Source organism: Embleya hyalina, assembly GCF_003967355.1.
Taxonomy (GTDB): domain Bacteria; phylum Actinomycetota; class Actinomycetes; order Streptomycetales; family Streptomycetaceae; genus Embleya; species Embleya hyalina.
The window spans coordinates 1-57,671 of record NZ_BIFH01000061.1 but is presented as its reverse complement, the minus strand read 5'-3'; the positions used below and the strand labels follow the sequence as shown (position 1 = coordinate 57,671).

Here is a 57,671-nt window from a genome sequence, read left to right as displayed (position 1 = left end):
CGCCGTCCGGCGCCACGGCGGGTGTGCGCGGAGCCGCGTGGTGACGCCGGGCGTCGCTCGCTATCCGCACCTGGTGATCTTCCTGCCCGGCATCGGCGGGAGTGTGCTGCGCCGCGCCGGCCGTACCGTCTGGAACGGGAACCCGTTCGTCTTCCTGCACGACGTCGCCGTACCCGATCGTTTGGCTCTGCGCGGGGACGGCCGCGCGTTCGAGCCCGAGGCGGACGTCGAGGCGGTCGAGATCGTGCGCGGCGCGGGGCTCGTGCCGGAGTTGGCGGGCGTCGACTTCTACGGCCGTTGCCTCGATGAACTGTGTGGTTCCCTCGGTCTGCGTCGCGGCGCGAACCTGGTCGAATTCCCCTACGACTGGCGTCTGGACAACCGGCTCCATGCCGCGCTGCTGGTCGAGCGGGTGCCGAGGCTGCTGCATGCCTGGCGGGCCGCGTCCGACAACCCGACGGCGGAAGTGGTCTTCCTCGCCCACTCGATGGGTGGACTGATCGCCCGCCATGCCGTCGAGGTATCGGGTCTGCGGGCGGTGACCCGAGCCGTCGTCACCATCGGTACCCCGCACCGGGGCGCGCCCAAGGCGGCCCGTGTGCCGGCCCACGGGGTACCCGGGCTCGGGTGGCGCGACCGACTCACCACGGTTCTGCGGGCGATGCCCTCGGTTCATCAGCTCCTGCCGCTGTTTCCGTGTGTCGTGGACGCGAACGGCACGGACCGACGGCTGACCGATCCGGCCGTCGCACACGGACTCGATGTCGAGATGGTCGCGGACGGCGAGCGGTTTCTCCGCGAGATCCACGAGGCGGTGCCGGCGGAACCGGACGAGGACCGGCGGGACCGGTTGCACGCCGTCATCGGTGCACACCAACCGACGCCGAGCCGGCTCGCGATCTCCACCCGGCGAGGGCGGAACGGCGCCGACGTCGTCTCGATCGACTACGTCGAGACCCCGACACGGCCCGGTGATCGTCTCGGCGACGGAACCGTCCCGTCGGTCTCCGCACATCCGATCGAGTGGGACCGTCCGCGCGGAGCCGTCTACGTGTCCGGTCGGCACACCTCACTGGCCGGCGCGAAACCCGTCGTCGGGCATCTGGTCGGTCTCCTGCACAGCCTCGCGTATCCGCTCGACGAGTACCGCGCCGTCGAGGAGGCGCGAATCTTCGTGACCTTGGATTGCCCGCAGACGGCGACCGCCGGGGAGTCGTTGACGATCCGGGTGGGACCGACCATCGGGGGCGCCTTTCGTGGACGCGTGGAACTGCGGCCGGTGGATCCGACGGCACAGGTGGATCCGCTCCGCGCCACCGATCCGACGGAGGGTACCTGGGTGATCCCGAAGGCTCCCGCCGGCTACCACCGCGTGGTCGCGATCCCGCGACACGACCCGAACGCGGCCGTCTCGGAACTGATCGCCGTCTTCCCGTCCGCGTGAGCCCGAGGCGAGCGAAACGGAGACCCGGATGCTGCAACGGCTGCAACGGCACATCGACGCCCGGCTCTTCGAGAACCTCCTGCGCCGCTCCCGCGAGCGGATGGCCGCGGGTCGTCCGGACGATGCGAAAGTCCTGCTCGATCGCGCCCTGGCCCACGGTATCCGCGCCTTCGGCACGCACGACACCCGAGTGCTGACGCACATCACGCTCCTCGCCTTGGCGCACGCCTCGACGGGCCGAACGGACGCGGCCCGAAGACTTCTGGCCGAAGCCCGAGATCTCGTGCACGATCGAACCGACGTCGACCCGGTGGCACTGGGCGGACTCCTCGTGATCGGCGCGGCGTTGGCCGGCTTGGCCGGAGCGGTTGAGGACGCCCGCACCTGGGCGGACGAATTCCTCACGCTGACCGAGGAGACCCCGATCAAAGAGCAGGTGGTCGCCCAGCGCGTCGCAGCCCATCTCCAGCTCACCGACATCGAGTTCGAACAGGGAAGGCTGCGCGACGCGTTGCGTCATCTGCACGCCGCGGGCGCCGAATCGGGCCCGAGCCCGATCGACGCGTTCGTCGCGGTCGAGTCCTCGGGCGGGAGCGAGCCCGGGGCCGAGCGGACCGAGCCTGCCGCCGAGGTCGCCCCCGACGCGGACGCCGAAGGCGATGTCGACCCCGTCCTGTTCATCGACATCCTGTACAAGGCGGCGCGCGTTCATGCGGCCCTGGGCGGTGCGTCGATGGCCCAGGACATGATCGAGGACGCCGTACGACGCGTGCGGCGACTCGAAGCGGCACCGGCAGCGCGGGGGGACGGCTCCCGCCTCGGGTCCGCGACGAGCGATCCACTGTGGGCGGTGCCCACTGCGCGCCTGACGTCGCACGGTTTCGCCGCCGTGCTGCTGACCGCCGCCGGCATCGCCCAGGCGCGAGGCCGGTCGGAAGCGGCCCTGCGACACCTCGACGAGGGCGAATCCCGACTGCGCGCCCACCCGGGGCCCGGCGACCGGGTCCTGCGGGCCCATGCCCGGCACCTTCGGGCGCTGATCGCCGCCGATCGTCACGACTACGAAGGCGCGAGGAAACTCCTCGACGGACCGGCGGAATCCACAGCGGCCGACGCCGAACCCGAACCCGCCGACCAGCGGATCCGGGTGGACGCCCAGTACGCCCTCGCCCGGCTCGAATACCGCACGGGCAGGCGCGGGCAAGCCCTCTCCCGCACCGAGCGGCTGTCTTCCTGGACGAATCCGATCCGGGCCTGCGGCGGGCCGTGCTCGCTCCGCTGTCCGGCGCCGACCCGGACTCGACGAGCGACAGCGGTCTGTTGTGGATGTCGTTGCCGCGTCCTCTGCTGCGCTGCGGGCTCGCCCTGGCCGGCGCGAACCACGGCGACACCTCGCTTGCCCGGTCGGATCTCGGTTCGGGCATCGTGACCGGCGAGGACATCGCGGCCCTCGACCTCTCCGGCACCGAGCTCGTCGTCCTGTCCGCGTGCGACACCGGCCTCGGTGACATCCGCGTGCAGGAGGGGCCACAGGGGCCGGCCCACGCGTTCACGCTCGCCGGTGCCCGATGGATCCTGGTGACGCTGTGGCGGGTCCACGACCGAATCGGCCGGGAGTTCACGACCGCCTTCCACACCGACTACGCCACGCACGGCGACCCGCGCCGGGCCCTGCGCCACGCCCGAAGCCGGACCGCCGCCGAACACCCGGACCCGGTGCACTGGGCGGCCTACGTCCTCTACGGCATCCCGGCATCCGCCGAGCCCGACGGCCTTCGACGGGAATCGGGTCCGTCCGGATCGAGCCGATACGCGAAAACTCCATCCGACGGAAAGCCGTCACGGACCAACCACGACACCGTGCCGAACCCGGCCGAAAGCCGTCGCCCGCTCCGGAGCCCGGACGGTGGCATGCCGACTCGGACGTGCTGAGGGCTTTGTCTGAGGAATGGGCTCGCGCATCTTCATCGGATCACCGGGTTGTGTGGGTGGCGTCCGTCGGGTTGCCGGGGGGAGGACTTCGGAAAGTGGTGGCCGTCGAGGAGTGCGTTTCCGAGGGGGGTGAGCTCGTGCAGTACGGCGCTGCCGTGTCGGGTCGTGGTGATGAGGCCGGCTTGGCGGAGTACGGTGGCGTGCTCGCTGGCGGTGGGCAGGGACGCGGAGATTCGCTCGGCGAGTTGTCCGGTGGTGCACGGTCCGTTGGCGATGGCGTCGAGGGTGTGGGCGCGGGTGCGGCCCAGGAGGGTGGACAGGGCCTTGTCCAGTCCGTTCCTCCGGGTCGTCAGCAGGGTGGCGGCGTCGGTGATGTTGCGGATGACGGGTACGAACAGCAGGTCGGGCGCCTGGTCGTCGGTGCGGTCGATGTAGGTACCGACCCTGGCCCGGCAGAAGGCCGAGGGGACCAGCAGCAGACCTCGGCCGGCCGGTTCGGCGGTGGCGGAGAGTGCTCCTCGGCCGATCTCCAGCATGGGGGGCCGCCAGCGGAATCCGGGTGGCAGCCCGGCGAGCATCGCCTCCACTCCGTGTTCCGCGAGGGTACGGGCGTGACCGGCCTGTTCGGCCCGTAACCGCGACAGGATGCGCGGCCAGTGGGGGGCCACGGCGGCGCGGTGGGCGTCCCGGAGGTAGGACACCAACTCCTCGCGGTCCGCGCGGTCGTCGGCGATGTCTCCCCACGCGGTACCCGCCCACGGCCTCGTGGAGCGCGAGTAGTACATGCGGGCCTTGAGCGCTGCGGCGAGTTCGACGCGCAGGTGGTCCGCCCGGGCCGCACGAAGCGCGTCGAGGCCCTCCTCCAACGAGGTCGAGGCTCTCGCCACGGTGAACAGATCCAGGAGCCCCTCGTGGAAGAGCGCGGAAGCCGGATGCGTCCGAGCGGCGGATTCGGCGTGCACTCTCCGGCGCCACCCACCGAACAGAGCTTCCTCATGGGGCTGTTGCAGGGTCGCCAGGGAGAGGAACGTCTCCCCGAGCGGGCCCCACGTGGAGGCGATCCGGGTCCTGGTCAAGTCTTCCGACGTGAGCTTGATGCGCAGCACGCGATCTCCTTCCGGGGCGACCTGAAGGGGTCATCCTTCCGGACCGTCTCGGCCGCGCCAAGGCGCTTTCGGGACAGGCACTTCGGCGACGGCCGAAAGGGTTTCGGCTTCGCGGGGCCTCGCCTTCAGGATCTGTTCAGAGCGGACGGCACGGCCCGTAAGGCCGATCACCTGCGACCTCGTGTCGCCGTTCGCCTCGGCTGACACTTCGACGGGCGCATCGAGTCGGGGACGATGCGCCTTCCGGGGCCGGTCCGATCGGGATGGGGACCGGCTCCGGGACACACGGGAGGAGAACAGATGGGCGTGCCGATGGTGGCAACGATGTCGATGGAGCGGAAGGTGGCCGTCGGCGTGGCGGGGTTGTGCGTCGGCAGCTGTGTGGCCGGAGCGCGGACGCGGTTCCTCGGTGCTCGGCGGCGGAGGGCGGCGTTCTCCACGATGACCCGCGCCGACGGCGGCGCGGTCGAGGTCGACCACCGGCGCCCGTCGGGTGCCGAGTTCGGTGTGATGTTCTTCAACGGCCTCGGCCTTCCGCACGAGCAGTGGGCCCGGGTACGCGAGCACCTGCCCGAGAACGCGGCCTGCGTGGGCTACAACCGACCCGGCCACGGGCTCAGCAGTCCGCTGCCGGATATCGGCTTGGAAGAACAGTTCCGGATCGTCGACGAGCTGCGCCGGCACTACCTCGACGGCCTGCCGCTGGTATTGGCGGGACATTCGATCGGCGGCTACATGGCCGCCGCGTACGCCGCCTCGCGGCCGGACGCGGATCTGTCCCATGTGGTGATGGTCGACCCCACGATCATCGCCGACCTGCAGGCCAGTCTCGGCCTGATGCCCGACCGGTGGACGCGCCAGCGCCTGCTGATGGAATGTCTGTGGGCCGCCTCCGGGCTCAACGTCCTGCGTCCGATGACACCGGTTCGCGAGCTGTACACCGAGGACGTCAAGGACAGTCTCACCGCGTATCACGCCCGGCCGCGTGTGTGGGCCACCGCGTATCGCGAGTACATGGCGGCGCGCACCTACCCGCCGGCCGGGAGGATGGCCGTCCCGTTGCACGTGGTGACGGCGTTGAAGGGTACGCGCGGTGTCGCACACCGCGCGTCGCAGGAACGGATGCTGGAGCTCTCGGATCGGTCCTCGCATCACGTCCGGGAGGACGCCGACCACCTGGGGGTCGTCGCGGAGGAGACCCACGCGAAGACCATCGCCGAACTGATCGCCTCCGGGGGCAGGGCGTGAACGGGCATCGTGTCGTGTACTCGGCGGTGTCGACCGGCCTCGCGGCGTGGTTGGTCGGCACCGTCGCCGGCCAGCTCCCCGACCAGCGGTTCGACCGTCTGCTGGCGCGGGGCCCTCTGCGCCTTCTCCCGGCGCCCAACTGGCGGTTCTTCGGCCCCAATCCCGGCGTGGACGACGCGCACCTGCTCTATCGGGACATCACCGCCGGCACGGCGGCGCCCTGGAAGGAAATCGAGGTGACCCCGGACCGGCCCTGGTACGCCCTGGCCTGGAACGCGGGCAACCGCGCTCCCAAGGTCCTCCTCGACACGCTCCAGGTCATCATCAAGGTGTCCAACGATTCGTGCGCGGACATGGTCCGGATCGCCTCCAGCCCCGGCTACCTGATTCTTCAGGGCTATCTGACCACCCGGATCCCGCACGACCCGGGCGCCGACCACACCCAGTTCATGCTGCTGCGGGGCCACCCCGAGCGCGGGCAACCGTACGCGGTGGAGCCCCTGTTCGCCTCTCGGCACATCCCGCTGAGGCCCGAGTCGCCGGCGGCCGTTGCCGCGGGGTAGGCCGCCTCGGCCGGGAGCCTCGCCCTCACGTCCGGGCACCCACACCCGCACGTGAGGACGGGACCCCCAGTCGAGACGGGCCGCACGCCCTGCTGGGGAGCAGTCACCGCACCATCGGAGATCCGCCGAAGGATCACTAGGAAAGGGACTCGATGTCTCCAGTAGCCCAGTTCGCCAACGCATCCCTGACCGACGTCTCCCCGGGCATGCTCACGGGGATCGACGCCGCCCGCCTGGACAGCCCCGCCGACCCCGTCATGGCCACTCCGCTCATCACGGCGGTCTTCGCCGTCGCGACGGACATGCTGACGCAGAACATCGCCAACTACGTCAACCGCAACGCCCACTGACGATCGGCGCCAAACCCGTTGTGACGGCCGGGGATTCGGCCGGGACAACCGGCGGCCGGTGATCGTACCGGCTGCGCTTCGCAGGCGTCGGGACCGCCGACGTACCCGCGCGGCGCGCCGCTCGACGCGCACCACGCGACGTTCGGCGTGCGGCGAGCACTCGCGCCGTCGCAGCCGGGGACAGGAGCCCTCCTGTCCCCGGCACCCGACCCCATCGGAAGGAGACTCCGTGTTCCGTCGCCTGACCCGGGTGGCCTCGTCCCTCGCCCCGGCGAACCCGCCCGTCGCGGTACGCCGCCTCGCCTCCGCAGGAACCTTCGTGGCGGCGTTGGAGGCGCTCAGCCAACACAAACGGTTCGTGAAGGGCGACCTGCTGGGAAGCCAGGTCGAGTACTTCCGTCCGAGACTCGCGAAGAGATTCCCCCGGGTGAACCGCGCGCTGGCGTCCAGGGCGTTCCCCTACGCGCTCTACGGCACGCAGGCCGCCGTCTCGGCGGCCACCTTCCTGTGGCCCGGGAACCGGCCGCTGCGGATCGCGGGCGGCGTGACGCTGGCGGCTCTGCAGAGTGCGCAGTCCGTCTGCATTCCGTTCGGCCGCGACGGCGCCGACCAGTTGCAGCAGGTCATCAACGTCACGATGGCATCCACCGGGCTGATCCACGACATCGAACGGGCCGACGACCTGGCGATGCGGATGCTGGCGCTGGAGACCTCGCTCTCCTACGTCGCCTCCGGGTTGGTGAAGGCGGTTTCCCCGATCTGGCTGAGCGGTGACGCCGTCGCCGGGGTGATGCGGACGAAGAGTTACGGGGACCCGCGCGCGCATCGCCTGATCACCCGCTACCCGGCCATCTCCACGGCATTGTCCTGGGGCACGATCGCCATCGAATGCGGCTTCCCCCTCATCTATGTGCTCCCCAAACCCGCGGCTCGCGCCTACCTCGCCACGATGTTGGTGTTCCACGTCGGCATCGGCGAGTTCATGGGACTCAACCGGTTCGTTCTCGCGTTCGGCGCCACACATCCGGCGATCCATTACATGCTGTCCCAGCGCCGCCGCGAAACGCCCGATCCGACTCGGCTCGCCTCCTCGCTCGCCCCCGCCTTCGCCCTCGCCCCCGCGCCGTGAACCGCCCGGACGGGTCGGCCGCGGAGCGATGCCGGCACGGCGACACCCCGTGCCGAACCCCTTCCACCGCAACGGAGGACTCATGACCGTCGAGGACATCGGCTATGGCGGGCAGTTCCGCGGCTGGTACGACCGCATCCTTCCGAGTGCCGCCGCCACGCGCGCCACCGTCGACGCCGTGGCCCGATTCCACCCGGACCCCACCTGGGGCACGCTGGAGTTCGGGGTCGGCACCGGCCGTATCGCGCTGCCGCTGTCGCACCGCGTCGGCCCGGTCGTCGGCGTGGACTCCTCACAGGAGATGTTGGCAGCCCTCGAAAAGAAGGCCGGCGAGGGCGAGGTGACCGCCGAACTCGGCGACATCCGGACCTACCGCGGCGACCGCGAGTACGGCCTCGTCTACTGCGTCTGCTCCACGCTCTCCCTGATCCTCGACCCCGCGGGGCAGGAGGACGCCATCGCCCGCGCGGCCGAACACCTGCGGCCCGGCGGCAGATTGCTGGTCGAGACGCACAACCGCCCCGGCATCGTGGACCTGCACCAGGGTCTGACCCGCACCACCATGTTCGTGCCGTACCCGGAGCGGGACACCGGCCTTCAGCTGCACGCCACCCTCCTGGCACACAACCGGATCTGGCAGGTGTCCACCATGTTGTTCGAGGCCGACGGCACGCACCGCATCGGTACCGAGACCGCGCGCCTGCTCACGCCCGGCGAGGTCGACGGCTACGCCCGAGACGCCGGGTTGCGGCCGGAAGGCCACTACAGCGACTGGCAGCGGACCGATTACGTGCCCGAGGCAGGCTTGTTCGTCGCGACCTACACCAAGCCGGCATGAACCTGCCGGAGATGGTCCGCCGCCATCGGGTCCTGCTGATCTCCGGTCTGGTCATGGGCCTGGCCGGCGCGGCCGCCAAGCTCGCTCAGCCCTGGATGCTGGGTCGGCTGATCGAGGCCGTGGGCCGAGACGCGTCGATCGCCGGGCCCATCGCGTTCATGGCGCTGTTCCTGCTCGTGGACGCGGGGCTCGGTGCCGGCCACGCCTACACGATCGGCCGGGCGGGCGAGAACATCGTCTTCGACGCCCGGCGCGTCCTCGGCGCCCGCCTGCTCCGCAGCCGGATCCCGCACTTCTCGCGTCTGGAGCACGGAGACGTCTTCGCGCGGACCGTCTCCGACACCTCCATCGCGTGCCTGACGATCGCTCAGGCGCTGGCGCAGACGGTTACCTCCGTTCTCATGGTGGGCGGCGGAATCGTGTTGATGGCCCGGCTCGACTGGAGGCTGCTGCTCGCCACGGTCGGCTGCCTCGGCCTGGCCAGCGGCGGCGCGCTGCTGCTGGCCCGCCGGATGCGCATCGCCGCCCTGCGCAACCGGGAGGACATCGGCGCGTTCGGTTCGGGTCTGCAGCGGGTGCTCGGCGCGCTCACCACGGTGAAGGCGTCGCGCGCGGAGGAGCGCGAGACCGAGGAGCTGACCCGTTTGGCGGCGCGGGCGCGGCGCAGCGGAATCCGGGTCACCGGGTTCGGTTCGCTACTGAATCCGGCGATCAACGTCGGCACCCAGCTCTCGCTGGCCGTCGTCGTCTGCTGGGGCATGGCCCGCGTCGCGACGGGTTCGCTGTCGGCCGCCGATCTCACGGCGTTCGTGATGTACCTGTTCTACCTGGTGACGCCGCTGGTGTTGCTGTTCGTGTCGATCGGCCAGATCCAGCAGGGCCGTGCCGCGGTCCGGCGTGTGACGGAGCTGGGAGCGATTCCGCAGGAGGAGGAAGCGAGCGGGCAACCCGCGCGGTTGCCGGAGTGCGACCCCGTCGCGCGGTGGACGTCCGCGATCCGCTTCGAGAGTGTCGGCTTCGCGTATCGCGAGCATGCCCCCGTGTTGCGGGGCGTCTCCTTCACCCTGCCGTGTCGCGGCCTGACCGCGATCGTCGGTGCCTCCGGCGCCGGGAAGACGACGATGTTCCAGCTCATCGAACGTTTCCACCAGCCGGACTCCGGCACCATCCGGGTCGCGGGCCGTGACATCGCCGACCTCAGGCTCGCCGAACTGCGGTCGTTGGTCGGCTATGTCGAGCAGGACTCGCCGCTGCTGCGCGGTACGATCCGGGAGAATTTGACCTATGCGCACCCCGAGGCGGCCCCGGTCGACATCGCCCGTGCGCTGCGGCTCGCCGGGCTGGGGGGCTTCGTCGCCGATCTGCCCGACGGGCTCGACACCGAACTCGGCGAGCGCGGCGCCGGCCTGTCCGGCGGCCAGCGGCAACGGCTCGCGATTGCCCGCACGCTGTTGCAGCGGCCGGCGGTGATCCTGTTGGACGAGGTCACCGCGCACCTGGACAGCGACACCGAGGCCGCGCTGCGCGACGCGATGGCGGAGGCCGCTCGCGAGTGCGCCGTGCTGGCCATCGCCCACCGGCTGTCCACCATCGTGCGAGCCGATCGCATCATCGTCATGGAGGAGGGGCACGTGAGAGCCGTCGGCACCCACCGGGAACTCATGGAGTCGGACGAGGTGTACCGGCGGCTTGCTGGCCTGCAGTTCGCCACCGGGAAGGCGCCGGTATGACGCGCGTCGACGTCGCCGTCGTCGGCAGCGGCCCGAACGGCCTGGCCGCCGCGGTCACCATGGCGCGTGCCGGGCTGACGGTGCACGTCCACGAGCAGGCCGGCACCATCGGCGGCGGCCTTCGCGCCCAGGCGCTGTTCGACTCCGAGGTCCGGCACGACGTCTGCGCGGCGGTGCACCCCATGGCGGCCGCGTCGGCCTTCTTCCGAGAGTTCGACCTCGCGGCACGCGGCGTGACACTGCTGCAGCCACCGATCGCCTACGCGCATCCCCTGGACGGCGGCGCCGTGTTCGCCCATCACGACCTCACCGAGACCTGTGCCGGGCTCGGCCCGGACGGCCCCCGCTGGCGGCGGCTGATGGCGCCGCTGATGCGGCACAGTACCGGCGTGACCGACTTCCTGCTGTCCGGTCAGCGGTCGCTGCCACCCGACTCGGCCGCCCCGTTGCTGCTGGGCCCGCGGGTGGTCGGACACCTCCTGCGGACCAACGGGCTGCGTACCGAGGCGGGCCGGGCGCTGCTCACCGGGGTCGCGGCGCACGCGATGGGCCGACTGCCCAGCCTGCCCGCCGGCGCCATCGCACTGCTGCTCGGACACCTGGCACACACGACCGGCTGGCCGCTGCCGCGGGGCGGCAGCGTTCGCATCGCCGACGCGTTGGCCGACGACCTACGGGCGCACGGCGGTACGGTACACACCGACCACCGGATCACCGACCTCGCGGAACTCGACGCCCGGGTGGTCATGCTGGACACCACACCCCGCGGCCTGGTCGCGCTGGCCGGCGACCGGCTGCCGCCGCGCTACCGTCGCGCGTTGGACCGCTACCACTACGGCCCGGGTGCGGCGAAGGCCGATTTCCTGGTCGATGGGCCCATCCCGTGGGCCGACCCGGAGGTGGGACGGGCGGGGACCGTGCACCTGGGAGGCACCCGCCCCGCGACGCTCGCGACGGAGAACGCCGCGGTGCGGGGCGAGGCCGGCGAGGAACCGTTCGTACTCCTGGTCGACCCCGCCGTGACCGACCCCGACCGCGCCGTCGACGGCCGTCGCCCGGTGTGGGCCTACGCCCACGTCCCCAACGGCGACACCCGTGATCCGGTGCCGCTGATCACCCGACGCATCGAACGGTACGCCCCCGGCTTCACCGACACGATCATCGCCTCGCGCGGTGTGTCGGCGGCGGCATACGAGACGTACAACCCGAACTACCCCGGCGGCGACATCGGCGCGGGAGCCGTCACGCTCACCCAGTCCGTCTTCCGACCGGTGGCCGCCCGGAATCCCTATCGCACGCCCCTGCCCGGCGTGTACCTGTGCTCGGCGTCGACGCCCCCGGGACCCGGCGTACACGGCATGTGTGGGTACTTCGCGGCCCGGGCCGCCCTGCACAGGGAGTTCAACGTGAGCACCACCCCGCACCTGGGGCCCGTGGCCGAGTGGCGTACCGAGCCCTTGGGTTGACCTTCCGGCGACGGGTACGCGCCCTGCTCGACCGGCGTCGTGGCGATGCGCTGTGCGAGGTGACCGACGCGGGTCGTCGAACGCCAGGTCGCCGCCGGGCGGTACACGTCTCCGGATCCGGACACGCTCGTCGTGCCCGACGCCGGCGACGACGTCTCCCGCATCGCCTTCGGCACGCCGTCGCCGCAACGCCCGAGAACGCACTCCGGCTGGGAGGGTATCCCCTCGAAGGGACACCGCATCTCGATCCGCCGCGCAGACTGCGGGAGTTGCGCGTGACCGTCGTCATGGAATCGACGGACGACGCAAACGACGGTCCCGCGCGCCAACGCGGATCAGCGTTCCCGGCATGAATGTTCCCGTCGGCGGTCCCTGGTTCGCTCCTTGGGGGGCCGGGCGGGCGCGTCGTTGTGGTGGATGGTGTGGTGGCGGTGTTCCGCGGGTGGGATGCCGTAGGTGGTGCGGAAGGTGCGGGTGAAGGCGGCGTGGTGGGTGAAGCCCCAGCGTGTGGCGATCACGTGCACGGGGGTCCGTTCCTGGGCGGGGTCCTCCAGGTCGCGTCGGGCGTGTTCCAGGCGGGCGCGGCGGACGTGGGCGGCCACGGAGTCCTCCTCGTCCCGGAACAGGCAGTAGAGATGCCTGGCCGAGATGTGGTGGGCGGCGGCGATCGTTCGGGGTGTGAGGTCGGGGTCGGGGAGACGGTCGTGGATGTAGGCGTGGATCCGGGCCAGGAGGATGCGTTGGGAGGTTCGGGAGAGGGACCGGTCGTCGGTACGGAGGGCGCGGGCGAACATCGCCGTGACCAGATCGGCGACGACCACGCCCAGACGCAGGGCGTCGGGCGGAACGTACGCGGTGGTGTCGGATGCCAGGCGCAGGAGGGTCTGTGCCAACAGGGCGCCGATGCCTTCCCGGCCCGACACGGGGCGTTCCATCGCACGAGTCGCCCGGGCCGGGGACATTGCGATCAGCGTCTTGGGAATGTCCAGGCCGACGATCGTGATCCGGTCTCCGGCGGCGCGGAACGTACACGGGTCCGCGGCGTCGAACGTGTGGAACTCGAACGCGCCCAGTCTCCGGTCTCGTCCGCCCCGGGAGGCTCGCGCGGTGCCCGACACGACGAGGACGAGCCGATACGCCTGCGGACGCGGCCGGCGGATGGACGTCAGAAACCTTCGAGGTCCCGCCGAGCGGGACGTGTTCGACCACATCGACACCGGCCCGAGGGCGATCTCCGGTTGCCACGGCGGGGGATCGCATGCTTGCCCGGTTGCCGTGTCGGCGCGCCGCACGCGTTCGGCCGGGGGCCGATCGGAGCGTTGTGTACCGGGCGGACGCGCGTGTCGCGGCACGGTCTCGGTTCGCATGTCTGTCCTCGCTTCCCTTCGCGGCAGACGCCGGATCACAGACGGGATGGATGCGCGGCGGAGCGCCGGCCGTGGATGTGCCTCGCGATGACCGGCGATCGTGGCCGCCGGGGTGCGGTGCGAGTCCCTTGCTGGATTTCGGTCGAAGAGGAGGACGCCCGGGTGGGCCGGAATGTTACGCGGGCCCACTCCCGGGCCACGGCGTTTGCCGGCCGGAGTCGATCCGCGTGATCGCGCGTAACATTCCGGCCCGCCCGGGCGTCTTCTTCTCGACGAGGGCGCACGGGAGCCGACATCGGGGGCGGACGGATGCGGGACGACGAGGACTTACGGACGGACTTCGACGCGTTGTACGCGACTGCCTCGCGTCGGCTGATCGCGTCGGTCTACCAGCTCACCGGTGACGTGACCGAGGCGGAGGACGCCGTCCACGAGGCGTTCGCGCGGGCCTGGGAGCGATGGCCGACCGTCTCGGCCGCCCGGGACCCGGCCGCCTGGGTGCGCAGGGTGGTGCTGCGTCTGGCCGTGAGCAGTTGGCGGCGTTCGCGCCATCGACTGCGGGCCCATCTGCGGCTCGGCGGACCCCGACACGTTCCCGATCCGACGCCCGATCATGTCGACCTGGTCTGGGCCCTGCGGCGGCTGCCCGTCGGCCAACGCCTGGTCGTCGTGCTGTTCCATCTCTACGACCTGCCGATCGAGGAGGTCGCCGAAGACCTGGGGATAACGGCCGGCGCGGTCCGGGTCCGACTCACCCGCGCACGCCGCGCACTGGCCGTCGACCTGACCACGACCACCCCCGACCCCCCGCGAGAAGTCGCGGACCGAACGGACACCGCGGAGGTGCCCCATGGGTGAGACGAGCGGGATGCCCGGCACCGGCGAACGCCGCGGATCGTCGGAACGCGACGAACAGGCCGCACTGACCCGGTACCTGGACGCCCTCGCAGTGCGCACCCAAACAGCCGTGAGCCCGCGCCCCGCGGCGTCGGCGCGTCGGCGAGGACGGCAGCGACGCATCCGGCGCCGGATCGCCCTCGGGGTCGCCGCCGCCATCGTGATCGTGGTGACCGTCCTCGGCGTACGGTCCACGGACCTCGGTGGCACGTTCCGAGGGGGACCCGCGACCATCGAACCGCTCACCCCTCGGCAGCTCCCGCCCGAGCTTGCTCCCTGGAAGCTGACCCACACCGACACGAACTACGCGGAGTTGTTGGGGTATCCGAAGCCGACGTACTGCGAGAAAGGGCGTCGGTTGGCCGGGGTTCGACACGCGCAGACGTTCCACTACACCAGCGCGACGAGCTTGACGGCATCGTTCATCGAGATCGTCATCCGTCTCGACGATCAGGCCGAGGCGACCCGTGTCGCCCGCGATCTGGAGCGCTGGACAGCCGACTGCCCCGGCACGAGTCGTACCGACATGCCGGACCCACTACGCGGGTCGGATCCGGGTGCCAGTGTCTCCGGGTGGTATCAAACGGAAGGCCAAATCGCCACTTTCACTGCGATTGCCCGCCGCGACAGCACCATCGTCGTCCTCTTGTACCGGGCGGACGTTCGTTGGCGGCCACTACTACCGTCAACCTTGACGTACGCGGCGCTCGATCGATCCGGCGACGCGAGGTAGTCCGGACGGCGCGCTCGACGTGGGCGTCCACCGCCTCGACGGCCGTGTCGTGGCGGGCGGTGCGGAGGTCGGGCCGCCGCCGGCCGCGGTGGACGCCTGTCGAGTCGGCACGGAGCGCGGTGCCGGTGTCGCCACCGGTCCATTTTTCCGTGCCGCTCCAAACCCGGCGTACCCGTCTCCGAGTAACCGGCCCGATCCGTCAGGCGTGCGTGCCGCCCGGTTTCCGTCGAGGTCGCCTGGAACACCGTCACCACGACCCGCCGGATCCACGCGATCGCCCGCCACCGGCGCCGCGCCGGCGCCGCGCACTTCGCACACAAGCGCATCACCCTGCAGGGAGCGTCAACAAGCATGCCGGGAATGCCAACGGCGTAGCCGATTCCCTTGGGCAGTCTCGTAGTTGAGCCCGACAGGGCGGACACCTTCCGAGCGAGTCAAGGAGATGACCTCCATGAGTATCGACAAGCTGCAATACGAATTGCCCCAGTTGGTCGAGGCGGGCGACTTCGACCAGGTGACCATGGGCCCGCGCACGTGGGGCTTCGACTACCGGGGGAAGTGCCTGTTCGTCGGCTGCTGACCCCATCCTTGGCGCGCGCTGTCCGCAGGTTGATCGCAGACTGGCGGGCAGCGTGATCCGCCGCCCCCAAGGGAGAGTCGCATGTTCGTTCACGCTGCCACGCTGCCCGCGGCGGGCAGTGCGCCCCCTGGTCAAGGAGATACGGCGACATGGGATTACTCATCGGCGACAACGGCCCGGCGTACCTGATCGCGAATCGTTGGAAGGCGATCCCATGGTGCGGAACGCGGGTTCGGCAGGATGCCCGGGCCCGTGTGGTCGCCGCGCGGGGAGCAACGAGCGATCCGACCGGTCACGACGGAGACGAATTGCTCCACGTACCGCCCACGTACCGGCACTCGCCGGCTCGCGGCGGCAATCCCCTGAACACGCTGCACCGGGCGGCCGGGGTCACCGCCTCGATGTGCCGTTGGAAACACGTACCGACGACCCGTGCCCACCGGGACGACCGACCCTCCGTCGATGGGGCCGGCGAGGGCAGGACGCCGCCCTGGGCAACCCGCGGGGCCGTGGATTCGGTACGCGCGCTGCTCCGCGCTTCCGCGAAGGTCGAAGCGCTCGCCCCGCACCGTAACCGGCACATGGAGCCCGAACCGGTCCGCGAATGCGGCGCGACGATGCATCGGGTGGACCGGCTCACCTCCGGTTCCGGCTTCTCTTCGCACGTGCCCTACCTCGATGACCGGGTGGTGGGGCTCGCGTTGTCGATCGGGCCGGCCGATCGTGCTGCGGCCACCCCATACCAGCCGCCATCGGCGGTGGCCATGCGCGGCATCGTCCCCGAACACCTCCCGGGCCGGCAGACCAGGGCCGATTTGGGCGCGGAGGCGACCGGCCCGAGACGACACAAGCACGAACTCGTCGAACACCGCGACGCCCTGCGACTCGCCCGCCTCGGTGCGGTAGACCCCGAAAAGCTGCGGGTCGCACTCCTCGGCCCGCACCCGGCCGCACCTACGATCATCCCGTTGGACGCCACCCCGGCGGGCGGGTTCCGGATGTGCCCGCTGCCCGACCACGCCTCCGTGACCACCTCTCCCGGAGGTCCGCGATGAGTCTTGCCCTCGCCGCGCACGTGTCCGCCACGGAGACCGAGGACGGCGGCATGGTCCTGCTCGACGGACGAAGCGGCCGACATTGGAAGCTCAACCCGACCGGCGGAGCCATCCTGCGGGTCCTTTTGGGCGAACCCAGCCAGGAGGCCGCGATCGGCGTCCTGCTTCGGGCACATCCCCAGTCGGCCGAGCGGATCCCCGACGATGTCGTCAACCTGGTCCGGACCCTGCGAGACCGACAACTGGTCGCGTCATGAGAGCGCCTCGCCGGGGTACGTCGGCGCAATGCGCGGCAGCGCCCGGCCAGGAGCGCCTACAACGGTCAGGCCGTCGGGGGAACCCCGGGATACCCGTCCGTACCACGTCCCCCGGACTGTGCCGAGCCGATCATGACCGACACCCGCACCCGACAAGGAGGCTCCCGATCGTGATCCCCGCAGGCGAGACCCGCTTCGGTATCCTGCTCGCCACCCAGCGCGGCCCGGGGCAGAGCGACAACGACGTGTTCCGCGACACCCTCACCCTGGCCGCCCGAGCCGAAGCCCTGGGCCTGGACGATCTGTGGGTCACCGAACACCACTTCGGCGACGCGGCGATCGGCCCGTCCGCCCTGGCCCTCGCCGCCTTCCTTCTCGGCCGCACCGAGCGCATCACGGTGGGAACCGCCGTCACCCTCCTCCCTCTCCATCACCCGATCCACGTCGCCGAACAGGCAGCCCTCCTCGACCAACTCTCCGGCGGTCGTTTCGTACTGGGGGTGGGACGCGGACAGACCACCACCGAGTACGAGGTGATCGGTCGCGGCATCGACGACCGGCGGCGCGGCGCGGCGGAACCCCTCGACCTGATCCGCGCGGCCTGGACCGGAAGAGTGGGCGCCTCCTCCGATCGATACGCGTTCTCGCCGGTCACCCCCACGCCGGCCCCGCTCACCCGGTCGGGACCGCCCGTGTACGTCGCCGCCGGATCCGCGGGGACGATCGAAACGGCCGCCGCCCGGGGCCTGCCGATGCTGCTTTCCTTCGACAAGAACGCCGAGGCGAAGGCCGAAATGGTAGCCCTGCACACCGAGTTCGCCGCCGCAGCGGGACACCCCACCGGCGGCTTCCCACATGCCTTCCTGCTCTTCGCCCACGTCACCGAGTCCGCGACCCGAGCACACGACCTGATGGCCGACCGAGCCAGGTATCTGCTCCGGGACGCGCAGCCCCCCGCGTCGCCGGAGCGCCCGCACGAGAGCACGGAGAACCACGAGGCGGAGCCCCAGCGTGAGGCGCTGATCGCAGCGGTCACCGAACACCTGCTGGAATCCCAGGCGGTGGGCGGCGTCGACACCTGCGTCCGGCACGTGCTCCGGCACATCCGCGCGTCGGGCTGCTCCCGGGTCCTCTTCCAGGTGGAGCAGGTTACCGACCCCGACGACGCGCTCGCCAACCTTCGGCGACTCGCCACCGAAGTGCTGCCCGCCGTCCGCGCACAATTGGCGATCGACGCCGCCGAACCCCACCCGGGCCGGGCCCGGTGACCCGACTCCGCCCCTCCTCCAAAGTTCACGTGCCCGCACCCGGTTCCGCCACCACCGCGCCCACCTCGGAGCCTCCCGATGCGTCGAACCCACCGTAGTCGGGCAAGGCACGCCGGGACGACCGCTCCGACGGCGCGGGCCCGACGCGGCGCCTCGTGTGGGCGTGGTGTTGCACGACGGTGAGGGATCCTCGGGGGCCGGACACGGTGTGCCGGCGTCGACGTGTCGCGCCGTCTACGCCCCAAGGCTCGGGGGAGGGGGCGGGGTGCGGTTCGTGCCGGGTGGGTTTCCGTTGGTGATGCTGCGGTCGCCACCTCGTACGACCCCGCGTCGGGAACCGTCCACGGGCCGCGGTGTGACGACCGGACCCGTGTGCGGCGTGCGGGGACGGGTGGGTCAGAATGGGTCGATGCGTTCGATGCCCAACCAGCCGCAGGTCCTGCCGGCGGGTGCCAATACGGCGGTGCCCACCGGAGTTCTGGACGTCACCCTGGCGTTTACGCCCCGACCGGGTACGCCCGTCCCGGACCTGTGCGCGCTGCTGCTCGGTACCGACGGACGCGTGCGCTCGGACGCCGACTTCGTCTTCTACAACCAGCCGTCGGGCGCCGGCGGCGCGGTGCGCTGCGTCGACGTCTCGGGAGAGGGCGGCACACGGGCGGCGGTCCGGGTTTCGCTCGGCGACCTACCGCCCGACGTCGAACGTGTGCTGGTCGCGGCGTCGGTCGACGGCGGACGTTTCGCCGATGTCACCGACCTGGCCACGCACGTCGTGCGGGTCGATGCCCACGACCCACACGGTTCGGGCGCGTTCGCGGCGCACTGCCCGGGCTCCGGCGGCGGCACGGAGACGCTGCTGGTCGTGGTCGAGTTCTACCGCCGTCAAGGCGACTGGAAGCTACGGTCCGTCGGGCAGGGCTACGCCGCCGGCCTGGCGGGACTGGCCACCGACTACGGAGTGGACGTCGCCGACGAATCGGCGCGGCCGACAAGCGCCCACACGGCCGGCGGTACTGCGGGCCGTCCCGCGCCGGCGCCCGTGTCACCGCCTGCCGCGAAGGGCGCGGATCCCACCCGGGACACCGCGGCCCTGCCCGCCGACCTCGCCCGGCGGATCGACCTGCGCAAGGAGCGGGTGGCGGTGTGTCTGGAGAAGAAGGGACTCGCCGGCACCCGGGCACACGTGGTGCTCGTCCTGGACGCCTCCGGGTCCATGTACGACGTGTATGGGCAGGGTACCGTCGCGCGCATGCTGGAGCGCCTGGCGCCGGTCGCGGCCCGCCTCGACGACGACGGCACCCTGGACGTGTGGTTGTACGCCGACCGCGCCCGCCGGCTACGCGACCCGTTGCGCATACCCGAACTCCGACGCTGGATGAAACAGTTCCGCAAGTGGCCGGACAACGTCGGCGTCGGCAACGACGAACCCGTGGTGATGCGCGAGTTGGTGTCCGCCTATCGCCGCTCCGCCGACGGACTGCCCACCCTCGTCCTGTTCGTGTCCGACGGCGACGTGTGGGCCGACGACGAGATGGCCCGCATCCTCACCTCCGCCGCCGAACACCCGATGTTCTGGCAGTTCATCGGACTGGGGAACAGCCAGTACGGCGTCCTCGAACGCCTCGACACCCTGCCCGGGCGCATCGTCGACAACTGCAACTTCTTCGCCCTCGACGACTTCGACTCGGTCACCGACGACGACCTGTACGACCGCCTGCTCGGCGAGTTCCCCCACTGGCTCGCCGCCGCCCGCACGGCACGACTGCTCGGCTGACCGCGCCGGTGCCGCCACCGCGCGCAACCGGCCGAGTCGGGCCCGCCGTGCGGCGGCGGATCGGCCGGGCGGAGCGGCCGTCGTCGGCGTCATGGTGCGTCCGGCGTGACGGCGCACCAACCGGCACCCCCGCCTGAACCACCCGGCCGGCAGGTAGCCTACGGCCCTCATGTCGAACAACCCGGTCAGCCTGAACGCGCCGCTGCGGCTGTGTACCTCGTTTCGGTTCCCGATCGCGGATCGCGCCGCGCGGACCGACGTGTTGATCGGCGCGGCATGGCTGTTGGTACCCGTCGTCGGATGGCTGCTCAACCTGGGCCACCGCGTGGAGGTGGTCCATCGGCTCCAGCACGGTCGGCCGGGATTCCCGGCCTGGCGGCACCCCGGACGCCTGCTGCGGCACGGACTGGTCACCGCTGCCGCGATGATCGGCTACACCGCGCCCGGCGGCCTGCTGACGGCGGCCGGACTCTTCTGGGGCAGCGTCCCTGTCGCGGTCGTCGGGGGTGTGTTCCTCCTTGCGGCGATCGCCGCGATTCCCGGGTTCATGACCCACTACTGCGTTGCCTTCGACGCCTGCGAGTTGTTCGATCCGGTCCGGGCGCTGCGCCGGGTGGCCGCCTGCGGTGCGGCCTATTGGCGGGCGTGGGGCATCGCGTTGGCCGGCCTGGCGGTGTCCGTACTGGGCCTCCTGGCCGTCGGGGTCGGTTTCCTGGTCACGAGCGTGTGGTTCTGGCAGGTGGCGGGGTTCGGCTTCGCGACGGTGTTCACCGACACCCATCAGCTCGGCCCGGCCGGGGCGGAACCTCCGTTGCTTGTGCACACCGAGACGAATGAGGTCGAGTAGGCATGGACGATCGCTCCCCGGACGTGGCGCTCGGTGTGCTGCTCGGCTTCGCCGATCGCGACGGCCTCGACGCGGCCGTGCGGCGGATGCCCGAGCTGTGCGCCGCCGCGTTGACGGCGTCGCGCGTGCCACTGCCCGAACTCGTGGACACCGCGGCCGCGTCCGACCATCCTGCGGTGACGCTCGCGCTCGCCCGTCTGCCGTACACGCCCGTGCCGGTACGGCTGCGGCTCGCACGCCGCGGCGACGCAAGGTTGGCGGCCGCGCTGTTCCGCGGGAGTTTCCCCGACGGGGGTTCGGACCTGGTACGCGAGGCCGTGCTCGGGTCCGCCGACCCGGCCGATCCCCACTGGTTCGCCGACGACGGACTGGTGGCCTCGCACCTCCTCGGGCCCGGCCTGGACTACCGGGCGCGGGTGTTCGAGGAATGGACCGACGGGGCCGGCCCGACACTGGAGTACGCGCCCGCGATCATCGACCTGGTGCCCGCGCTGACGACCCGGCTGCCAACCCTGCGCGCCACGGCGTTCCGGGAGTTGGCCTACGCCATGATCCGGCCGCCGGAGGACTACGCCGCAGCCGACACCACCGGCCGGACGTTGCGGCGGCTCCTCGCCGCCGGGTACATCCCCGCGTCCAGGAGCGTCGCGGAACTGTCGCGCGCTGGTGGGGTGGAGGCCCAAGTGGCCGCTTCCCTCACCGAAGGGCCGCTCGACTGGGCGGTCGTACGCGAGCACCGAGCCCTCGGCCGACTGGACGATCGTGTCCTCGCGTTCCTGGCCGCTCGCGCCGACTGTCCTGCGAACCTGCTGGACCGGCTCTTCGACAGGAGCCCTTGGGAGACCCTCGCCGTCGCACGGCGCATACCCCTCGACATGTTCCGCAGGCCCGGGCTGCGGCAATATTCGGACGAGTGGCGGTCCGCGCTGCGGCGCCACCTCGAGAGCGGCGCCCTCGACGCGCGGCAGGTCCTCGCGGCCCTCACCCCCGCGCATGAGGTCGCGGCGGCGCTACCACAGGAATCGCCGGCCGTACGCGAGGCGTTGCGCGCGCAGGCCGCCCGTCTGGGCGGGGACCCCCGAGCGTGGCGGCGCCTCGCGTACACCGGCACGGCGGCGCAGGTGACCGTCGTCGGCGCGGTGGACGATGCGGCCGGCCCGACCGCGGCGGCCGAGCCCGAGCCGACACCGGAGCACCCGGCCGACTGGCCGAGTGTCGACGAAGAACGCGACAGGTACCCGCTGTTGCGCGCCCTGTTCCCGCACCTCGCGCCGCAGCACCAGAACCGGGTCCTCGAACACCTCGACGTCGCGCTGCTGCGCGCGCTCCTGGCCGACCACCGCTCCGGCGAACTACACGACCTGGTCATCGAGACGCGCGCAGGTACGGCCGTCGCCGCCGAGGCGGCCTGCGGCAGGCTTACCCGGGCCTCCGTCGCCCGCCTGCTCGGCCTCGACGATCCGCGGGTCAACGCCGCCCTGTACACACACGCCGATCTGACCTACGCGCAGCGCCTGCGCGTCCTGTCCGGCCGCGACCGCACCGGCCGCCCCGGCGCGCTGCCCGTCGCCGACGCCGTCGCCGCGTACCTCCCCACCACCCGCCCGAAGTCCCCCTTTTCGTGGGCGTCGGCCGCGATGGTCTCGGGGAACCCGGTGGCCGTCCGGACCGGGCTGCGGGCCTACACGCCGCGCACCACCGCGCTGTGGGCCCGGATCGTCTCCGCGCTGTGGGAGTCCCACGGGCCGGGCCATGTCGAGCTGCTCCTCGACGAGTTCGCTCCGGAACGGACACCCGCCGCGCAGCGATGGACCCGCCGCCCCGTGAGCGCCGACTCGGCCACGATCCGCCGGGCGCTGCACGCGCCGGAAGGACCGGCCGGGTTCCGAGCCACGTGCGCCCGCGAGCATCCGCCGCAACTACTCGTCGACGCGATGGCCGGGTCCGGGCCGGGCTCCGAGCAGCACAACCAGGTGAACTTCCTGATGGAGTGGGGCCCACCGAGCCCCGCCGACTGGGCGGCGTTGGCGGCCGCGCGGCAGGCGGGCCGGCTGACCACGTCCTGGAACACGACGGTACTGGCGACCCACGGTGCGGGCCTGGGGCACCCGGCCGAGGTCGTCGAGGCGGCGCTGCGGCCGGCACTGGCGGTGGTGTACCGCCCGCTCGGTGCCCTCGCCCGCGACGTGTACGGCGACGGCTTCCACATCGCCGCCCGCATCCCGGCACGCGCCGCTCTGCTCCTCTACGCCCATGCGGACGCCGACGTCGCGGCGGACGGCGGCGCGACCCGCTGCGCGGTTCGTGACACCCTCCGCGACAACCCCGACGCCTGGGCGGCGGCTGCGGCGCTGCTCCCGGACTTCACCGGCACGCTGCTCGAACTCCTCGAAACAGCGGAGCGCATGACGACCCGCGGGGCGACCGGCTGACGGCCCGCCACGCCCCCGCCCGGTACGCGTTGCCCTCCCGTCGCGCCCATGCCCTGGAGGGCGAGCGTGGCGCCCAAGGTCAAGCCGACCAGGGCACGTCGAGTGCGCATGACGTTTTCCTTTTACTGTCGTTGGTCGCTGGGGTTCATCGTTGATTCCGATGGCTCGAAGCCGACCGGTGGCCCCGGGTGAAGTCGGCCGGCCGAGTGAATTCCCGATCGACGCCGACGGCGTCGAGGGGATGGCCTCCGAACTCGGCGCGCTCGACCGGGGTTTCGCGTGTCTGTTGCGGACGCACAGCGAACGAGGGCCCCGCCACGACCCCCACGGGCCGGACCCGGTTCGGTCGAGGTGGCCGGGGTGGGGAGAGGTGGTAACTCCCCCTGGCGGGTTGGGGATTCGCGATGCCGCAGGGTGAACCGGTGGGATCTGTGAGGGAAATTCGCCATGCGAGGTTCAGGCGGTTCGATGATATTTGTGGCTGAATGAACCTCATTTTCATTTTGTCATGGAAACTCCAAGGCGTTTGAGTGCTATCCGTCGTCGGGGCCGGCGGCCGTGTCGAAATCGGTCAGTCGGCGAATATCGACTGGTGCGCCGGGGGTCCCGTCCATAGCGTGCCAAGCTGCTGACGCTGAAAGTCTGCGGGGAGGCTAGGCATGCTTGATCTCTCGAAGCATTATTACGAGACGACGGGGACGATCTCGCACAGCACGGGATGCGACCCCGAGGACCGGATGGAAATTCGAATCCTCGGGCCGGTGACGATGTACAGAGGGGGAATCGAGACCACGTTCGACGGAACCAAACCCAGCACGGCTTTGGCGGGCCTGCTCCTGGCCCACGGGACGGTGCTGTCCGACGCTCGGATGAGCAGCTACCTCTGGGGCGACCGACCGCCCGCCACCGCGAGTTCACAGATCTACACGTACATCTCGCGGCTGCGCAAACTGCTCGGCCCGGCCGGTACCTACATCGTGCGGCGCCAACCCGGCTACGCGCTTTCGCTGGGTCCGGCCCGCTGCGACCACGAGGAGTTCGAGCGACTCAGCCGAGTAGGCCAAGCGGCCCTGACCGACCGGCGGTTCGAGGACGCCTCACGGCATCTGTCGGCCGCCTTGCGGCTGTGGCGCGGCCCGGCCCTGGCGAACGTGACCGAGTTCCTGGCCGCCAACGACGGCCCGTGGCTGGAAGAGGCACGGATGCGGGCGCTGGAGGCCCGGATCGAGGCCGACATGGAACTCGGCCTGCACGCGCGGCTCGTGCCCGAGTTGACCGCACTGGTGGAGGGCCACCCGGTGCGCGAGCGCATGCGCACCTACCTGATGATCGCGCTGTACCGCAGCGATCGACAGGCCGACGCGCTGGAGATCTACCAGCAGGGCCGGCACGTGCTGGCCGAGCAACTCGGGGTGGACCCGGGCCAAGCGATGAACACCGTCTTTCGGGGGATTCTGGACGGTGATCCCACACTCGGGCGCACCGCGGACGGGGCCGGCGCACGGGTGGTCACCACCAGCGCGTGGAGTCGGCTGCGGCCGGCCATGCTGGCGCCCGACATCGTCGACTTCACCGGCCGAAACAGCGAACTCCGAGTGATCGAGACCCTGTTGCGGGCGGGCTCGGCGGCCCCGGCGGCCTCCGGGGAGTCGGACCACGCGCACCGGCCGGCCCGTGCGCCGAGCAGACCGGTGGCGATCACCGGGATGGCCGGCATCGGCAAGACCGCGCTCGCGATGCGGGCCGCCTACCGGTGCCTGGACGTCTTCCCCGACGGTCAACTCCACGTGGATCTCGGCGGTCTCGACGAACGTCCCAAGGATCCGAGGCAGGTTCTCGGCTGGTTCCTGCGCGCGCTGCGCATCGACGAGTGGGCGATCCCCGATTCGATCGAGGAACGCGTCCAGCTCTACCGCAGCAGGCTCGCCGGCCGACGGATGCTGATTCTGCTCGACAACGCGCGGGACGAGAGCCAGATCCGACCACTGTTACCCGGCGCCACCGGTTGCCGGGTACTGATCACCAGTCGCCACTCGCCGACCGCCCTGGACGGAGTCAGCCTGATCGAACCGGGCCCGCTGTCCATGGACGAGGGATTGGAACTGCTGTCCCGGGTCTCGGGGGAGGCCCGGATCCGGGCCGAGCGCGAAATGGCCCGCCGGCTGGTCGAGTTGTGCGGCGGTCTACCGCTCGCGGTGCGGATCGCGGCCGTTCGCCTGCACGCGAGACCGCACTGGCAAGTGGCCTCGCTCGTGGTCCGGCTGGCCGCGGAGCGCGGCCGGCTGGACGAGTTGCGCACCTCGGACCTGGACGTTCGATCGGGGATCCGGCAGAGCTATCGCGAGCTGGCTCCGCACGCGCGGCGGGCCCTGTGCCTGCTCTCCCACCTGGACGTGCCCGACTTCCCGTCGTGGGCCGCCGCCGAGATTCTGCGGCTGCCCCACGACCAGGTCGAGGACGTACTGGAGACGTTGGTGGACGCCCGACTGCTCTCCTTCGTCCCCGGCGCGGGTGGGACCACGACGCGCTATCGGCTGCACCGTCTGGTGCGGATATTCGGCCGCGAGGCCGCCGACCTCGAAGTGGCCACCGCGCCGGAGCTCGCCGCCGTCCTGGACCGGGCGTTGACCGCCTGGGTGCACCGCGGGTACGCGGCGCAAGCCGCCCCCGTGCGTGAGGGCGAACACTGGTTGGAGGACGAGAAGAGCGCCCTGATCGCCCTGTTCCGACAGGCACGAGGGGCCGGAAAATCTTCCTGCGCCTGGGAGTTGGGCCAGAACATGGCCCGTTTCCTGGATCGCTGCGCCTATTCCGAGGACCGGGTGCTCCCGGTCGCACCGGCGCTGGGCGCGGCGCGCATCGCATCCCGGAATCGACGGAGGCAGGCACATGCCCACGACGCGCACCGACGCTGAACGATTGGACGCAGAGGACGTGTTGGCCGGCTTCCGGGAGCGGTTCGCGCTGCCGCCGGGGCTGATCTACCTGGACGGAAACTCGCTCGGGCCGCTGCCGACCTCGGTCGCCCCCGCGGTGCACGAGACCATCCACAGACAATGGCGCGAGGATTTGGTGCGCTCCTGGGTGGACTGGATGGAACTGCCCACCCGGGTGGGGGATCGGATCGGCGCCCTGCTCGGGGTCGGCCCGGGACAGGTCGCGGTGGGCGACTCCACCTCGGTGCAGTTGTTCAACACGCTGATCGGGGCGGCCCGGTTGCGGCCGGGCCGGCAGGTGCTGTTGACCGATCCGCGACACTTTCCCACCGACCGCTACATGGCCGAGTCGGCGGCCAGGCTGCTGGGCCTGCGGGTGGTCGAGGTGCCCGCGGGGGAGGCGGCCGGGTGGTTGGCCCGAAACGGCCGCGACGTGGCGGTGGCCGCGTACCCGGTGGTGGACTACCGCACCGGCGAGTTGTGGGACATCGCGGGCATCACCGCGGCGGCGCACGACGCGGGCGCGGTCGTCCTGTGGGACGTCTGTCACGGCGTGGGCGTGCTGCCGCTCGAATTGGCGCGCCACGACGTCGACCTGGCGGTGGGCTGTACCTACAAGTACCTGTCCGGCGGCCCCGGTTCACCGGCCTTCGTGTACGCCGCCGAACGCCACCACCAAGCCCTGGACCTGCCGCTGGCCGGCTGGCTCGGACACGTCACCCCGTTCGCCACCGGTGGCCCGTACCTGCCGGCCGCCGGCATCGCCCGGGCCGTGGTCGGGACACCCGCGATCCTGTCGTTGGTCGCCCTGGACGCCGCGCTGGACGTGTACCGCGACGTCGCGGTCGAGCAACTGCGCGACAAGAGCCTCTCGCTCACCGCGTTCTTCATCCGCTGCGTGGACGAACTACCGGACGAACCGGCGTTCGAGGTGGTCACCCCACGTGCGGCCGAGCGACGCGGTGGGCACGTCTCGCTGCGGCACGAACACGCCTACGGGATGATTCGCGCCCTGATGCCGCAGGGCGTCGTCGCGGACAGTAGGCCGCCGGATCTGCTCCGTTTCGGATTCCATCCGCTATATGTCTCGCATCAAGACGTTCGGGAAAGCGTCGAACGCTTGTGGCGAGTCGCGGAAACCAAACAGTACACCGATCCACGATTCGCCCGAACCAGCGCCTACGGTTAGCCGATTGCCTCGTCGGTGAGCGATCGCACATCGGTCCGGGCCGGCTCATAGGAAAAATATAGAGCCGTCTCACAGGATGCTCTCCAGGGTCGGCCGCGGGGATCGAACCCCGCGGCCGCAGGCCGAAGGAGAGACTCGTGGACCATCGCATCAAGAGGCTGGTCGTTCTCGGCGGCGGGACGGCGGGGTGGATGACCGCCTCGTATCTGGGGAAGGCCCTCCAGGGTGCCGTGGACATCACGGTCCTGGAGGCGCCCACCATTCCCCGAATAGGTGTCGGCGAAGCCACCGTGCCGAACCTGCAGTCCGCGTTCTTCGACTACCTCGGGATTCCCGAGGACGAATGGATGCGCGAGTGCAACGCGAGCTTCAAGGCGGGCATCCGGTTCGTCAACTGGCGCACCCCCGGCAACGGCGCGGCACAGCCACGCGCACTCCACGGCGGCGTCGACCACTTCTACCATCACTTCGCCAACCTCCCCGAGCACGACGGGATCCCGCTCTCGCACTACTGGCACCTGCGCACCTTGCGGGGCGAGACCGACGTGCCCTTCGACTACGCGTGTTTCGCCGAAGCCGAGGTGCTCGACGCCAAGAAGGGCCCGCGCTACGGCGACGGCAGCCAGGCCACCGGCTACGCCTGGCACTTCGACGCCAACCTGGTCGCGGACTTCCTGCGTCGGTTCGCCACCGAGAAGCAGGGTGTGCGGCACGTCCGGGACGAGATGACCGAGGCGGTCCTCGACGAGCGGGGCCACATCACCGCGCTGCGCACGAAGGAGGGTCGACTCCTCGAAGGCGACCTGTTCGTGGACTGCTCGGGCTTCCGCGGCCTGTTGATCAACCAGGCGATGGAAGAGCCGTTCCTGGACATGTCCGACCAACTGCTGTGCGACAGCGCCGTGGCGACCGCGATCCCGCACGACGACGCCGCCAACGGCGTCGAGCCGTTCACCTCGGCGATCGCGATGAGTTCCGGCTGGACGTGGAAGATCCCGATGCTGACCCGCTTCGGCACCGGCTACGTCTACTCGAGCAAGTTCACCGGCCAGGACGAGGCCACGCGCGAGTTCTGCGACCTGTGGGGTCTGAACCCCGACCGCACCCCGTTCAACCACGTACGCTTTCGGGTCGGCCGCAACCGCCGGGCCTGGGTGCGCAACGTGGTGAGCATCGGACTCGCCTCGTGCTTCGTCGAACCGCTCGAGTCGACCGGCATCTACTTCATCTACTCGGCGGTGCACCAACTCGCCAAGCACTTTCCGGACAAGCGCTTCGACCCGACCCTGGTCGACCACTTCAATCGCGAGGTGGAGAGCATGTTCGACTTCACCCGCGACTTCATCCAGACGCACTTCTACTTCTCGCCGCGCACGGACACGGAGTTTTGGCGGGCCAACAAGGAGCTTCCGCTCGGCGACGACGTCCGGGAGAAGATCTCGTTGTATCGGGCCGGATTCCCGGTGAACACCTCGCAGGCCGGCGAGCGAGTGTACTACGGCAATTCCGAAGTGGACAACAAGAACTTCTGGAACAACACGAACTACTGGTGCATCTTCGCCGGCCTCGGCCACCTCCCGGATCGTGTGTTGCCCGCCCTGGAATACAAGCCGGCCTCCATCGAAAGTGTCGAGAACCTGTTCGCCGAGGTCGAGTCCCGGCGGCGACACCTGCTGGCCGAGCTGCCCACCACGCACGAATTCCTGCGCCAACTCCACGGTAAATGACCTCGCTCGACCGGGACTTCTGGAGTAATTCGTGACGCATTCCATCCGGGCCGACGTACACAACGACGTCCGGGTCGATCACCCCGCGGAGCCGACCGACCGGGCGGACCGACTGCGAGCCTTCATGGCCGGCTTCCCCACCGGTGTCGGCGTGCTCACCACGCTCGACGCGGGAAACCACCCGTGGGGCATGACCTGCACCTCGATCAGCTGCGTGACGCTGTCGCCGCCCACCCTCCTGGTCTGCCTGCGCCAGGGCAGCCCCACGCTGGAAGCGGTCCGAGCCGGCGGCACCTTCGCGCTCAACCTGCTGAGCGGACACGCCAGGAGCACGGCCGAGTTGTTCGCCTCCGGCGCTCCCGACCGGTTCGCGCGCACCCCCTGGTGTCTGCCCGCCGGCGCCGGCGGCCCGCATCTGGACGAGGCCGCACACGGGGTCGCCGACTGCAAGGTGGTGCGCGACGACGTCGTCGGCGATCACGCGGTGATCTTCGGCGAAGTGCTGGGCACGGCCCACCGCTCACTGCCCGATCCGCTGCTGTACGGCCTGCGTGGCTATGCCGCCTGGCCGGGGCAGCCCTGAGACCCCGCGGCGCGCCCGCCGCCCCCCGTCGGCGGCGCGCCGCGGTCCCCACGTCCACACCGGCGCCGTGCTCGCCCCGACCAGAGAAGGTCGCGATGTCCATCCGTGAGAACTCACCGACAGGGAGCGGGACCGACCCGCGGCCGGTCCTCGAGCGCGAGAACCCGCCCGCACCCGACCCGCCGGTGTCCCGCGGCAGACAGATCCTGCTCTACGTGCTGGTCGTCGGGCTGTCGGTGGCGCTCATCCTGGCGGGCCTGTGGTCGGGCGTGCGCCACTACGGCGGACACGGCACGCACACCACCGGCGGGGTGCGAACGACCGCCGCGGACACCTTCGCCCACCTGCTGCTGGCGCTGCCGGTCGTATTGCTGCTGTGCCACCTGATGTCCCGACTGTTCCAACGCATGGCGCAGCCCGGGGTGATCGGAGAGATCTGCGTGGGCATCCTGCTGGGACCGTCCCTGCTCGGCCTGTCGTGGCCCACCGGATACCACTGGCTGTTGCCCGAATCGCTCAACGGGTCGATCAACGTGCTGGCCCAACTGGGCCTGATCTTCTTCATGTTCCTGGTCGGCTACGAACTGGATCTGCGCCAGGTGCGCGGTCGCGGCCGGATCGTATTGATGATCAGTCACGTGGGAATCGCGGTACCGATGCTCAGCGGCGTGCTGCTGGCCCTGGTCGGATACTCCTCGCTGGCTCCCCACGATGTGGGATTCGTGCCGTTCGCGCTGTTCTTCGCGGTGTCCATGAGCATCACCGCCTTCCCGGTGCTGGCCCGCATCCTGATCGACCGCCGGATGGAACGTACCCGCCTCGGCGCGCTGGCGCTGGCCTGCGCCGCCGTCGGCGATGTCACCGCGTGGTGTCTGCTGACGGTCGTGGTGGCGACCACCGGACACTCCTCCGGCTTCGGAGTGGCCCGAACCCTGCTGAGCACCCTCGTGTTCAGCGCGGTGATGTGGGGCGTGATTCGTCCCGCGTTGGCCCGCCTCGAAGGCGCCGGGCGCGAGCAACCCCGCAGGCTCTCGGACGCGGCGGTCCTGCCCGCGCTGCTCGCGGCGATCATGCTGGCCGCGCTGGCCACCGACCGGATCGGCATCCACGCGATCTTCGGCGCCTTCCTGCTGGGAGTGATCGTCCCGCGCGGTTCGGTCACGGTCGAGGTCGCGTCGGCACGGATGCGGGACCTGACCGTCACGCTGCTGCTGCCGCTGTTCTTCGTGTACTCGGGCCTGCGCACCGAGTTCGGCCTGTTCGGCTCGGACCCGCGGTTGTGGTCCTGGTGTCTGACCATCACCGCGGTGGCCGTGATCGGCAAGTGGGGCAGCACCGTGGCGGCCGCCCGCGGCCTGGGCATCCCCGGCGGCGAGGCGCTCGCCCTGGGCACGCTGATGAACTGCCGCGGCCTGACCGAGTTGATCGTGCTCAACGTGGGTCTGGATCTCAAGGTGATCACACCCACTCTCTTCACGATGTTCGTGACCATGGCACTCGTTTCCACCGTGATGACCTCGCCGGTCCTCACCCTGATCGATCGCCTGGCGAACTCCCGACGCAACCGAAAGGACGACAATGATCCGCAACGTGGTGATCGTGGGCGGCGGCACGGCGGGCTGGATGACCGCCACCTACCTGAAGCAGACCTTCAGGGATGAGGTGTCCGTCACCGTCGTGGAGTCGGAACGGGTGGGCACCGTCGGCGTCGGCGAGGCGACGTTCAGCACCATCCGCCACTTCTTCGCCTATCTCGGCCTCGAGGAGCGGGACTGGATGCCGAGCTGCGCCGCCTCGTACAAGCTCGGTATCCGGTACGCCAACTGGCGCGAGGTCGGCACCTACTTCTACCACCCCTTCGAGCGGCTCCCGGTACTCGACGGATTCACCCTGGACGACTGGTGGTTGCACCTGGACGGCGACGTGGAGAACTTCGACACGTCCTGCCTGCTGCTGTCCGCGTTGTGCGAGGCGAACCGCTCGCCGCGCCTGCTCGACGGCAGCCTGTTCACCACGCTTCTCGATCGCGAGATCGGCAACGCCAACGAGCAGCGCACCCAGTTCCCCTACGCCTACCACTTCGACGCCGACCTGCTCGCCAAGTTCCTGACCACGTTCGGCGTCGAACGCGGCGTGCGCCACGTGGTGGACGACGTGGTCGAGGTGCGCCGCGACGAGCGCGGTTGGATCGACCACCTGGTCACCACCGAGCACGGCGACATCCCCGGCGATCTGTTCGTCGACTGCACCGGCTTCCGCGGGTTGCTGATCAACGGGGTGCTCGAGGAGCCGTTCGAGTCGTTCGAGGACGTGCTGCCCAACAACCGCGCGGTGGCCCTGCGGGTGCCCGCCGACCCCGGGCGGGAGATGGCGCCCTACACCTCCGCCACCGCGGCCGAGGCCGGGTGGATCTGGACCATCCCGCTGTACGAGCGCGTCGGTACCGGGTACGTCTACTCGGACGAGTTTTGCGACCCGGCCGAGGCCGAGCGCACGCTGCGCCGATTCGCCGCACCCGATCGGCCCGATCTGGAGGCGAACCACATCCGGATGCGGATCGGTCGCAATCGCAATTCCTGGGTGAAGAACTGCGTGGCGATCGGCCTGTCCAGCGGCTTCGTGGAGCCGCTCGAATCGACCGGGATCTTCTTCATCCAGCACGGCATCGAGCAGCTGGTGAACTACTTCCCCGACCGCGACTGGGACCCGGCACTGGCGGTGCGCTACAACCGCAGCATTGCCGAGGTGATCGACGGCGTGAAGGAGTTCCTGGTCATGCACTACTGCGCGGCCGGACGTGAGGACACCCCGTACTGGAAGGCGGCCAAGTCCCGCGCGGTGCCCGAGGGGTTGGCCGAGCGGCTGGAGTCCTGGCGCACACTGCTGCCCGAGCCGGACACCATCTACCCGCGCTTCCACGGCTTCGAGGCCTACAACTGGAAGGTGATGCTGATCGGGCTCGGCAAGGCGCCCGCCCGGCCCCGACCGGCCTTGGCCGGCCTGGACCCCAGCGGCGCGATGGCCGAGTTCGCGGCGATCCGCAGGCAGGCCGAACGACTCGTCGCCGAACTGCCCGGCTGCCGGGAGTACGTGAGCCGACTGCACGGCTGACCCGGGGCCCGTCCGCCGGACCCGCCCCGGGCCCGGGATCGCCGCCGGGTCGGCGGCATTCGCGGATACCGGTCGCCGATCGGCGACCGGTATCCCCTGTTCTTGGAGAAACCAGTGACCACAGCATCCTTTCCGGTGTACCGCTCACCGGCGGTCCGCGGGGGCGGAGACGGTGCGACGTCGCCCGACTCGGACCGCGGCTCACCCGATCGCGCGGACTTCCTGATCCTCGGACCCCTGGAAGTGGTCGTCGACCATCGGTCCGTTCCCCTCCGGGCACCCAAACAACGCAGCCTGCTGGCCTGCCTGTTGCTGCACGCCGGACAAACGGTGGGGGTCGAGAAGCTGCTCGGCCACCTCTGGGAGGGCAACCCTCCGGCCAGCGGCCGCAACGCCCTGCACGTGCACATGAACCGGCTGCGCCAGACATTGGAACGGGCGGGCGGTGAACGGCTGATCCACACCGTGCCCGAGGGGTATCGCATCTCGATCGCCGCGTCGGCGCTGGACCTGAACCGCTTCGACGACCTGGTCGAGCGCGCCGAACGGGCGCGTCAGGCCGATCGGCCGCAGGAGGAGACGGATCTGCTCGCCGCCGCCCTGGCCCTGTGGCGCGGCCCCGCGCTGGACGACGTACCCGCGGAGGCCCTGCAACGGGAGGCGGTGCCCGTGCTGACCGAACGCCGGTTGCGCGCCGCCGAACGATACTTCGACGTCGGCCTCTTCCTGGGCCGACAGGACCGGATCCTGGCCCCGCTGCGCGAGATGACCGCCGAACACCCCTACCGCGAACGGTTCTGGTACCAGCTGATCCTCACGCTGTACCGCTGCGACAGGCAGGCGGAGGCGCTGGCCGCCTACGCCGAGGTCCGCGACCGGCTCAACGAGGAACTGGGCATCGATCCCGGTGAACGGCTGGTGCGTCTGCAACGGGCGATCCTCAGCGGTGCGCCGGCCCCGCCCGCCGAGTCCGCCGCCAAACACCGCACGGCGCCGGCCGATACCCGCGGCTCGTGGACCTCGCTGTACCAACTACCGAGGGACGAGCGCGATTTCGTCGGGCGCGAGGCGGTACTCGGAGGCATCGTCGAGGCCGCCACGCCGCACCACGGGCTGCCCGCGTCGCCGGTCGTGGTGCTCTCGGGCGGCCCGGGAGCGGGGAAGACGGCGACCGCGCTGCGGGCCGCGCACCGGTTGCGCGGACAGTTTCCGGACGGCCAGTGGTACGTGCGCCTCAGCGACACCGACGACAGCCCCCGCGATCCGGCCGAGGTGTTGGCGGAACTCCTGAGCGCGTGCGGTTCACGCCGGGTGCCGCCCGGCCTGGAGGCACGGGCGGCCGCGCTGCGTGCCCAACTGGCGGACCGCCGCGTGCTGTTGCTCCTCGACGACGTCACCTGCGCCGAGCAGGTCACGCTGCTGCTGCCGGGTACCGCGGGCTCGACGGTCCTGGTGACCAGCCGCGTGGACCTCCCGGAGCTGAGCGCGTCCTGCGGTGCTCGACTGTTCGCGCTGTCGGACGAACTGACCGAGAGCGAATCCGCCGCCCTGCTCGAAGGCGTGCTGGGTACGGCCCGGCTCGCCGCAGAGCCCGAGGCCGCAGCGGAGTTGGCCCGGCTGTGCGACCGCCTGCCCCTGGCCCTGCGGATCGCCGCGGCGACGCTCGCCGCCGATCCCCGGTGCCGCCTCGCGGACTACGTGGCCCGGTTGCGCGAGGGGGACCCGCTGAGTCGGCTCACCCTGGGACAGGGTCCCCGGGCCGGCGTGCGCGACGCCTTCCGGGCCGCGGCCGGGCTGCTTTCGCCGCAGGCCGCGCGGGTGTATCGGCTGTTGCCGCTGACGCCCGGACCCGATTTCGGCACCGCCACCGTCCGGGTGTTGGCGGGCCTGGCCGACGACAGACGGGCCAAGGAGATCCTCGACCGGCTCGCGGCCGGCCACCTGGTCGCCCCCAGCGGCCCCGGCCGGTTCCGGCTGCGTGGACTCACGCGCGCGTACGCCAACGAGTTGTCGCGCACCGCGGATGCCCCGGACGAGCGGACCCGGGCCGCGCGCCGCATGAACGAATGGCTGTTCGCGGGTGTGCGGGAGGCGGTGCGCCGGCTCGGCCTGGGTACCTTCCCGGAGTTCCCCGGATCGGGCGACGCGCCGGCGCGCTTCGCCGAGGCCCGCGCCGCCTCGGCCTGGCTCGACGCCGAGCGGGCGACACTGGTGGCCCTGGTGGAGGCCGGTGACGCCGAATGTCCGGCGATCGCGCTCGCCGCGTTGCTCGGTCCCTACCTGGCCGAGGGCGGGCACCACGATCAGGCGCTGCGCTGCGCCCTGGCCGCACGGGCGGCCGAACAACGCGCCGGGTGCGGGTGGTCCGCGGCCACCTTGATCGGGCTCGGTTTCGCCCATCTGGGCCTGGGGCGTTCGACCCGGGCACGGCTGTACTTCACCCGGGCGCTCGAACGCGACATCGCGACGAGCGAGCCCTGGCAACGGTTGGCCGCCCTGCGCGGCCTCGGGCTCGCGATCGGCGTGGAGCGGCACGGCGCGAGGGCCGTCGAGGTGCTGACCACCGCGCGTGACCTGGCCGACCGGCTCGGCGGACCGCGGGCGGCGGCGTGTGTGCGGCGGGATTTGGCGGCCGAGTTGCACCGGGCGGGCCGGCTGGACGAGGCCCGCGAGGAGTTGCTGGTCGCGCTGCGCGACACCCGCCTCGTCGAGCCGGGCGAATCCGGCCCCGGCATTGCCCGAACGTTGTGGCGGCTGGGCCTGGTCTCGCACGACCAGGGCCGGGCCGAGCGGGCCGTCAGCTATCTCGCCCAGGCGTTGGCGTCCGGCGGTACGGCCCACGATCAGGCCGCGATCGAGGCCGTGTTGGCCCGGACGTACCTCGAACGCGGGGGACTGGGCACCGCGGCCCGACACGGCGGCGAGGCCCTGCGGCTGGCGTGTGCCGGCGGCGACGCGCGGTGTCGGGCACACGCCTTGAACGTGCTCGGCGAGATCGCCCGGGTGCAGGGGCAACGCGACCTCGCGTTTCGGCATCACACGGTCGCGCTGAGGCTGGCCCGTCGGGTCGGCTCGACGCGGGGCGAATGCGAGGCCCGGACCGGTCTGGTGCTGGTGCTGCTCGCGGAACGCGACGCCCGTCTGCTCCGGCCGGCGAGGTGGCACGCCCGGGCGGCGGTCGGCACGGCCGTCCGCGCCGGTCACCCACTGATCTACGCGCGTGCCTGCCACACCCTGCACGCGGTCTCGACGGCGTCGAGCGCGACGGGCGCAACTCGGCCGCGGCGCGCCGAAACGGTGTCGCGCGCATGCGTGTTCGTGGTTCAGGCGGACAGGTCGGAGCCGGCCCTGCCGCGCAGACTGCCCGCACCGCCCGCGTTTCGGCAACAGGAGGCGTCGGCGCCCGCGCTGATCGGGCCGGGGCGCACGAGGCGAACGTGTCGCGATGCCACCCGGCGCGAGGCGGGGGAGCGGGAGGCGCTGGAGGACAGCGCCTGAGACGCGTCGCCGACGAACCCCGCAACCGTCGAACCCGGAAACCCGTCGAACATCGAACGCCGGCGCTGCGGCGTCGATCGAATGTGGAGGACCCATGACCATCGTCTACGGCGCGTTCGATCGAGCCGCGCTCGACCGGGAGTACTCGCCGAGTTCCCGCGCGCCCGACTTTCTGCGGACCCTGGACCAGGCCGCGGATCGCAGTCGGCGGGCACGCGCCGACCTGGCCTGCCGCCCGGACGTGCGATACGGACCCGATCCGGCCGAGCGGCTCGACTACTTCCCCGCGACCCGGCCCGGCGCACCGCTGTTCGTGTTCGTCCACGGCGGCCACTGGCAGCAGTGCAGCAAGGAGGAATCGGCCTTCGCCGCACCCCGGTTCGTGAGCTCCGGGGCGGCGTTCGCGGCGCTGGGATACGGATTGGCGCCGGGCAACTCGCTGGCCGAGATGGTCGCGTCGGTGCGGCGCGCGCTGCGCTGGTTGGGCGAGCACGCCGACGTGCTCGGACACGCGGGCGACGCGGTGTACGCGGGCGGGAGTTCGGCCGGCGCCCATCTCGTCGCGGCGGCGCTCAGCGGACCCGAGGCGGGGCCGCGAGTACCGGGGGTGTGCCTGCTCAGCGGGGTGTACGACCTGCAACCGATCCGGTCGAGCTACGTCAACGACGCGCTGGGACTGGATCGGGAGACCGCGGAGCGCTACAGCCCGCTGCGTGCGGGAACCCTCGCCGCACGATCGGTGATCATCGCCCGAGGTGCCGACGAGACCTTCGAATACGCCCGGCAGCAAAGGGAGTTCGTCCAGATGCTCCAGGCCCGGAAGCACCCGGTTCGCGATCTGGTGGTGGTCGGACGCAATCACTTCGACCTGCCGTTCGATCTCGGTCGGGTCGGGACCTCGGTCGGTGACGCGGTGCTGGCACAGATGGGCCTGTCGCCACCCGCCGCCCGGCCCTGAACACCACACGCGCGCCGGTCGGACCGCGGGCTTCGGTCCGACCGGCGCGCGCGTGTGGCAGGACCCGACCGGCGCGCCCCGCGGCCCGATCACGGCACCGGGCGGCCCGGTTCCGCGAGGATCCGCCGGGCGGGACGTCACACGTGTCCCACCGCCGAGGTCACCTCCGCCGACTCGGGCTCCTCGTCGCTCGATTCCCGGGACGCGGGTGTGTCGACCAGGACGAAGACCACGAGCGCGGCCAGGAGGGCCATGCCCGCGGCGACCCATAGCGTCACGTTCAGGCCCGAGGCGAAGGCTTCCCGGACCAGATGATCCATCGAGGCCCGCTCGGGTTCGGGGGTGCGGGCGATCACGCCCTGCGCCTGACCGCCGGTCAGGGCCCCGGCCACGTCGTGGGCGTCGGCCAACCGGCCCTTGTCGGTGAGCACGTCCTGGACCCGGGCCTGGAAGATGACGCCGAACACGGCGATGCCCAGGGCGAAGCCGAGTTGGCGGAAGGTGTTGACCGCACCACCGGCCATGCCGCCACGAGCCGCCGGAACCGAGGCCAAGGCGGCACCGGACAGGGTCGGCGTGACCAGACCCACCCCGACGCCGGCCACCAGCAGGCCGCCGATGATCACCCCGCCCGACGAGCCGGCCTCGACGAACGCCTGCAACGCCGCGCCCGCCGCGATGAAGAGCATGCCGATGCCGATCGCGGGTTTGGGGGCCCACGGTCCCAGTCGACCCACCAGGGCGGAGAGTACGAACGCCGAGATGCTCAGCGGCAGGATGTACAGGCCCGCCTTGATCGGCCCGTAGCCCAGAACGGTCTGGAGCCACAGGGACGTGAACAGGAGATAGGCGAACGCCGCGGCCTGCATCAACAGGCCGGCCGACATGATGCCCACGAACGACCGGCTCCGAAAGAGCGTGAGATCCAGGATCGGGTACGGGTGCCGGCGCTCCACCACGATGAACACGATCAGCGCGACCAGGCCGAGTCCGAGCATGCCCAGCGTGTTCACCGACGTCCAGCCGTCGACGTGGGCCCGGATCAGCGCGAAGGTGACCGACCCGGCGGCGACGGTGAACGCGACGATGCCCGGGAGGTCGATGCGGTGGCGCTCCGCGGGGCGCTCCTCCCTGAGCACCCGCACGCTCAGCACGACCGCGATCACGCTCACCGGGAGGTTGACGTAGAAGATCCAACGCCAGTCCAGGTATTCGGTCAACAGACCGCCGACCACCGGTCCCGCCGCCGCGGCCACCGCGTTCGTGGCACCCCACACGGCGAACGCGACGGCGCGGTCCTTGCCCCGGTAGTGCGAGCCCAACAGGGCGATGGTGGTGCCGAACATGCCGGCCGCGCCGATGCCCTGGACACCTCGGGCCGCGATCAGCACGCCGGCGTCGGGGGCCAGCGCACACACCAGTGAGGCGACCGCGAAGACCACCAGTCCGACCAGGTAGGTGGCCTTGCGACCGAGGAGGTCCGCGGTCGATCCGATGCCGAGCAGCAGCGCGGCCAGCGCCAACGCGTAGATGTCGACGACCCACTCCAGATCGGACAACTCGGTGTCCAGATCGGTCGCCATGTCCGGCAGGGCCACGGTCACGATGGTCACGTCCACGAGCAGCATGAACGTACCCAGGCAGATCGCCACAAGGGGCGGCCACTTACGCATGAGTTTCCTCTCGGCGGCGGGGGTCGATGTCGAGAACCCGGTCACCGAAACCTTCGTGGCGATCGGCCGGACCGCGCCACGCAGGGGGCCCGCATTGCTTGTTTTCGACATCACGACCGCCGACGAGGTGGGAAATCGTCGAGACGCGCCGGACAAGACGGCCGACGGTTCCACCGCCGACGAACGCGCCGGGTCCTTCAGCGCCGGGGCGGACCGCTCCCGGCGGACAACGACTTGGGTACGCTGCCGGCGCGCTTGACCGAGCGGATGACCGGAGCCGTCTCCATCGCCACCACCTGGGTCAACGTGGCGATCCGTGTGGTCAGGTAGTGGTAGAAGTCGTCGGTGTCGTGGCAGGCGACCATCGCGACCAGATTCGCCGAGCCGGTGACGGCGGCGGCGAAGGCGACCTCGTGATGCCCGGCCAGCGCCTCACCGACCGCGACCAGGGCCGCCGGGGGCACGGAGAGCCACAACATCATCTCGGCCTCGTAGCCGAGCAGCGCCGAATCGATCTCCACGTCGAAGAACAGCGCCCGGGCCCGGCGCAGCCGCTCCAACCGGCGTTTGGCGGTCGATTCGGACCAGCCGGTCACCTCGGCCAGCTGGGCGTAGCCGGCCCGACCGTCCAGGGCGAGCATGGCCAGGAGTTTGCCGTCGCCCTCGAACATCTCCAGTCGCTCGCGCTGCGTGGGGGGATCACCCAGCCCCGCGTCGAGTTCGCGGATCTGGTCGGGGGTCAGCGAGTCGGCCTTGCCGTGCCAGCCGGTCGGGCCGCCGGAGAACGCGTGCAGGATGTTGTGCGCGGTGACACCGACCACGCGTGGAGTGCGCGGTAACTTCTGCAGGAGCAGCGAATCGCCGTCGGTACGCGGCCCGCTGCGGGTGACGCAGACGATCTCGGTGCCGCCGGCGGTCAGGCTGACCCAGGAGGTGTCGTCGCGCCGGGCCAGGGCGGCGGCGACGCCGGCCGCCGCGTCGGGGCTGCACTGGATCCGGACCAGCCACTCGACCTGGCCGAAGCGGCTGACGTCGGGCAGGCCCAGCACCCGCATGGCACCGGAGTTGTGCAGCTTGCGGTAGCGGCGGGCCACGGTCTGATCGGATACGTCCAGGACCGCGGCCACTCGACTCAAAGGCGCGCGCCCGTCGATCTGGAGCGCATGTACCAATTGCCGTTCCAGCCGGTCGAGCCTGGTGGAATCCACCCCACGACGCTACTTGAAAGCCGATATCCGGCGCCAGAGGCCGGCCGGCTTCGGCCGGCAGGCCGCTCTCGTCGACGTCGAGTCGTATGCCGCCGGGCCGGCCGGTGCCGCCCGTGCTCGCCGCCGGCCGGCGGTTGGCCCAACGCCTGTCGCCGGTCTCGGCGCGACGTTGAAAAGGGGGCCGGGCACCCGGTGCGAGCGGGCGAACCGGTCGCACCGAAATGCCCGGCCCGGACCCACCGGGCGCGGCCTTTGGTCGCCTTCGACGTCCCGCCCGGCCACCGCCCCGCGTACGCAAGAGACACGACAGGGGTGCGTAAGTGCGCCCTGCCAGTGTCCGATTCGGCCTGGACGGAGGTTCGGGTCGCGCCATCAGGACGCTGGGGGACTACGCCGATGATCGTGGTGATGGATCAGACTTCCGCTCCGGAGCTTGCCGAAGACGTGGCTGCGGCGCTTCGTGCGGAGGACATGCAGGTGCTGCGCAGCCGATGCCACGGCCGCGCCCACCTGATCTCGACCGGGACCGCTCCGCGGGGCCTGGCCGAACGCATCCGACCGTTGCCCGGTGTGGAATCGGTGGTCGACACCGAGGACGCATTGCGCTTCACCGGACGCGCCTACCAACGCGCCGACACCGTCGTCGACGTGGCCGGAGTGCCGATCGGCGGCCCGGCGTTCGTGGTCGTCGCGGGGCCGTGCGCGGTGGAGAACCGGGCCCAGATGAGCGACTCCGCGCACGGCGTCGCGCTCGCCGGGGGCGCCATCCTGCGCGGTGGTGCCTACAAGCCCCGGACCTCGCCGTACAGCTTCCAGGGCCTGGGACGCGCCGGACTGCGTCTGCTCGCCGAACAGCGCGAGGTCACCGGGTTGCCGATCATCACCGAGGTGCTCGACGTCGCCGACCTGGACGACGTCCTGGAGGTCGCGGACATCCTCCAGGTCGGCACCCGGAACATGAGCAACGCGACCCTGTTGCGCGCGATCGGGCGCAGCGGCCGACCGGTGCTGCTCAAACGCGGGATGGCGGCCACGATCGAGGAATGGCTGCTCGCTGCCGAGTACATCCTGTCCGAGGGCAACCCCGACGTGGTGTTGTGCGAACGCGGCATCCGCACGTTCGAGCCGGCGACCCGCTTCACCCTCGACCTGTCCGCCGTCGCCGCGGTGCGACGGATCAGCCACCTGCCGGTGATCGTCGACCCCAGCCACGCGGCCGGTCGCACCGACCTGGTCCGGCCGCTCGCGCTGGCCGCCGCCGCGGTCGGCGCCGACGGCGTCATGATCGACGTCCACCCCGACGCGGCCGGCGCGCTGTGCGACGCGGGGCAGGCGCTGCATCCCAAGGAACTCGCCGAACTGACCGCCGACCTCGGCCGGTTGCTGACCGCGACGGGTCGGGTCCTGGCGGTGCCGCCGCCGCGTGCGATGCCGGCACGTCCGCGTGCGCTGGCGACGGAAGGGGTCTGATGTGACCTCTCCCGCAGAGGGGCCCCGCAACGGCGGTCCCGACACCGACGGCGACGACGCGACGGTCTGGCGGCATCGACTCTTCGCCGCCGAAGTGAGCATGGCCAACGCGCTCGAACAACTGGGCGCCGGCGGCTACGACGCGTGGACGGCGATCCTGTCCCGACTGGACGACGGCCGACCCGAGCCCGACGAGACCGACACCGAGGGTTGGCGCTGCGTGTGCCTGCGCGCGTTGGCGCTCATCCGGGGCTACTTCGCCCAGTGCTTCGGCGCCGAGGGTGTGCGCGCCTGGGCCGCACTCGACGCCCAGACGTGGCGCTGGGCCGAGCCCCGGGGCCGACCGCAGGCGGGCGCCGACCCTGCCGCCGCCGAACTCGCGCGTCAGGAGACCGCGGCGTACCCGCGTCCCTCGTGGGAGAGCGGCATTCGCGCCGGCGGCGCCCCCCGGCAGATCCGTCGCACGCTCTCCGCGAGCACCGCGGACCCGATTCCGCTCGGCCGAACCGCCACCCTGGGGTGTTCCGCGCCCGGCGCGTACTGGCCGCCTCGCGCCACGAACTGCTCCGTGATCCGGGACGAGGGCATCCGATGAGGAAATATCCGTTCGTCACCCTGGACGCCGAGCACGACCGGGAGTTGCACACCTGGCTCGGCGACTACATCGCCCAACCGCATCCCGAACTGGGCCGCGACGGCCCGGTCTGCCCCTTCGTCGAACCCTCGTTGCGCGCCGATTCGCTGATCGCGGTGGGTCATCGCTGGGAGGGCCCGCCGCACCTGCCCCGGATGGTGCGGATGATCGAGGACGCCACCCGGATGTTCCGGTCCATCGACTGGAAGGCGCGCAATCCCCAACTGCACGCGCTCGTCGTGCTGGTCACCGACCTGCCCGAGGAGGGCTGGTGGCTGATCGACGAGGGCCATCGGGCGACCAAGGACCGGGCGGTGGCCGAGGGTTTGATGCTCGGCCAGTTCCACCCGGACTGCCGGGCCCCGGCGGCGCGCAACCCGCTGTTCCCCGTCAACCGGGCGCCCTGGCCGATGATCGCGATCAGGAACATGGCCTTCCACGACATCCTCTTCCTGCACGATCACCCCGGCTGGTTCTCCAACTACCGCGACCGGTACGCCCGTTACTACGACAGTGGCGCCCGGATCGACCCGCGGTTCGCCGGCCTGTACGCATCCGCCGTGCGCGCGGCGGACGAGCACGCCGTCCCCGTCCTGTCCGGTCGTGCCGACCGGTCCCGATAATCCGGCGCCGAGGAGAGCAACCATGAGATTCGACGGAATCCACCTGGCCGGTATCGGCACCCACCTGCCGGACCGGGTGAGTACCGAGGACGCGGTCGCGGCCGGCCGCTACCCCGCGGCCGAACGCGAGAGCAGCGGGCTGCTCTCGATCGGCGACGCCGGCGACCTGCCCGCCCCCGACATGGCGATCCGCGCCGCGAACGCGGCGCTCAAGCAGGCCGACCACGAGGCCGCCGAGATCTGCAAGCTGTTCCACAGCACCGTGCACTACCAGGGACCGGACGTGTGGTCCGCGCCGCACTACATCGTGCGCAACACCGTAGACCGGCCGATCTCGGCGATCGAGGTCCGGCACGGTTGCCTGGGCATCATCGAATCGCTGGAACTGGGCGCCAACCACCTGCTGGCCGACCCGAGCCGGACCGCCGTCCTGCTGACCACCTCGGACAACTTCAACACCCCCACGGTCGACCGCTGGACGGTCTCCAAACTGTTCGTACTCGCCGACGGGGCCGGCGCGATCGTGTTGTCCACCCGACCCGGATTCGCCCGACTCGTGGCCACCGGCGCCCGGTCCATCCCGCGCATGGAGGAACTGCACCGCGGCGGCGAGCAGATGTTCCCGCCGGGCATCACGCGCGGCGAACCGCTCGACCTGGAACGCCGGCGCACCTACTGGGCCCGACAGTGGGCCGCCGGCAGTCCGCCGCCGATGGGGCACCTCGGCGACCTCGTGGCCGAGGTGGTGCGCGAGACGGTGGCCGAGGCCGAACTCACCATGGACGACATCACCCGGGTCGCCCACGTCAGCTTCGCCCAAGACGCGCTGCGGGACACCTTCCTGGACCCGATCGGGATCGACGAGGCGCGCGGCACCTGGGAGTTCGTCCGGCGCACCGGGCACGCCGGCCCCTCCGACCACGTCGCGGGGCTCGAACACCTCTGGACGACCGGCGCGGTGCGCACCGGCGACCACGTGCTCCTGCTCGGCGGCACCCCGGGCTTCGAGGTGGCCTGCGCGATCGTGCGGATCACCGAAGACGCGGCCGGAGGCCGATGATGCTCGCCGGCTGCACCCCCTGGCCCGACGAATGGGCCGAACGCTACCGCGAATCGGGATACTGGCAGGGCCGTACCCTGGGCGACCTCCTGCACGACTGGGCGCGCCGATACGACGACCGCGTCGCACTGGTGCACCGGGAACGCCGGCTGAGCTATCGCGAACTCGACCTGTGGGCCGACCGGGTGGCGATCCGGCTGAACGCCGAAGGAATCACCGCGGGCGACCGGGTCGTGGTGCACCTGCCGAACATCCCCGAGTTCGTCGCCGTATGTTTCGCGCTGTTTCGACTCGGCGCCCACCCGGTGTTCGCCCTCGCCGCGCATCGCGGCAACGAGATCCGGCACCTGTGCCGCATCTCCGAGGCGGCCGCCTACATCGTGCCCGACGGCCGGGTCGGCTTCGACTACCCGGCGCTGGCCAAGCGGATCCAGGCCGACGTACCCACCCTGCGCACGATCCTGGTCGTGGGCGGCCCGGACGACTTCACCGACCCGGGCGCATCCGACCGTGAGCTCGAACCGGTCCGTGTGGACCCGGCCGACGTCGCCTTCTTCCTGCTCTCCGGCGGAACCACCGCGCTGCCCAAGCTGATCCCGCGCACCCACGACGACTACGCCTACCAGGTGCGCGCCGGCAGCGAACTGTGCCGACTCACCCGGCAGGACGTGTACCTCGTGGTGCTCCCGATCGAGTTCAACTTCCCCTGGGGATGTCCCGGCGTACTCGGCACCCTCTCCGCCGGCGGCACGGTGGTGCTGGCCGCGGACGCCGGCGCCGACGAGTGTTTCGCACTGATCGCCCGGGAACGGGTGACCTTCACCTCGCTGGTGCCGGCCATCGCGCATCTGTGGCTGGAAGAGACGGAGTGGACCGCACACGACCTGTCGAGTCTGCGCTTCGTCCAGGTCGGCGGGGCCAAATTGCCGGTGGAGTCGGCCCGCCGCATCCCGCCCGCGTTCGGCTGCCGACTGCAACAGGTCTTCGGGATGGCCGAAGGCATGTTGTCCTACGTCCGCGAGGACGACGACGAGGAGACCGCGTACACCACCCAGGGCCTGCCCCTGTCCCCGGCGGACGAGGTGCGGGTCGTCGACGAGCACGGCGATCCGGTGGCCCCCGGCGCGGCCGGCGAGATGCTCGTGCGCGGGCCGTACACCCTGCGCGGCTACTACCGCGCCCCCGAACACAACGAGCGGGCGTTCACCGAGGACGGCTTCTACCGCACCGGGGACGTGGTCACCCGCACCCCCGACGGTCACCTGGTGATCGAGGGCCGGATCAAGGACGTGGTGATCCGCGGCGGCGACAAGATCTCCGCACCCGAGATCGAGGAACACCTGCTCGCCCTGCCGGGGGTCCACCAGGTCGCACTGATCGGGGTCCCCGACCCGATCCTCGGCGAGCGCACCTGCGCGTGCGTGGTCGCGCACGGCCACGCGCCCGAACTGCTCGACCTGCGCACGGCACTGCGGGACGAGGGACTGGCCGACTACAAGCTGCCGGATCGCCTGGAGATCCTGGTCGACCTGCCGCGCACCCCCCTGGGCAAGGTCGACAAGAAGGCACTGGTCGCCCGGTTCTCCTGACCCCATCGGCGACGGACACCCGGGACCGGACCCGAAACCCTCCGGGCCGGTCCCGGGGCCACCCAGCAGGAAGGAAACCGAGGATGGAACCGCGCACCGACCCGAATGCCGCCGACGCGGCGGCCGACTCAATGACCCCACCGCGACTGCGGGAAACCGTCGCCGCCGTGATCGGCACCGACCCCGACAACCTCCGGGGCGACCAGAACCTGGTCCTGCTCGGACTCGGATCACTGGAGATGATGCGACTGGTCAACCAATGGCGTCGGCTCGGCCTGCGCGTCGCGTTCCAGGACCTGGCCGCCCAACCCACACTCGACGCCTGGTGGCAAAGGATCGACGCCGCCCGGCGCGCCGCCACCGAGGACACCCACCCCGCGGACCGCGAGGCCGGGCGATGACCGGCGCGAGCGCGAACGCCCCCGCGCCCACCGGGCTGTTGATCCGGGACGGCGTGGTCTACAGCGCGGCCGCCGACGCACGGGTGTACGACCCGGGGTCGGTGCTCGTCGTCGGCGACACGATCGTCGCGGTCGGCGCCTCCGCCGACGTCGACGAGGCGGTCGCCGCCTGCGAGCCGGCCGTGCGAGCCGCCCTGCGCACCGTCGACGCGCGCTCGATGATGGTGCTGCCCGGCTTCGTCAACGCGCACTGGCACGAAATGTACGCGATGCGCATCCCGTTCAAGGGCGCGCTGCGGTCCGCCGACGACCACGCCGACGAACCCGGATTCATGGCCTGCGGTGGAGACATGGCCCGAATCTCCACCATGTTCGACTCGTTCCACGGCCTCGCCGGGCAACTCGCCCCCGACGAGGCCGAGGCGATCGCCGCCTACTCGCTGTGGACCCAACTGCGATCCGGCACCACCACCATCGCCGACGTCGGATCGTTCACGCTGCCGCACTCGCTCGCCGACGCCGCACTGCGGATCGGACTGCGCTGCGTACTCGGCACCTGGGCCACCGACGGAGTCGCCGTCCCCGAGGAGAACGCCTTTCGGCGCACCCGTGAGCCGGAAGCCGTACTGGGCCCGCTGGAGGACGTGCTGCGCCGCTGTGCCCAGGACCGCAGCGGCCTGCTGCGCGGCCGGCCCACGGCTGTGTACCCGGGCAACATGTCGGACGAACTCGGGCGCGGGCTTGCCGAGTTGGTCAAGCGATACGGCACGACCTTCGCCACCCACGTGGGGGCGCTGCGGCACGAGGACGAGGCGACGCGCGCGTGCTTCAACACCACACCGCTGCGCCGCCTGCACGAACTCGGTCTGCTCGACGACCGGTTGATGGCGGTGCACTGTGCGTTCGCCGACGAGTACGAGCGGTCCCTGCTGATCGACAACCGCGTGCACATCAGCCACTCGCCCGCCAAGTACGGCAGCACCGGCGAATCCGCGCTGACCGAGACGCGGCTGATCACCGAACTGATCCGCGCCGGTCTGGACGTGTCGGTGTCCACCGACGGCGTCGTCTATCCGCTCGGCGGCATGGCGGAGAACATGCGCGCGGCCTGGCAGGCGCACAACGAACTCTCGGCCGACCAGAGCTTCGTACTGCCCACCGACGTGCTGGCCATGGCCACCCGGCTGCCCGCGCGCGGGCTGCGCTGGGACGACGAGATCGGCAGCCTGGAGACGGGCAAACGAGCCGACCTGGTGCTGGTGTCCACCGACGACTGGCGCTACGTGCTCAACCCCCGCCCCCTGGAGGCGTTCCTGCACCTGGGCGGCTCCATCGACATCGACACCGTGATCGTGGCCGGCCGCGTCCTGGTCCGCGCCGGGCAGGCCGAGCTGCTGGACGAGCGGCAACTCCTGGAGGACTACCTCGACGCCTTGCACTCGTTCTCCGCCCGCCGGTTGGGCATCGACGAGAAGGTGCTGCGCCCACTTCTGGACGACAACCCCCGACTGCGCCGCGCTCGTGGCGCACACCCGACGAGGAGGCTTCGATGAGGGACCGATCGGCCGCCGACACCGTCCCGACCCCCGCGCGCTGCCCATTCGGCGCGGGTGCCGACCGGGACGGGCCCGCCCCGTACGTGTCCTACGCGCGCATGGACGAGCTGCACGAACTGGCCCGACCGCTCACCGATTCGCCGTGCGAGCTGACCTTCATCCTGATCAGCCACGTCAAGGAGATCCTGTTCCGCACCATCCACATCGAACTGGACCAGGCCCGTACCGCGATCCGGCAGGACGAGATCTCGGTCGCCTGCGAGCATCTGCAGCGAGCGACCCGGTCCCAACAGGCGCTGCTGACGTCCTGGGAAGTGCTCAGCGCGATGGCCCCCGACGAGTTCCTGGAGTTCCGCGACATCCTGGGCGAGGCATCCGGCACCCAGTCGTTCATGTACCGCGCACTCGAGTTCACGATGGGCAACAAGGACCCGGACACGGTCCGGGCCTGGAAGGCCGAGCTGGAGCGATACCCCATGCTCCGGGCCGAGTTGCAGGCGCCGAGCGTGTACGACGAGGCGATTCGATACCTCGCCCGACAGGGCGCGGAGTTGCCCCCGGAACTCCTGGAACGGGACGTGACACGACGTCACGAGCCGCACCCACTGGTGGAGCAGGCGTGGTTGGAGATCTACCTCGACCCGGCGGGTCGACCCGTGGAGCACCGCCTGGCCGAGGCGCTGAGCGACGTCTCGTTCCGCTTCTCGGTCTGGCGCTCCACCCATCTGCTGGTGGTGGAACGTATGCTCGGCGGCAAGCCGGGCACCGGGGGCACCACCGGCCTGGACTGGCTGCGCACCATCAACGAGCACCGGTTCTTCCCCGAACTGTGGTCGGTGCGCACGCTGTTGTGACACGTGCGCCCGGCCCCGCCAGGCTCGATCCGCCGTCGACCGGAGGTACCCCATGACCGCGACCCCGCACCTGACCATGGCCGACCTGGTGCCGCTGCTCTTCGGCCACGCCGCGTTCCAGCAGCTGAACGCGGCCTGCGAGCTGCGACTTCCCGAACTCCTGCACGAACGACCGGGCAGCACCCGGGAGGAGATCGCCAAGGAACTGGAACTGCCCGAGCGCTCGGCGGCCGTGCTCCTGCTGGGCACCACGTCGCTGCGACTGACCGTCAAACAGGGCGACGGATACACCAACGCCTCCGTCGTGGAGGCCGCCTTCGACGACGGAACCTGGACCAACCTGCGCGACATCGTCGAGTTCCAGGCCCGGATCGCCTACGCGCCCGCCGCCGAGTACACCGCGTCGCTGCGCGCGGGGGAGAACCTGGGACTGCGGCACTTCCCGGGTCGAACCCGCGATCTGTACAGCCGCTTGGCGGGTACGCCCGGCCTGGAGGAACTGTTCTACAAGGGGATGAACTCCTGGTCGCGAATCTCCAACCCGGTGCTGATCGACGGCGTCGACTACGGCGGCGTCCGCCGCATCCTGGACATCGGCGGCGGAGGCGGCCTGAACGCCATCGCACTCGTCACCGCACACCCGCACCTGCGGGTCACCGTGCTGGACCGCCCGGGAGCCCTCGAAGTGGCCGAACACAACATTCGCGAAGCCGGCCTGACGGATCGCATCGACACCCACGCGGCCGACATCTTCGACGACGAGTACCCGCTCGGCTACGACTGCGTGTTGTTTGCCCACCAGTTGGTGATCTGGTCCGCTCCGCAGAACCGGGCACTGCTGGCCAAGGCGTTGCGCGCGGTCGACCCCACCGGCCGAGTGCTGATCTTCAACGCGTTCTCCGACGACGACGGCGCCGGACCGCTGTACACAGCCCTGGATGGGGTGTACTTCACCACACTCCCCTTCGAGAGCAGCACGATCTATCCCTGGCGGGCCTACGAGGGCTGGCTCGACGAGTGCGGCTACGCGGCGCACCGCCGGATCACCGTCGGCGGCTGGACACCGCACGGAGTCGTCGAGGCGTATCCCACCGCGGTCGCCCCGTCCGGCTGATCCGCGGGCATGCCCCGTCCCGACCCGCGAAGTCCCCCGCATCCTCTCGATGCGGGGGACTTCGCACGTGCCGGGGAGATTCAGCCGGCCGCCATCGCGGTGGCCGACTCGGGCACCAGGAACCGGGCGACGCTGCGCATCTTCTCGCAGGTCTCCTCCAGTTCGCGGTCCGGCGTGGAGCCCGCCACGATGCCCGCGCCCGCCTGAAGCCAGGTACGGCCGTCGCGCTGGAAGACCGTCCGCAAAACGAGCGCCGCGTCCAGGCCGCCCCGCGCGTCCGCGGTCAGGACCGTCCCGCTGTACAGGCCCCGCGGACCCGGTTCGTACCGGTGGATCGCCTCGAACGCCGCGCGCTTGGGGATCCCGGAGGCGGTCACCGCCGGGAACAGCGCGGCGAACGCGTCCCAGGAGTCCATGCCGACCGCCAGACGACCGCCCACCGCCGAGGCCAGATGCTGGACCGAGCCGCGTTCGAGGACGTTCATGAACTCCTCGACCCGCACCGACCCCGGAGCGCAGATCCGGGCCAACTCCTCGCAGGCGAGTTGAACCGAGATCGCGTGTTCGAACACCTCCTTGGGATCGCCCAGCAGGTCGGCCCTGAGCCGGGCGGTGCGGGCCCGGTCGAGGGGGAAGAACGCGCGCGTACCGGCCAACGGGTGGCTGCGCACCGCACCGTCCGGGTCCACCTCGACCACCGTTTCCGGGCTGAACCCGGCCGCCGTCAGATCGCCCAGACGCAGCAGGAACGAGCGCGAGGGCGTGTTGTGCCGGCGCCCCACCAGATAGGTCGCGACCAGGTCCACATCGAACGCGACGGGCACCGTGCGCGAGACGATCGCCTTGCGCAGCCTGCCGTCGTCGATGTCGCGCACCACGGAGGCGACCGCCTCCCGGTAGGCGTCGGCGCCGATCTCCTCGACCGATACCGGCGACGGCTCGGGATACGGGTCGGCGGGCGCGTTTTGCACCACGTCGGCGAGGATCTGCAACAGTCGGTGGTCGCTGCCCCGCAACACCACGTGGTTCGCCGACATCTTGATCTCGACCTGGGGCACCACCATGTGCAGCAGCGTCCCGTCGTCGAGCAGATCGCGCATGCCCGCCTGCGCGTACGCGAATTCGAAACCGGCCCAGCCGTACAGGCTCCAGTCCTCCACGGGGGCGTCGGCCATGATCTTTGCCAGGTCGCGGCTGGGATCGTGGCCTACCGGCAACAACCGCTCGTAGGCGCCCCAGCGCACCCGAAAGCCGGCCCGATCCAGGATCACCTCACCGGCGCCGCCGCCGGCGAACGTCCACACTCCGTGCCGCTCGTAGACGACGAAGCTGCCGAACGTGGCCGAGCGGGCCAGGCACGCGGCGGCGGCGGGGGGATCGACAGCGGTATGGATTCTCAGCTCGTGCGGATACTGACGCTGTGCCATGGCTTCCCTTTCGACCGGGAATCGGGCCTGTGGGTACCGGAGCGGTCGGCCGCTCCGACACCGGCGGGCCACCCTCGCAGCCGTGTCTTGCGCCGCGCTGTCGCTGCCATTGCGTCACCGCCGAAGGTGACGCAGATCGGCAATCCCCCGCTTCCCGACGTGGTGTTCCGGCAGTTCGGGGCCGCTGACTGGTGAGTCGTTCGCACGGGTCGTACAACCACTGGCAGGCATGAGCCATCCGTGCGCGCACCCTTTCCCGAACTGCTTCCAGGGGGAACGTCGATGAGCAACGAGTGGAACGATGACAACGGTCGCCGCGAGCACAGCCGACCCGCCGACGGCGCCGGGCCGGGTACCCAGCCCCACCGCTCGACCGTGGTGACCACGGATCGCGGGCGGATCCGGGGCGAGGACGACGGCCCGATGCGATCCTTCCGGGGCATCCCGTACGCCGCCTCGCCGGTGGGCGATCTGCGCTTCGCGCCGCCTCGGCCGCACCCGTACTGGGCGGGCATCCGCGACACGGTGCGCTCCGGCCCGTCGGTGCCGCAGGGCCCCGCACGGCTCGAACGTATGGTGGGGCCGCGCACGCCCGACTGGTCCGAGGCGAACTGCCTGACCCTCAACGTGTGGGCCCCGCGCACGAGCGGCGCTCCGCGACCGGTGCTCGTGTGGTTCCACGGTGGCGGCTTCACCAGCGGATGCGGCGGCTGGGACTGGTACGACGGCGCCCGACTCGCCCTGCTCGGCGACATCGTGGTGGTCACCGCCAACTACCGGCTCGGCCCGCTGGGCTTCCTGTACCGGCCCGAGATGGGCGCGGACAACCTCGGCCTGCGGGACCAGGGCGCGGTGCTGCGGTGGGTGCACGACAACATCGCGGCCTTCGGCGGCGACCCGCGCACGATCACGGTGGGCGGGCAATCGGCGGGCGCCTGGACCGCGCTGCTGCTCGCGGTCGACCCGGAGACCGGGCCGCTGATTCGCCGGGTGCTGATGCAAAGCGCGCCGTTGGGCCTGCCGGAACAGACCCGGGACGCCGCGCGCGCCGCGGCCGTGCACTACCTGGCCCTGCTCGGGCTGATTCCCGGCGACGACCCCGCCGAGGGTCTGCGCGCGCTTCCGGTGGAGCACCTGTTGCGCACGTACGCCGGCCTGGGCCGGGACATGGCGGCGACCGCGAACGTGGCCCCGCCGATGTATCCGGTGCTCGGCGGCTTCGGCGTGCGCCGGGGGCTGCGCGAGTCGGTGCGCGAAGGCGCGCTGGCCGACAAGGACGTCCTGATCGGTACCACCGGGGAGGAGGCCGCGGCGTTCTTCGGGCTCAACCCCTCGGTACGCGAGGCCGGTCGGGTGGACGTGCTGCGGATGATGCGCGACGAAAGCGGACACGTCTACGAGCGATACGCGAAGCGTCGCCCCGAGGCCACCCCGGGGCAGGTGTTCACCGAGGTGATGAGCGACCGGATCTTCCACGCCGGTACGCGCGACGTGGCCCGGGCCCGCGCGTGGCAGGGCCACCCGGCCTACCTGTATCGCTTCGACCGGCCGATCGCCGCCCCCGAACTCGGTCTGGGCGCGCCGCACTGCGCCGAACTTCCCTACCTGTTCGGCACGTTCGACGCGTTCGCGGAAAGCCTGATGCTGCGCGGCGTGGACCGGGCGGCCGCAACCGAACTGTTCACCACGTTCGGCGGGGCATTGGCCGCCTTCGTGGCAACCGGGTCACCGAACGGCCCCGGCCTGCCCACCTGGAAGCCCCACAGCCCCAAAAACGCGGAAACGATGTATTTCAGGTGACCTCGCCCGAGAAATCCCATGACGCCGCAGCCGATCGCATCGACGGAGCGGCACCGCCTCGGCGGACCCGGAGCCCTACTCGACCACACCGCGCACGCGGCCGGGAACGATCTCCACACGAGGGCCGGCCGGCCCCGCCACGGTTCCCGGGGTAACCGCCGCGAACGGGTGAACGATACTCGTCTCCCGACGATGTCGCACGGGGCCGGCGCCGCCGCAGATGATCAGCGCAGGGCTGCGATGCCGGCCAGGAAGATGTCGACGCCGGCGAGGAACTGCTCGCGGTCGTTGTGATCGCGCAGTTGCGACACCGCCGCATGCACGAACGGGTACTTGCCGGGGTTCACTTCCGCCCATTGTGTGGCGGCGGCGCCGAGGAAGGCCGCTCGGTCCATGCCGCTGTCGGCGAGGTGCCGTGCGGTTGCAGCGTTCTTTACGGCATCACCGAGGACGTAGCTCATGAATGTGCCGGTCGCGTCGAAGCGTGCCCGCTCGGGGACGTCGAGGGCGTCCAGCAGTCCGGCGATGCTCTCGTAGAAGTCCAGCAGTACGGGCCGCCATGGCTGCCGGGAGAGTTCTGCCGCGACCCAGGGGTGCGCGTCGATCGCGTCGAAGAGTCCCAGGGCGAGGTGCCGCAGGTTTTCGCGTGGATCCGTATCGATGACCGCACCGGTCAGCACGCGGGCGAAGATCTCGTCGGTCGCGGTCGCGAGCAGATCGTCCTTGTCCGCGACATGGTGGTAGATCGCCCCGTAGCCGGTGCTCAGGTGAATGGTGAGCGCGCGCAGCGTCAGTGCGCGCTCACCGCCGCCGTCCAGGAGCTCGATCGCACTCTGGATGATCACTTCCCTGGACAGGCCGTCCTTGCGCCGGGGAGCCCGCGCCGATCCGTTCGCGGATGTCTTCGCCATGCCCTCAGTATCGCACGAGTGGATTGTCGCTCCAACGTCGTGTTAACGTTTTTGGAGTGGCAATCCAATGGGGATCGTCCACTGGATCAGGAGGATCACCATGACGACGCCGGTCACGATCATCGGAGCAGGTCTGGGCGGCCTGGTGCTGGCCCGCGTGCTGCACCTGCACGGCATCGCGTCCGAGGTCTACGAGGCGGAATCGTCCCCGTCGGCGCGCATGCAGGGCGGGCTGCTCGACATACGCGACCACAACGGTCAACCGGCACTGGAGGTGGCCGGCCTGACCGAGGAGTTCCGCAAGCTCGTCCTGGAGGGGCGTAAGGCGATGCGGCTCCTGAACCGGAAGGGGCACGTTCTGCTCGACGTGCCCGACGACGGCACGGGCGCCAACCCCGAGGTGCAGCGCGGGGAACTGCGGCAGATGCTGCTCGACTCGCTCCCGGTCGGCACGGTCCGGTGGAGTCACAAGGTCAGCGACGTCCGCTCTCTCGGCGCGGGCCGCCACGAAGTGGCCTTCGCCAATGGCGCCACCCTCGTCACGAGCCTGCTGGTCGGCGCGGACGGTGCCTGGTCCCGGGTCCGGCCGCTGCTGTCCGGCGCGACACCCGAGTACACCGGTGTCTCGTTCATCGACACCCACCTGTTCGACGGCGACAACCGCCACCCGACCAGCGCGAAGACCGTCGGTGGCGGAACGATGATGGTGCTCGAACCGGGCAAGGGGATCGTGGCCCACCGGGAGCGCGGCGGGAACCTGCACACCTGGGTCATGCTCGACAGGCCGCAGAACTGGTTCGCCGATATCGATTTCACCGATCCCGGCGCGGCCACCGCACGAATCGTGCAGGAATTCGACGGCTGGGCACCGAAACTCACCGCTCTGGTCACCGATGGCGAGACCCCGCCCGTCCTGCGCCACATCCACACCCTGCCCGCCGAACACCGGTGGCACCGGACGGCCGGGGTGACCCTGCTCGGCGACGCCGCACACCTGACGGCCCCCAACGGTGAAGGCGCCAACCTGGCCCTGTACGACGGCGCCGAACTCGGCAAGGCCATCGCCGCGCACTCCCACGACATCGAGAGCGCGCTGGCCGCGTACGAGCAGGCGATGTTCGTACGTACCGAAGCAGCCAACGCCGAGGCGTACGAGCTGCGCGACATGCTGGGCGACAGCACACCCCACAACCTGATCAACGCCTTCGCCGGGAGCTGACCGCCGCAGGTCGCGGGTGGGGGCAGGGGATGTCACCGCTGGCGAGGAGCGGCGGAAGCCCGGGCGATCCACGACTGAGGGCCGTGTGCCGTGTGCGCGAGAATCGACGAATGGTCCCCTACGCGGTCGTCCCGGCGGTGGTGGACACCCATCCGACCTACGGGGTGACGGTGCGTCTGCCCAACGGCGAACGCGCCTTCCTCGAGCGGCAATACCTGGAACCCGACCCGCGGTATCCGAACGGCCGGCCCGCGAAGGGCACACGTCTGGATGTCGTCGTCCTGGGTTACCAGTCCAGACATCCGCCGATGGCTCTGCTGCCCCGGGTGAGCGCTCCAGCCGAGCACACCCGACCGGGCGGACTCACCGCGACCGTCGAGCCGCAAGCCCCGCAGACCTTCCCCCCGTTGTCACCACCGACCACCGACCACCGTGACGCGGTGCCGCGCCGCCGCGCGCATGGCTCGATCGGGTGTGCGCCGCGACCGGTGTGGAGGTTGCGCCGGTATTCCTACGAGTTCACGGGCCGGCCGTCGCATTCGACGAGCAGGAGCTTTCCGGGCCGGTCTGCTTCAGCGAGTTCGACGGGCTCGTGGACCGGGGCGTGGCCTGCGGTGGAGATTCGGTCGAGCGAGCCGAGTTCGTCGGTGGCGTGGGGGGTCGTCTGGCCGGCACCCCTCGGACCGTCGAGGAATACCGCAGTACACGGGCGGAATCGAAATGCGGGCAGGCGCTCCGCCTTGTCCGGGCCGTGACGGGCGGCGAGTTCGACGAGGTTCTCCTCGGTCGGCGCCGGTTTCACGAACACCGTGCCGTGTTCGGGCCGGGTCACCGCGTGACGGCCGTCCGCGCGGCCGGGGACGCGCTGAGATATCCGATGCGTGAGGGCATGGTCCATTCGCCCGGTCGAAGGTCGCAAACACGAAGCGAACCGGTGTCGAGACTTCCCGAACCTCGTCGGGGTGCCACCGGCGCGTGCCCAGTCGGGTGAGAAGCCGCTCATTGCCGCCCCCTGGGGGTTGTACGCTCGCGGGCCCGCTTCGGTTCCCACATGCACTTCTCCGGCCGGGCCGCCTCGCCGGTGCCCGCTTCCGGACAGGAGGTAGGCACGAATACGGCGGCGCCGGCGCGGGGGCTGTCTCCACCGAACCGGCTCGCCCCGGGCGGACGAACGAACCGGTGTCGCCCCCACACCCTGCGGAATTGCTCCAAGGCGACGCCCGTCACGCCTGCGGAAGGCTCCGGGGGAGGGAACCGCTCGGAGTCGGACACCGGACTCGGGCTCGGTCCGATGGGCCCGTCGCTCGATCGTGTCGCAGGGTCCGCCGGTCGTTCCGCAGGGCTCAGCGGGTCTCGCTTCACATCCCGACGTCGGGTGTGGGGAGGAGGTGGTCGAGTGGGCGGTGGTCCTCGTGGGTCCTGCCGGGCGCGGGTACGTTGAGGATGCCGATGTAGACGGGTCCGCAGGTCGTTTGTGTCCGCAGTGCGGTCCATTGGTCGAGTTCGTGTTCCGCGTACGCGCGGACCAGGACGGCGAGTCGAACCTCGTGGGCCCGGGTGAACCGGTTCTCCCGCGCGCCGAGCGGGGGCAACTCGTGGTCGATGGAGCGGAAGCCGGCATCGGTCATGCCCGGGGCGAGTGTGCGAAACAACTCGACGTACACGTCCCCGTACCTCGTCCGGGCCCGCAACAGGGCCACCTCGTCCAGGACGTGCTCGGCGTACTCGTGCAACACGACACCGAGTTGCCTCTGGTCGGCACGGTCGAACCCGTTCACCACCTCAGCCTACCGGCCCCCGTCCCTGGGACCTCGCGAGGACGTGCGGAGAGTCCTTCGCGTAGTTCCGGCCGCGAGGAGTGGGCCGTGGACGACGTCGTCACCGAGGAGGCCGAGGGAAGTTCCGGAGTGACGGTGTGCCGGGCGATCGACCGGGGTAGCGGGTCCGCCGAAGCCGACCTCGGTGAAGGCGCAACCCTCGCGTTCGACGTAGGGCAATGCCCGCCGTGAGACGAGTGTCGGAGCCTGCCGGAAGACTGGCGGAAGCCAGAGGCCCGGAACGTCAACTCGAACGCGTGGCCTTCGATGTGCCACAGGGGCATGAGCGAGAAGTTCGGGCGGGTGTCATCCGGCGCACCAGCCGGTGCACCCTGTCGATCTCCAGGTTCAAGGCCGAACCCTTGAAGAGGAAGGCCACCCCGGCCGACCGGTCCGCCCTCATGAGTGCGGCCATCGACGGCGTCACGAACCACCGCGGTTCCGCGTTGGTCCGACACCGACCCGAACCCGGAGGCCGAACTCGAAGAAGTCTGCATCGTATTCGAGAGACGTCCGCCCGACGGCGGTCATGATGGGCACCGTCCACACCGACGCCGTTCCTCGAGGGAGTGTCCCCATGGATGAGTTGCGCACCGACGTGCTGTACGCCGCCGATCCCCAAAGCGACGACACCTACGACCCCGACGACCGGGACGCGCGCCCCGCCGGCGACCCGACGTATCCGGTACGGATCATGGACCCCCGCCCGTGGGTCATGACCAGGTACTCGGCCGATGCCCAGCGCTTCACGTGGCGACCGGCCGAGCCCGGTGCGGGCAGTGAGGACGACGAGGTCGTGGGCATCCCCTGCCTGTACTGGGGGACTTACACCATCGACGCCCCGACCACGGGCTCGGAAACCCTCCTACTGGCCCAACCCTGGGCGCAGTTGCCCACCGACGAGGAAGCCGTGGCCGAGGAATTCACCCGTCGCTTCCGCGAGATCCACGCCCTTCCCATAGGAACACCGCTCGCCAGGAACTACCTGCTGCTGATGCCGCTGGCACGCGAGTCGATCCTGTGCCCCTGGCAGGACCTGGCCCGATACCGCGCCACCCACGACACCACCGCCGAAGCACGCGCGCGTGCGCGCGACCGCCAATGGGACCGGCTCCAGCGGCGGCTCATCGCCTTGCGCCGATCCGGAGCCGAACCCGACACGATCAACGCCCTGCTCGACCGCGCCCAGCCCACCGGATGAGGTGGAATGCCGCGCACTGGTGCGGCGCTTTGGGACGAAGACGACGGCGGCGCATCGGGTGCTCCGTTGCGGCGGGTGGGACTTTCGTGGTTGGTC

General features: G+C 70.9%; 48 protein-coding genes. 40 read left to right on the top strand and 8 right to left on the bottom strand.

What is annotated here, in order from left to right:
* Positions 1–40 precede the first annotated feature (40 nt).
* Genes EMA17_RS49775 through EMA17_RS49765 form a run of 3 tightly spaced genes read left to right on the top strand, consistent with a single transcriptional unit; the run spans position 41 to position 3,376 of the window.
* A complete protein-coding gene (locus tag EMA17_RS49775; RefSeq protein ID WP_126643826.1) occupies positions 41–1,444 on the top strand; it encodes an alpha/beta hydrolase in 1,404 nt (467 codons plus the stop codon).
* Positions 1,445–1,472: 28 nt separating this feature from the next.
* The gene (locus EMA17_RS49770) at positions 1,473–2,873 is read left to right on the top strand and encodes a tetratricopeptide repeat protein (protein ID WP_126643825.1); all 1,401 of its coding nucleotides are present in this window, start codon (positions 1,473–1,475) and stop codon (positions 2,871–2,873) included.
* Entirely contained in the window at positions 2,771–3,376 is a 606-nt protein-coding gene (locus EMA17_RS49765; RefSeq protein WP_126643824.1) for a CHAT domain-containing protein, read from the top strand. The genes EMA17_RS49770 and EMA17_RS49765 overlap by 103 nt, the downstream gene beginning before the upstream one ends.
* Positions 3,377–3,408: 32 nt before the next feature.
* On the opposite strand, the gene EMA17_RS49760 is transcribed toward EMA17_RS49765, so the two are convergent.
* The gene (locus EMA17_RS49760) at positions 3,409–4,482 is read right to left on the bottom strand and encodes an ArsR/SmtB family transcription factor (RefSeq protein ID WP_126643823.1); all 1,074 of its coding nucleotides are present in this window, start codon (positions 4,480–4,482) and stop codon (positions 3,409–3,411) included.
* Between the two features lie 300 nt (positions 4,483–4,782).
* Here EMA17_RS49760 and EMA17_RS49755 point away from each other — a divergent pair, with 300 nt between their 5' ends.
* The 7 genes from EMA17_RS49755 (at position 4,783) to EMA17_RS49725 (ending at position 11,806) form a co-directional block, all read left to right on the top strand.
* The gene (locus EMA17_RS49755; RefSeq protein WP_160161877.1) at positions 4,783–5,730 is read left to right on the top strand and encodes an alpha/beta hydrolase; all 948 of its coding nucleotides are present in this window, start codon (positions 4,783–4,785) and stop codon (positions 5,728–5,730) included.
* On the top strand, positions 5,727–6,293 hold the full coding sequence (locus tag EMA17_RS49750) for a hypothetical protein (RefSeq protein WP_126643821.1): 567 nt from the start codon (positions 5,727–5,729) through the stop codon (positions 6,291–6,293). Before EMA17_RS49755 ends, EMA17_RS49750 begins: the two co-directional genes overlap by 4 nt.
* Positions 6,294–6,445: 152 nt before the next feature.
* Entirely contained in the window at positions 6,446–6,643 is a 198-nt protein-coding gene (locus EMA17_RS49745; protein WP_126643820.1) for a linaridin-like RiPP, read from the top strand.
* A gap of 229 nt (positions 6,644–6,872) precedes the next feature.
* Entirely contained in the window at positions 6,873–7,772 is a 900-nt protein-coding gene (locus tag EMA17_RS49740) for an HTTM domain-containing protein (protein ID WP_246127427.1), read from the top strand.
* Between the two features lie 82 nt (positions 7,773–7,854).
* The gene (locus EMA17_RS49735) at positions 7,855–8,610 is read left to right on the top strand and encodes a class I SAM-dependent methyltransferase (RefSeq protein ID WP_126643819.1); all 756 of its coding nucleotides are present in this window, start codon (positions 7,855–7,857) and stop codon (positions 8,608–8,610) included.
* A complete protein-coding gene (locus EMA17_RS49730; RefSeq protein WP_126643818.1) occupies positions 8,607–10,340 on the top strand; it encodes an ABC transporter ATP-binding protein in 1,734 nt (577 codons plus the stop codon). The genes EMA17_RS49735 and EMA17_RS49730 overlap by 4 nt, the downstream gene beginning before the upstream one ends.
* Positions 10,337–11,806, top strand: coding sequence for a phytoene desaturase family protein (locus EMA17_RS49725; RefSeq protein ID WP_126643817.1), 1,470 nt, complete (start codon positions 10,337–10,339; stop codon positions 11,804–11,806). The genes EMA17_RS49730 and EMA17_RS49725 overlap by 4 nt, the downstream gene beginning before the upstream one ends.
* Positions 11,807–12,141: 335 nt before the next feature.
* Here EMA17_RS49725 and EMA17_RS49720 read toward each other — a convergent pair whose 3' ends face one another.
* Positions 12,142–12,924, bottom strand: a complete 783-nt coding sequence (locus tag EMA17_RS49720; protein ID WP_371863264.1) for a helix-turn-helix domain-containing protein — start codon at positions 12,922–12,924, stop codon at positions 12,142–12,144.
* 558 nt (positions 12,925–13,482) lie between these two features.
* On the opposite strand from EMA17_RS49720, the gene EMA17_RS49715 reads away from it, so the two are divergent.
* The 17 genes from EMA17_RS49715 (at position 13,483) to EMA17_RS49635 (ending at position 37,018) form a co-directional block, all read left to right on the top strand.
* Positions 13,483–14,031, top strand: a complete 549-nt coding sequence (locus EMA17_RS49715; RefSeq protein WP_126643815.1) for a SigE family RNA polymerase sigma factor — start codon at positions 13,483–13,485, stop codon at positions 14,029–14,031.
* A 10-nt stretch (positions 14,032–14,041) separates the two neighbouring features.
* A complete protein-coding gene (locus EMA17_RS49710) occupies positions 14,042–14,803 on the top strand; it encodes a hypothetical protein (protein ID WP_126643814.1) in 762 nt (253 codons plus the stop codon).
* A 451-nt stretch (positions 14,804–15,254) separates the two neighbouring features.
* Complete coding sequence (locus EMA17_RS49705) at positions 15,255–15,383, top strand: lasso RiPP family leader peptide-containing protein (RefSeq protein WP_160161875.1); 129 nt, start codon at positions 15,255–15,257, stop codon at positions 15,381–15,383.
* Between the two features lie 581 nt (positions 15,384–15,964).
* Positions 15,965–16,438, top strand: a complete 474-nt coding sequence (locus tag EMA17_RS52450; protein ID WP_160161874.1) for an asparagine synthase-related protein — start codon at positions 15,965–15,967, stop codon at positions 16,436–16,438.
* Positions 16,435–16,695 carry a lasso peptide biosynthesis PqqD family chaperone gene (locus tag EMA17_RS49695; RefSeq protein WP_126643811.1) on the top strand — a complete coding sequence of 87 codons (261 nt, stop codon included), beginning with the start codon at positions 16,435–16,437 and terminating at the stop codon, positions 16,693–16,695. The genes EMA17_RS52450 and EMA17_RS49695 overlap by 4 nt, the downstream gene beginning before the upstream one ends.
* Before the next feature lie 170 nt (positions 16,696–16,865).
* Positions 16,866–17,963 (top strand): LLM class flavin-dependent oxidoreductase, encoded by a 1,098-nt coding sequence (locus EMA17_RS49690; protein WP_160161873.1) that lies wholly within the window; start codon positions 16,866–16,868, stop codon positions 17,961–17,963.
* A gap of 409 nt (positions 17,964–18,372) precedes the next feature.
* Entirely contained in the window at positions 18,373–19,737 is a 1,365-nt protein-coding gene (locus EMA17_RS49685) for a VWA domain-containing protein (protein ID WP_246127425.1), read from the top strand.
* A 169-nt stretch (positions 19,738–19,906) separates the two neighbouring features.
* Positions 19,907–20,584 carry a hypothetical protein gene (locus EMA17_RS49680; RefSeq protein ID WP_126643809.1) on the top strand — a complete coding sequence of 226 codons (678 nt, stop codon included), beginning with the start codon at positions 19,907–19,909 and terminating at the stop codon, positions 20,582–20,584.
* Positions 20,585–20,586: 2 nt separating this feature from the next.
* Positions 20,587–23,016, top strand: a complete 2,430-nt coding sequence (locus EMA17_RS49675) for a hypothetical protein (RefSeq protein WP_126643808.1) — start codon at positions 20,587–20,589, stop codon at positions 23,014–23,016.
* A 767-nt stretch (positions 23,017–23,783) separates the two neighbouring features.
* Positions 23,784–25,931: an AfsR/SARP family transcriptional regulator gene (locus EMA17_RS49670; protein ID WP_246127430.1), complete on the top strand. Its 2,148-nt coding sequence runs from the start codon at positions 23,784–23,786 to the stop codon at positions 25,929–25,931.
* Entirely contained in the window at positions 25,906–27,141 is a 1,236-nt protein-coding gene (locus EMA17_RS49665) for a kynureninase (RefSeq protein ID WP_126643806.1), read from the top strand. The genes EMA17_RS49670 and EMA17_RS49665 overlap by 26 nt, the downstream gene beginning before the upstream one ends.
* 137 nt (positions 27,142–27,278) lie before the next feature.
* Positions 27,279–28,868: a tryptophan halogenase family protein gene (locus EMA17_RS49660; RefSeq protein WP_126643805.1), complete on the top strand. Its 1,590-nt coding sequence runs from the start codon at positions 27,279–27,281 to the stop codon at positions 28,866–28,868.
* Positions 28,869–28,899: 31 nt separating this feature from the next.
* Positions 28,900–29,451, top strand: coding sequence for a flavin reductase family protein (locus tag EMA17_RS49655; protein ID WP_246127421.1), 552 nt, complete (start codon positions 28,900–28,902; stop codon positions 29,449–29,451).
* A 185-nt stretch (positions 29,452–29,636) separates the two neighbouring features.
* The gene (locus EMA17_RS49650) at positions 29,637–31,112 is read left to right on the top strand and encodes a cation:proton antiporter (protein WP_246127419.1); all 1,476 of its coding nucleotides are present in this window, start codon (positions 29,637–29,639) and stop codon (positions 31,110–31,112) included.
* Complete coding sequence (locus EMA17_RS49645; protein ID WP_126643803.1) at positions 31,030–32,562, top strand: tryptophan halogenase family protein; 1,533 nt, start codon at positions 31,030–31,032, stop codon at positions 32,560–32,562. Before EMA17_RS49650 ends, EMA17_RS49645 begins: the two co-directional genes overlap by 83 nt.
* 114 nt (positions 32,563–32,676) lie before the next feature.
* Entirely contained in the window at positions 32,677–36,060 is a 3,384-nt protein-coding gene (locus tag EMA17_RS49640) for an AfsR/SARP family transcriptional regulator (protein WP_126643802.1), read from the top strand.
* Positions 36,061–36,154: 94 nt separating this feature from the next.
* On the top strand, positions 36,155–37,018 hold the full coding sequence (locus EMA17_RS49635; protein ID WP_126643801.1) for an alpha/beta hydrolase: 864 nt from the start codon (positions 36,155–36,157) through the stop codon (positions 37,016–37,018).
* A 137-nt stretch (positions 37,019–37,155) separates the two neighbouring features.
* Here the strand turns inward: EMA17_RS49635 and EMA17_RS49630 are convergent, their stop codons facing one another.
* Entirely contained in the window at positions 37,156–38,691 is a 1,536-nt protein-coding gene (locus tag EMA17_RS49630) for an MFS transporter (RefSeq protein ID WP_126643800.1), read from the bottom strand.
* Positions 38,692–38,888: 197 nt separating this feature from the next.
* Positions 38,889–39,899, bottom strand: coding sequence for an Lrp/AsnC family transcriptional regulator (locus EMA17_RS49625; RefSeq protein ID WP_126643799.1), 1,011 nt, complete (start codon positions 39,897–39,899; stop codon positions 38,889–38,891).
* A 408-nt stretch (positions 39,900–40,307) separates the two neighbouring features.
* On the opposite strand from EMA17_RS49625, the gene aroF reads away from it, so the two are divergent.
* The 9 genes from aroF (at position 40,308) to EMA17_RS49580 (ending at position 49,200) form a co-directional block, all read left to right on the top strand.
* Positions 40,308–41,369: a 3-deoxy-7-phosphoheptulonate synthase gene (aroF, locus tag EMA17_RS49620; RefSeq protein ID WP_246127417.1), complete on the top strand. Its 1,062-nt coding sequence runs from the start codon at positions 40,308–40,310 to the stop codon at positions 41,367–41,369.
* Between the two features lies 1 nt (position 41,370).
* Complete coding sequence (locus EMA17_RS49615; protein WP_126643797.1) at positions 41,371–41,964, top strand: hypothetical protein; 594 nt, start codon at positions 41,371–41,373, stop codon at positions 41,962–41,964.
* Positions 41,961–42,626: a DUF6875 domain-containing protein gene (locus EMA17_RS49610; protein WP_126643796.1), complete on the top strand. Its 666-nt coding sequence runs from the start codon at positions 41,961–41,963 to the stop codon at positions 42,624–42,626. Before EMA17_RS49615 ends, EMA17_RS49610 begins: the two co-directional genes overlap by 4 nt.
* Positions 42,627–42,648: 22 nt before the next feature.
* Positions 42,649–43,686: a ketoacyl-ACP synthase III family protein gene (locus EMA17_RS49605; RefSeq protein WP_126643795.1), complete on the top strand. Its 1,038-nt coding sequence runs from the start codon at positions 42,649–42,651 to the stop codon at positions 43,684–43,686.
* Positions 43,683–45,275, top strand: a complete 1,593-nt coding sequence (locus EMA17_RS49600; RefSeq protein WP_126643794.1) for a (2,3-dihydroxybenzoyl)adenylate synthase — start codon at positions 43,683–43,685, stop codon at positions 45,273–45,275. The genes EMA17_RS49605 and EMA17_RS49600 overlap by 4 nt, the downstream gene beginning before the upstream one ends.
* 83 nt (positions 45,276–45,358) lie before the next feature.
* Positions 45,359–45,676 (top strand): phosphopantetheine-binding protein, encoded by a 318-nt coding sequence (locus EMA17_RS49595; RefSeq protein ID WP_246127416.1) that lies wholly within the window; start codon positions 45,359–45,361, stop codon positions 45,674–45,676.
* On the top strand, positions 45,673–47,229 hold the full coding sequence (locus EMA17_RS49590; RefSeq protein WP_126643793.1) for an amidohydrolase family protein: 1,557 nt from the start codon (positions 45,673–45,675) through the stop codon (positions 47,227–47,229). Before EMA17_RS49595 ends, EMA17_RS49590 begins: the two co-directional genes overlap by 4 nt.
* On the top strand, positions 47,226–48,086 hold the full coding sequence (locus tag EMA17_RS49585) for a tryptophan 2,3-dioxygenase (RefSeq protein WP_126643792.1): 861 nt from the start codon (positions 47,226–47,228) through the stop codon (positions 48,084–48,086). The genes EMA17_RS49590 and EMA17_RS49585 overlap by 4 nt, the downstream gene beginning before the upstream one ends.
* A gap of 52 nt (positions 48,087–48,138) precedes the next feature.
* Entirely contained in the window at positions 48,139–49,200 is a 1,062-nt protein-coding gene (locus EMA17_RS49580; protein ID WP_126643791.1) for a methyltransferase, read from the top strand.
* Positions 49,201–49,280: 80 nt separating this feature from the next.
* Here EMA17_RS49580 and EMA17_RS49575 read toward each other — a convergent pair whose 3' ends face one another.
* Positions 49,281–50,627 (bottom strand): salicylate synthase, encoded by a 1,347-nt coding sequence (locus EMA17_RS49575; RefSeq protein ID WP_126643790.1) that lies wholly within the window; start codon positions 50,625–50,627, stop codon positions 49,281–49,283.
* Positions 50,628–50,909: 282 nt separating this feature from the next.
* Here EMA17_RS49575 and EMA17_RS49570 point away from each other — a divergent pair, with 282 nt between their 5' ends.
* Positions 50,910–52,427, top strand: a complete 1,518-nt coding sequence (locus EMA17_RS49570; protein ID WP_126643789.1) for a carboxylesterase/lipase family protein — start codon at positions 50,910–50,912, stop codon at positions 52,425–52,427.
* 224 nt (positions 52,428–52,651) lie between these two features.
* On the opposite strand, the gene EMA17_RS49565 is transcribed toward EMA17_RS49570, so the two are convergent.
* Complete coding sequence (locus tag EMA17_RS49565; protein WP_126643788.1) at positions 52,652–53,338, bottom strand: TetR/AcrR family transcriptional regulator; 687 nt, start codon at positions 53,336–53,338, stop codon at positions 52,652–52,654.
* 100 nt (positions 53,339–53,438) lie between these two features.
* On the opposite strand from EMA17_RS49565, the gene EMA17_RS49560 reads away from it, so the two are divergent.
* Positions 53,439–54,557: an FAD-dependent oxidoreductase gene (locus EMA17_RS49560; protein ID WP_126643787.1), complete on the top strand. Its 1,119-nt coding sequence runs from the start codon at positions 53,439–53,441 to the stop codon at positions 54,555–54,557.
* Positions 54,558–55,068: 511 nt separating this feature from the next.
* On the opposite strand, the gene EMA17_RS49555 is transcribed toward EMA17_RS49560, so the two are convergent.
* Both EMA17_RS49555 and EMA17_RS49550 read right to left on the bottom strand, forming a co-directional pair.
* Entirely contained in the window at positions 55,069–55,389 is a 321-nt protein-coding gene (locus EMA17_RS49555; RefSeq protein WP_126643786.1) for a hypothetical protein, read from the bottom strand.
* A gap of 526 nt (positions 55,390–55,915) precedes the next feature.
* Positions 55,916–56,335 (bottom strand): hypothetical protein, encoded by a 420-nt coding sequence (locus EMA17_RS49550; RefSeq protein ID WP_246127415.1) that lies wholly within the window; start codon positions 56,333–56,335, stop codon positions 55,916–55,918.
* 87 nt (positions 56,336–56,422) lie between these two features.
* Here EMA17_RS49550 and EMA17_RS52445 point away from each other — a divergent pair, with 87 nt between their 5' ends.
* Complete coding sequence (locus tag EMA17_RS52445) at positions 56,423–56,566, top strand: hypothetical protein (RefSeq protein WP_160161871.1); 144 nt, start codon at positions 56,423–56,425, stop codon at positions 56,564–56,566.
* A 385-nt stretch (positions 56,567–56,951) separates the two neighbouring features.
* On the top strand, positions 56,952–57,575 hold the full coding sequence (locus EMA17_RS49545; RefSeq protein ID WP_126643785.1) for a hypothetical protein: 624 nt from the start codon (positions 56,952–56,954) through the stop codon (positions 57,573–57,575).
* Positions 57,576–57,671: the final 96 nt, after the last annotated feature.

Excerpts from the sequence above, each read along its gene's own strand:
- EMA17_RS49755 (WP_160161877.1), top strand. The coding sequence starts at position 4,783 with ATGGGCGTGCCGATGGTGGCAACGATGTCGATGGAGCGGAAGGTGGCC.
- EMA17_RS49670 (WP_246127430.1), top strand. The coding sequence starts at position 23,784 with ATGTACAGAGGGGGAATCGAGACCACGTTCGACGGAACCAAACCCAGC.
- EMA17_RS49710 (WP_126643814.1), top strand. The coding sequence starts at position 14,042 with ATGCCCGGCACCGGCGAACGCCGCGGATCGTCGGAACGCGACGAACAG.
- EMA17_RS49545 (WP_126643785.1), top strand. The coding sequence starts at position 56,952 with ATGGATGAGTTGCGCACCGACGTGCTGTACGCCGCCGATCCCCAAAGC.
- EMA17_RS49565 (WP_126643788.1), bottom strand. The coding sequence starts at position 53,338 with ATGGCGAAGACATCCGCGAACGGATCGGCGCGGGCTCCCCGGCGCAAG.
- EMA17_RS49735 (WP_126643819.1), top strand. The coding sequence starts at position 7,855 with ATGACCGTCGAGGACATCGGCTATGGCGGGCAGTTCCGCGGCTGGTAC.
- EMA17_RS49580 (WP_126643791.1), top strand. The coding sequence starts at position 48,139 with ATGACCGCGACCCCGCACCTGACCATGGCCGACCTGGTGCCGCTGCTC.
- EMA17_RS49600 (WP_126643794.1), top strand. The coding sequence starts at position 43,683 with ATGATGCTCGCCGGCTGCACCCCCTGGCCCGACGAATGGGCCGAACGC.
- EMA17_RS49590 (WP_126643793.1), top strand. The coding sequence starts at position 45,673 with ATGACCGGCGCGAGCGCGAACGCCCCCGCGCCCACCGGGCTGTTGATC.
- EMA17_RS49610 (WP_126643796.1), top strand. The coding sequence starts at position 41,961 with ATGAGGAAATATCCGTTCGTCACCCTGGACGCCGAGCACGACCGGGAG.
- EMA17_RS49585 (WP_126643792.1), top strand. The coding sequence starts at position 47,226 with ATGAGGGACCGATCGGCCGCCGACACCGTCCCGACCCCCGCGCGCTGC.
- EMA17_RS49560 (WP_126643787.1), top strand. The coding sequence starts at position 53,439 with ATGACGACGCCGGTCACGATCATCGGAGCAGGTCTGGGCGGCCTGGTG.
- EMA17_RS49630 (WP_126643800.1), bottom strand. The coding sequence starts at position 38,691 with ATGCGTAAGTGGCCGCCCCTTGTGGCGATCTGCCTGGGTACGTTCATG.
- EMA17_RS52450 (WP_160161874.1), top strand. The coding sequence starts at position 15,965 with ATGGAGCCCGAACCGGTCCGCGAATGCGGCGCGACGATGCATCGGGTG.
- EMA17_RS49745 (WP_126643820.1), top strand. The coding sequence starts at position 6,446 with ATGTCTCCAGTAGCCCAGTTCGCCAACGCATCCCTGACCGACGTCTCC.
- EMA17_RS49765 (WP_126643824.1), top strand. The coding sequence starts at position 2,771 with ATGTCGTTGCCGCGTCCTCTGCTGCGCTGCGGGCTCGCCCTGGCCGGC.
- EMA17_RS49680 (WP_126643809.1), top strand. The coding sequence starts at position 19,907 with ATGTCGAACAACCCGGTCAGCCTGAACGCGCCGCTGCGGCTGTGTACC.
- aroF (WP_246127417.1), top strand. The coding sequence starts at position 40,308 with ATGGATCAGACTTCCGCTCCGGAGCTTGCCGAAGACGTGGCTGCGGCG.
- EMA17_RS49705 (WP_160161875.1), top strand. The coding sequence starts at position 15,255 with ATGAGTATCGACAAGCTGCAATACGAATTGCCCCAGTTGGTCGAGGCG.
- EMA17_RS49695 (WP_126643811.1), top strand. The coding sequence starts at position 16,435 with ATGAGTCTTGCCCTCGCCGCGCACGTGTCCGCCACGGAGACCGAGGAC.
- EMA17_RS49770 (WP_126643825.1), top strand. The coding sequence starts at position 1,473 with ATGCTGCAACGGCTGCAACGGCACATCGACGCCCGGCTCTTCGAGAAC.
- EMA17_RS49570 (WP_126643789.1), top strand. The coding sequence starts at position 50,910 with ATGAGCAACGAGTGGAACGATGACAACGGTCGCCGCGAGCACAGCCGA.
- EMA17_RS49635 (WP_126643801.1), top strand. The coding sequence starts at position 36,155 with ATGACCATCGTCTACGGCGCGTTCGATCGAGCCGCGCTCGACCGGGAG.
- EMA17_RS49675 (WP_126643808.1), top strand. The coding sequence starts at position 20,587 with ATGGACGATCGCTCCCCGGACGTGGCGCTCGGTGTGCTGCTCGGCTTC.
- EMA17_RS49665 (WP_126643806.1), top strand. The coding sequence starts at position 25,906 with ATGCCCACGACGCGCACCGACGCTGAACGATTGGACGCAGAGGACGTG.
- EMA17_RS49605 (WP_126643795.1), top strand. The coding sequence starts at position 42,649 with ATGAGATTCGACGGAATCCACCTGGCCGGTATCGGCACCCACCTGCCG.
- EMA17_RS49575 (WP_126643790.1), bottom strand. The coding sequence starts at position 50,627 with ATGGCACAGCGTCAGTATCCGCACGAGCTGAGAATCCATACCGCTGTC.
- EMA17_RS49595 (WP_246127416.1), top strand. The coding sequence starts at position 45,359 with ATGGAACCGCGCACCGACCCGAATGCCGCCGACGCGGCGGCCGACTCA.
- EMA17_RS49645 (WP_126643803.1), top strand. The coding sequence starts at position 31,030 with ATGATCCGCAACGTGGTGATCGTGGGCGGCGGCACGGCGGGCTGGATG.
- EMA17_RS49715 (WP_126643815.1), top strand. The coding sequence starts at position 13,483 with ATGCGGGACGACGAGGACTTACGGACGGACTTCGACGCGTTGTACGCG.
- EMA17_RS49725 (WP_126643817.1), top strand. The coding sequence starts at position 10,337 with ATGACGCGCGTCGACGTCGCCGTCGTCGGCAGCGGCCCGAACGGCCTG.
- EMA17_RS49685 (WP_246127425.1), top strand. The coding sequence starts at position 18,373 with ATGCGTTCGATGCCCAACCAGCCGCAGGTCCTGCCGGCGGGTGCCAAT.
- EMA17_RS49730 (WP_126643818.1), top strand. The coding sequence starts at position 8,607 with ATGAACCTGCCGGAGATGGTCCGCCGCCATCGGGTCCTGCTGATCTCC.